At 71.1% G+C, this 57,671-nt stretch carries 45 protein-coding genes and 3 pseudogenes (1 of these 48 running past the window's edge); 20 read left to right on the top strand and 28 right to left on the bottom strand.

Annotated elements, in window-relative coordinates; genetic code table 11:
* From HL658_RS14120 to HL658_RS14075, 10 genes are all read right to left on the bottom strand, one after another.
* Positions 1 to 36, bottom strand: partial view of a hemerythrin domain-containing protein gene (locus tag HL658_RS14120; RefSeq protein ID WP_180282735.1) — the beginning only. Its footprint begins 561 nt before the window's first position; the window shows 36 of its 597 coding nt (coding positions 1-36); the start codon lies at positions 34 to 36; its stop codon lies off the left edge, out of view.
* A complete protein-coding gene (locus HL658_RS14115) occupies positions 33 to 767 on the bottom strand; it encodes an ABC transporter ATP-binding protein (protein WP_180282734.1) in 735 nt (244 codons plus the stop codon). The genes HL658_RS14120 and HL658_RS14115 overlap by 4 nt, the downstream gene beginning before the upstream one ends.
* Entirely contained in the window at positions 760 to 1,515 is a 756-nt protein-coding gene (locus HL658_RS14110; protein WP_180282733.1) for an ABC transporter ATP-binding protein, read from the bottom strand. Before HL658_RS14110 ends, HL658_RS14115 begins: the two co-directional genes overlap by 8 nt.
* Positions 1,512 to 2,528 (bottom strand): branched-chain amino acid ABC transporter permease, encoded by a 1,017-nt coding sequence (locus tag HL658_RS14105; protein WP_180282732.1) that lies wholly within the window; start codon positions 2,526 to 2,528, stop codon positions 1,512 to 1,514. Before HL658_RS14105 ends, HL658_RS14110 begins: the two co-directional genes overlap by 4 nt.
* Positions 2,525 to 3,379 (bottom strand): branched-chain amino acid ABC transporter permease, encoded by an 855-nt coding sequence (locus HL658_RS14100; RefSeq protein ID WP_180282731.1) that lies wholly within the window; start codon positions 3,377 to 3,379, stop codon positions 2,525 to 2,527. Before HL658_RS14100 ends, HL658_RS14105 begins: the two co-directional genes overlap by 4 nt.
* Positions 3,380 to 3,445: 66 nt before the next feature.
* Positions 3,446 to 4,621: an ABC transporter substrate-binding protein gene (locus tag HL658_RS14095; RefSeq protein WP_180282730.1), complete on the bottom strand. Its 1,176-nt coding sequence runs from the start codon at positions 4,619 to 4,621 to the stop codon at positions 3,446 to 3,448.
* A gap of 95 nt (positions 4,622 to 4,716) precedes the next feature.
* A complete protein-coding gene (locus HL658_RS14090) occupies positions 4,717 to 5,961 on the bottom strand; it encodes an NAD(P)/FAD-dependent oxidoreductase (protein ID WP_180282729.1) in 1,245 nt (414 codons plus the stop codon).
* Between the two features lie 3 nt (positions 5,962 to 5,964).
* On the bottom strand, positions 5,965 to 6,288 hold the full coding sequence (locus HL658_RS14085; RefSeq protein ID WP_180282728.1) for a 2Fe-2S iron-sulfur cluster-binding protein: 324 nt from the start codon (positions 6,286 to 6,288) through the stop codon (positions 5,965 to 5,967).
* Between the two features lie 38 nt (positions 6,289 to 6,326).
* A complete protein-coding gene (locus HL658_RS14080) occupies positions 6,327 to 7,763 on the bottom strand; it encodes a glutamine synthetase family protein (protein ID WP_180282727.1) in 1,437 nt (478 codons plus the stop codon).
* A 2-nt stretch (positions 7,764 to 7,765) separates the two neighbouring features.
* On the bottom strand, positions 7,766 to 9,085 hold the full coding sequence (locus tag HL658_RS14075) for a Rieske 2Fe-2S domain-containing protein (RefSeq protein ID WP_180282726.1): 1,320 nt from the start codon (positions 9,083 to 9,085) through the stop codon (positions 7,766 to 7,768).
* 336 nt (positions 9,086 to 9,421) lie between these two features.
* On the opposite strand from HL658_RS14075, the gene HL658_RS14070 reads away from it, so the two are divergent.
* Positions 9,422 to 10,144 carry a GntR family transcriptional regulator gene (locus HL658_RS14070; RefSeq protein WP_180282725.1) on the top strand — a complete coding sequence of 241 codons (723 nt, stop codon included), beginning with the start codon at positions 9,422 to 9,424 and terminating at the stop codon, positions 10,142 to 10,144.
* Here HL658_RS14070 and HL658_RS14065 read toward each other — a convergent pair whose 3' ends face one another.
* Entirely contained in the window at positions 10,145 to 11,404 is a 1,260-nt protein-coding gene (locus HL658_RS14065; RefSeq protein WP_180282724.1) for a CaiB/BaiF CoA transferase family protein, read from the bottom strand.
* The gene (locus tag HL658_RS14060) at positions 11,397 to 12,071 is read right to left on the bottom strand and encodes a 2-hydroxychromene-2-carboxylate isomerase (protein ID WP_180282723.1); all 675 of its coding nucleotides are present in this window, start codon (positions 12,069 to 12,071) and stop codon (positions 11,397 to 11,399) included. The genes HL658_RS14065 and HL658_RS14060 overlap by 8 nt, the downstream gene beginning before the upstream one ends.
* A gap of 88 nt (positions 12,072 to 12,159) precedes the next feature.
* Between HL658_RS14060 and HL658_RS14055 the strand changes: the two genes are divergently transcribed.
* Entirely contained in the window at positions 12,160 to 13,095 is a 936-nt protein-coding gene (locus HL658_RS14055; protein WP_180282722.1) for a LysR family transcriptional regulator, read from the top strand.
* A gap of 35 nt (positions 13,096 to 13,130) precedes the next feature.
* On the opposite strand, the gene HL658_RS14050 is transcribed toward HL658_RS14055, so the two are convergent.
* From HL658_RS14050 to HL658_RS14020, 7 genes and pseudogenes are all read right to left on the bottom strand, one after another.
* A complete protein-coding gene (locus HL658_RS14050) occupies positions 13,131 to 13,454 on the bottom strand; it encodes a YdhR family protein (RefSeq protein WP_180282721.1) in 324 nt (107 codons plus the stop codon).
* On the bottom strand, positions 13,451 to 14,317 hold the full coding sequence (locus HL658_RS14045) for a hypothetical protein (RefSeq protein WP_180282720.1): 867 nt from the start codon (positions 14,315 to 14,317) through the stop codon (positions 13,451 to 13,453). Before HL658_RS14045 ends, HL658_RS14050 begins: the two co-directional genes overlap by 4 nt.
* Positions 14,298 to 15,530, bottom strand: a complete 1,233-nt coding sequence (locus tag HL658_RS14040; protein ID WP_180282719.1) for a DsbA family protein — start codon at positions 15,528 to 15,530, stop codon at positions 14,298 to 14,300. The genes HL658_RS14045 and HL658_RS14040 overlap by 20 nt, the downstream gene beginning before the upstream one ends.
* Before the next feature lie 43 nt (positions 15,531 to 15,573).
* Positions 15,574 to 16,614 (bottom strand): TAXI family TRAP transporter solute-binding subunit, encoded by a 1,041-nt coding sequence (locus HL658_RS14035; protein WP_180282718.1) that lies wholly within the window; start codon positions 16,612 to 16,614, stop codon positions 15,574 to 15,576.
* Between the two features lie 119 nt (positions 16,615 to 16,733).
* Positions 16,734 to 18,575 (bottom strand): annotated as a pseudogene (locus HL658_RS14030) (TRAP transporter permease); the annotation flags it as partial.
* 23 nt (positions 18,576 to 18,598) lie between these two features.
* On the bottom strand, positions 18,599 to 20,080 hold the full coding sequence (locus HL658_RS14025; protein WP_180282716.1) for an NAD-dependent succinate-semialdehyde dehydrogenase: 1,482 nt from the start codon (positions 20,078 to 20,080) through the stop codon (positions 18,599 to 18,601).
* Positions 20,081 to 20,105: 25 nt separating this feature from the next.
* Positions 20,106 to 21,710, bottom strand: coding sequence for a sulfatase-like hydrolase/transferase (locus HL658_RS14020; protein WP_180282715.1), 1,605 nt, complete (start codon positions 21,708 to 21,710; stop codon positions 20,106 to 20,108).
* A 200-nt stretch (positions 21,711 to 21,910) separates the two neighbouring features.
* Between HL658_RS14020 and HL658_RS14015 the strand changes: the two genes are divergently transcribed.
* Positions 21,911 to 22,795, top strand: a complete 885-nt coding sequence (locus tag HL658_RS14015) for an amidohydrolase family protein (protein WP_180282714.1) — start codon at positions 21,911 to 21,913, stop codon at positions 22,793 to 22,795.
* Between the two features lie 9 nt (positions 22,796 to 22,804).
* Here the strand turns inward: HL658_RS14015 and HL658_RS14010 are convergent, their stop codons facing one another.
* From HL658_RS14010 to HL658_RS13985, 6 genes are read right to left on the bottom strand one after another with little or no spacing between them, the layout of a single operon-like run.
* Positions 22,805 to 24,943 (bottom strand): heavy metal translocating P-type ATPase, encoded by a 2,139-nt coding sequence (locus HL658_RS14010; protein ID WP_180282713.1) that lies wholly within the window; start codon positions 24,941 to 24,943, stop codon positions 22,805 to 22,807.
* Positions 24,940 to 25,275 carry a YtxH domain-containing protein gene (locus HL658_RS14005; RefSeq protein ID WP_180282712.1) on the bottom strand — a complete coding sequence of 112 codons (336 nt, stop codon included), beginning with the start codon at positions 25,273 to 25,275 and terminating at the stop codon, positions 24,940 to 24,942. Before HL658_RS14005 ends, HL658_RS14010 begins: the two co-directional genes overlap by 4 nt.
* Positions 25,268 to 25,591 (bottom strand): hypothetical protein, encoded by a 324-nt coding sequence (locus tag HL658_RS14000; protein ID WP_180282711.1) that lies wholly within the window; start codon positions 25,589 to 25,591, stop codon positions 25,268 to 25,270. Before HL658_RS14000 ends, HL658_RS14005 begins: the two co-directional genes overlap by 8 nt.
* Positions 25,588 to 25,965: a hypothetical protein gene (locus HL658_RS13995; protein ID WP_180282710.1), complete on the bottom strand. Its 378-nt coding sequence runs from the start codon at positions 25,963 to 25,965 to the stop codon at positions 25,588 to 25,590. The genes HL658_RS14000 and HL658_RS13995 overlap by 4 nt, the downstream gene beginning before the upstream one ends.
* 58 nt (positions 25,966 to 26,023) lie before the next feature.
* On the bottom strand, positions 26,024 to 26,356 hold the full coding sequence (locus HL658_RS13990) for a heavy-metal-associated domain-containing protein (RefSeq protein WP_180282709.1): 333 nt from the start codon (positions 26,354 to 26,356) through the stop codon (positions 26,024 to 26,026).
* Positions 26,357 to 26,370: 14 nt separating this feature from the next.
* A complete protein-coding gene (locus tag HL658_RS13985) occupies positions 26,371 to 26,850 on the bottom strand; it encodes an HMA2 domain-containing protein (protein WP_180282708.1) in 480 nt (159 codons plus the stop codon).
* A gap of 335 nt (positions 26,851 to 27,185) precedes the next feature.
* On the opposite strand from HL658_RS13985, the gene HL658_RS13980 reads away from it, so the two are divergent.
* The 17 genes and pseudogenes from HL658_RS13980 to HL658_RS13910 all read left to right on the top strand — a co-directional run bounded on the left by HL658_RS13980 (position 27,186) and on the right by HL658_RS13910 (position 51,940).
* Positions 27,186 to 27,473 (top strand): hypothetical protein, encoded by a 288-nt coding sequence (locus HL658_RS13980; protein WP_180282707.1) that lies wholly within the window; start codon positions 27,186 to 27,188, stop codon positions 27,471 to 27,473.
* A gap of 3 nt (positions 27,474 to 27,476) precedes the next feature.
* The gene (locus tag HL658_RS13975) at positions 27,477 to 27,797 is read left to right on the top strand and encodes a hypothetical protein (protein WP_180282706.1); all 321 of its coding nucleotides are present in this window, start codon (positions 27,477 to 27,479) and stop codon (positions 27,795 to 27,797) included.
* A 47-nt stretch (positions 27,798 to 27,844) separates the two neighbouring features.
* Positions 27,845 to 29,464 (top strand): PepSY-associated TM helix domain-containing protein, encoded by a 1,620-nt coding sequence (locus tag HL658_RS13970; protein ID WP_180282705.1) that lies wholly within the window; start codon positions 27,845 to 27,847, stop codon positions 29,462 to 29,464.
* Positions 29,465 to 29,724: 260 nt separating this feature from the next.
* Positions 29,725 to 31,743, top strand: a complete 2,019-nt coding sequence (locus HL658_RS13965; RefSeq protein ID WP_246337604.1) for a TonB-dependent receptor domain-containing protein — start codon at positions 29,725 to 29,727, stop codon at positions 31,741 to 31,743.
* A gap of 105 nt (positions 31,744 to 31,848) precedes the next feature.
* A complete protein-coding gene (gene entS / locus HL658_RS13960) occupies positions 31,849 to 33,099 on the top strand; it encodes an enterobactin transporter EntS (protein ID WP_180282704.1) in 1,251 nt (416 codons plus the stop codon).
* Positions 33,096 to 34,175: an efflux RND transporter periplasmic adaptor subunit gene (locus tag HL658_RS13955; RefSeq protein ID WP_180282703.1), complete on the top strand. Its 1,080-nt coding sequence runs from the start codon at positions 33,096 to 33,098 to the stop codon at positions 34,173 to 34,175. The genes entS and HL658_RS13955 overlap by 4 nt, the downstream gene beginning before the upstream one ends.
* A gap of 16 nt (positions 34,176 to 34,191) precedes the next feature.
* Positions 34,192 to 37,344 carry an efflux RND transporter permease subunit gene (locus tag HL658_RS13950; RefSeq protein ID WP_180282702.1) on the top strand — a complete coding sequence of 1,051 codons (3,153 nt, stop codon included), beginning with the start codon at positions 34,192 to 34,194 and terminating at the stop codon, positions 37,342 to 37,344.
* Between the two features lie 263 nt (positions 37,345 to 37,607).
* A complete protein-coding gene (locus tag HL658_RS13945; RefSeq protein ID WP_180282701.1) occupies positions 37,608 to 38,810 on the top strand; it encodes an isochorismate synthase in 1,203 nt (400 codons plus the stop codon).
* Complete coding sequence (locus tag HL658_RS13940; RefSeq protein WP_180282700.1) at positions 38,807 to 40,498, top strand: (2,3-dihydroxybenzoyl)adenylate synthase; 1,692 nt, start codon at positions 38,807 to 38,809, stop codon at positions 40,496 to 40,498. The genes HL658_RS13945 and HL658_RS13940 overlap by 4 nt, the downstream gene beginning before the upstream one ends.
* Positions 40,495 to 41,358, top strand: coding sequence for an isochorismatase family protein (locus HL658_RS13935; RefSeq protein WP_180282699.1), 864 nt, complete (start codon positions 40,495 to 40,497; stop codon positions 41,356 to 41,358). Before HL658_RS13940 ends, HL658_RS13935 begins: the two co-directional genes overlap by 4 nt.
* Positions 41,359 to 41,366: 8 nt before the next feature.
* A complete protein-coding gene (gene dhbA, locus HL658_RS13930) occupies positions 41,367 to 42,113 on the top strand; it encodes a 2,3-dihydro-2,3-dihydroxybenzoate dehydrogenase (protein ID WP_180282698.1) in 747 nt (248 codons plus the stop codon).
* A gap of 36 nt (positions 42,114 to 42,149) precedes the next feature.
* The gene (locus tag HL658_RS13925; protein ID WP_180282697.1) at positions 42,150 to 42,359 is read left to right on the top strand and encodes an MbtH family protein; all 210 of its coding nucleotides are present in this window, start codon (positions 42,150 to 42,152) and stop codon (positions 42,357 to 42,359) included.
* Positions 42,360 to 42,390: 31 nt separating this feature from the next.
* Positions 42,391 to 43,704 (top strand): annotated as a pseudogene (locus HL658_RS38185) (condensation domain-containing protein); the annotation flags it as partial.
* Positions 43,705 to 45,057 (top strand): annotated as a pseudogene (locus HL658_RS38180) (amino acid adenylation domain-containing protein); the annotation flags it as partial. It abuts the pseudogene before it with no gap.
* A 12-nt stretch (positions 45,058 to 45,069) separates the two neighbouring features.
* On the top strand, positions 45,070 to 49,572 hold the full coding sequence (locus HL658_RS38175) for an amino acid adenylation domain-containing protein (protein WP_425485339.1): 4,503 nt from the start codon (positions 45,070 to 45,072) through the stop codon (positions 49,570 to 49,572).
* A 55-nt stretch (positions 49,573 to 49,627) separates the two neighbouring features.
* Positions 49,628 to 51,220, top strand: a complete 1,593-nt coding sequence (locus HL658_RS13915; protein ID WP_246337603.1) for an alpha/beta hydrolase-fold protein — start codon at positions 49,628 to 49,630, stop codon at positions 51,218 to 51,220.
* A gap of 21 nt (positions 51,221 to 51,241) precedes the next feature.
* Entirely contained in the window at positions 51,242 to 51,940 is a 699-nt protein-coding gene (locus HL658_RS13910) for a 4'-phosphopantetheinyl transferase family protein (protein ID WP_246337612.1), read from the top strand.
* A 462-nt stretch (positions 51,941 to 52,402) separates the two neighbouring features.
* Here HL658_RS13910 and cas2 read toward each other — a convergent pair whose 3' ends face one another.
* From cas2 to cas9, 3 genes are read right to left on the bottom strand one after another with little or no spacing between them, the layout of a single operon-like run.
* Complete coding sequence (cas2, locus tag HL658_RS13905) at positions 52,403 to 52,702, bottom strand: CRISPR-associated endonuclease Cas2 (protein WP_246337602.1); 300 nt, start codon at positions 52,700 to 52,702, stop codon at positions 52,403 to 52,405.
* A 20-nt stretch (positions 52,703 to 52,722) separates the two neighbouring features.
* Positions 52,723 to 53,667, bottom strand: a complete 945-nt coding sequence (gene cas1 / locus HL658_RS13900; protein ID WP_180282683.1) for a type II CRISPR-associated endonuclease Cas1 — start codon at positions 53,665 to 53,667, stop codon at positions 52,723 to 52,725.
* Complete coding sequence (gene cas9, locus HL658_RS13895; RefSeq protein ID WP_180287639.1) at positions 53,664 to 56,936, bottom strand: type II CRISPR RNA-guided endonuclease Cas9; 3,273 nt, start codon at positions 56,934 to 56,936, stop codon at positions 53,664 to 53,666. The genes cas1 and cas9 overlap by 4 nt, the downstream gene beginning before the upstream one ends.
* Positions 56,937 to 57,671: the final 735 nt, after the last annotated feature.

Below are 57,671 nucleotides of genomic sequence, written 5' to 3'. Positions count from 1 at the left end.
GCGATGCTCGTTGCGGATGATGTCGATCGCCTTCATGCGCTTGTCCCGTCATCGAGTTCCACCGCGCCGACGCCCAGCCACCGGTCGAGCAACGCCGGCTCGTCGATCAACCGGCGGCTGTCGCCGGAATAGACGACGCGTCCCCGTTCCAGGATCATGGCGTCGCGCGTCAGCGGCAGGATCTGGTGGGCGTGCTGCTCGACGAGGATCACCGCCAGCCCGTCCCGCTCGATCATGCGCTGGATGATCCGGAACAGCTCCTGGACGATCAGCGGCGCCAGCCCCTCCATCGGCTCGTCCAGCAGCAGCACCTTGGGGTCCAGCATCAGCGCCCGCGCGATGGCCAGCATCTGCTGCTCGCCGCCCGAGAGCTGGTTGCCCATGTTGGAACGCCGTTCCATCAGGCGCGGGAACAGGTCGTAGACCCGGTCCAGCGTCCAGGCACCGCCGGTGGCGATGGCCGTCAGGTTCTCCTCCACGGTCAGCGACGGGAAGATGTCGCGCTCCTGCGGCACCCACCCCAGCCCCGCGAGCGCCCGGCGGTGGGTGGGGACGGCGGTCAGGTCGCGCCCCGCCAGCCGGATGCGCCCGCCATGGCGCCTCGTCAGACCTATCAGGCTGGTCAGCAGGGTCGTCTTGCCCATGCCGTTGCGACCGAGCAGCGCCAGGCTGCCGCCCTGGTCGAGACGGAACGAGACGTCGTCGAGGACGCGCGCGTCGCCGTAGCCGGCGCTGAGCTTCTCGACCTCCAACAGAGCTTCAGACATGCTGGGCCGTCCCGAGATAGACTTCCTTGACCAGCGGGTGGCTGGCGACGCGGGCCGGCGTGTCCTCGACCAGCAGCGCCCCGCCGACCAGCACGGACACGCGGTCGGCGAAGCGGAACACCAGATCCATGTCGTGCTCGATGAGCAGGATCGTGGTGTCGGCCGAGAAATCCGCCAGGGTGGCGAACAGCTCGCGGCTCTCCCGCGTCGGGATTCCCGCGGCCGGCTCGTCGAGCAGCAGAATTCGCGGACGGGAGGCGAGCGCCAGCGCGATCTCGATGATGCGCTGCTTGCCGTAGGCGAGATCGCGCGTCCGGCTGTGGGCCGCGTCGGCGATCCTCAGCCCCTCGATCAGCTGCGCCGCCTCGTCCATGACGGCGCCGTAGGAGGCGAGCGGCTTCCAGAACCGCCGCCCCAGCCCCTGGCGCTCTGCCACCGCCATGGCGACCGATTCCAGCACCGTCATGTCGGCGAACAGACGGTTGATCTGGAAGGTCCGCGTCAGGCCGCGCCGAACCCGTTCGTGCTGGCCGAGCCGGGTGACGTCCTGGCCGTCGATGTGGACGGTCCCCGAGGTCGGCCGGAACAGGCCCGACAGGAGGTTGACCAGCGTCGTCTTCCCCGCCCCGTTCGGGCCGATCACCGCGTGCCGGCTGCCCGCCGCGATGCGGAGATCGACGGCGTTGGTGGCGACGAAGGATCCGAAGGCCTTGCACAGGCCGCGTGTTTCCAGCGCCGGTGCGGTCATCGGGATGCCCCCCGGCCCAGGATCAGATTGCGGATCAGGTCGCGGATGCGGGCAGCCGCACCCAGCGCGCCGTCGCGGGCGAAGAGGACCACGACGATGAAGATCAGCCCGATCCAGAACTGCCAGAATTCCGGGTCGATGTCGGCCAGCAGGTGGTGGATGGACATGTAGGCGACCGCCCCCACAAGCGCCCCGTAGAGGTGGCCGGCCCCGCCGAGGATCAGGATCAGCAGCACCTCGGCCGAGCGGTCGAAGCCCAGCACGTTGATCGACACGAATTGGGTGGTCTGCGTCAGCAGGGCACCGGCCACGCCGGCATAGGCCGCCGCCAGGGTCCAGACGACCGCCAGCCGCCGATTGACCGGCACGCCGAGCGCCGGCATGCGGGCGGCGTTCAACCGGATGCCGCGCAGCGACACGCCGAAAGGGCTGCGAACAACGCGGCGCGCCATCCAGAACAGAAGGAGCAGCACCACCACCGCGTAGACATAGGCCGTGCGTCCGTAGAGATCGAAGCTCCACATCCCGAACAGCGGCGTGTTCTCCACCCCCGGCAGGCCGTCGACGCCGCCGGTGACCTCCGTGGCCTTGTTGGCAGCCTCGTACAGCATGGCGTTGATGCCGACCGAGACCATGAGCTGGCTGAGCCCGGACCCGCGCAGCATCAGCGGGCTGGTGAGCGCACCCGCCAGGGCCGCGGCGGCGGCGGCCGCCACCAGCCCCAGCAGCGGATCGCCGATCCCGAGATAGGCCGGCAGCATGCCCGCCGCGTAGGCGCCGACACCAAAGAAGGCCGCGTGCCCCAGCGTGACCATGCCGGCCACGCCCAGCACCAGATCCAGCGACAGCGCGAACAGCGCGGTGATGGCGATCTGCGTCAGCAGCGGCAGATTCTCGGGAAAGGCGAACCAGCCGATCACCGGCAGCGTCCAGAACAGGAGCTCGGCCGGTTTCCAGGCACCGGCCCCGCGCAGCGCGGCGGGAGCGGCCATCGGGGAGACGACGCCGGTCATGGCGACGGCCTCCCGAACAGGCCCTGCGGCCGGACGATCAGCATCACCACCATGACCGTGTAGATGATGAAGGAGCCGACCTGAGGGACGTAGTATTTTCCGGCGACGTCGAAGATGCCGATCAGCACCGACGCCACCAGCGACCCCTCGAAGCTCCCGGAACCGCCGACCACCACGACGATCAGGAAATAGACGAGGTAGCGGAGCGGGAAGCTGGGATCGAGGCCCAGCAGTTCCACCCCCACGGCCCCGCCCAGACCGGCCAGCGCCGAGCCAATGGCGAAGGCGACGACGAACACCCGGTCGACGTCGATGCCCAGCCCGCGCGCCACCGCCGGCCGGTCGACCGCCGCGCGCAGCCGGGCGCCGAAGCGCGTGACGCCGACCGCGCGGTGCAGCGTGACGGCGACCACCAGGCCCAACACGATTAGAAAGGCCCGGTACACCCCGATCTCGATCCAGGGAAGCTGGACCTGGCCCTGCAGCCAGCCGGGCAGCCGGATCGGCTGCGGCTGGGGACCGAACAGCCAGCGCGCGAGCGCCATGGAGACGAAGATCAGCCCGATCGAGAACAGCACCTGATCGAGCTGGCCGGCACCGTAGAGGCGCCGGTAGACCAGCCGTTCGAGCGCCACGCCGGCCGCCGCCGCCGACAGCGTCGCCATCAGCACGGCCACCGGAAAGGGGATGCCGTACCGGTCGAGCGCCACGACGCAGACATAGCCGCCGAGCATCGCGAAGGCGCCGTGCGCAAGGTTGATGATGCCCATCAGCCCGAGCGTCACCGAAAGCCCCGAGCTGATCAGGAACAGCAGCATGCCCGAGGCGATGCCGTCGAAAAGGATGGTCATGGCGCACCTGTTGACCCGTGCCGCGGGGAGAGGCGCGCAAGGCGCCCCCGCCCGCCGGAACGGCGGTTACGGCTTGCCCGGATCGCGGACGCGGTCGAAGCGGTCGAACTCCACATTCGCCAGCTCGCCGTTCACCCGCTCGGTGCGGCGGATGTAGACGGTCTGGACGATGTCGCGCGTCTCGGCGTCGATCTCGATGGGGCCGCGCGGGCTCTCGAACGCCAGGCCCTTCAGCGCCTCCATGATCTTCGCGCCGTCCAGGTCGCCGCCGGTCTTGCGCAGCGCCAGATCCAGCGCCGCCATCCCGTCATAGGCGGCCACCGCGAAGTAGCTCGGCACCAGATCGTTGCCGGCCAGCGCCTTGGCCGCGGCGAAGAACGCCTTGTTCTTCTCCGACTCGTGCACCCGCGAATAGTGGTGGCTGGTGATCAGCCCCAGCGCCACGTCGCCGGTCGCCGCCAGATAGCTGTCGTCGGTCGCCTCGCCGGTGGCGATGAGCTTGATGCCCGCCTCCTGCAACCCGCGCTCCGCCGCGGTCTTCAGGAAGGCCGGCGGCAGGACGCCGGAGGGGAAGAAGAAGAAGACGGCTTCCGGCTTCTCGTCCTTGATGCGCTGGACATAGGCGGAGAAGTCGGGGTTGGACAGCGGCGTGCGCACCTTGCCCACGATGGTCCCGCCGGCGGCCACGAAGGCCTTCTCGAAGGCGGTCTCGGAATCCTTGCCGGGGCCGTAGTCGGCGACCACCGTGTAGACCTTCTTGATGCCCTGCTTGGCCGCCCAGCGCGCCATCGGGTCGGACACCTGCTCGACCGTGAAGGACACCCGCGCCACATAGGGCGAGTTGGTGGTGATGGCCGACGACGAGGCGTTCATCACGATGGCGGGGATCTTCGCCTCCTTGGCGATGGCGCCCACCGCGAAGGCGTTCGGGCTGAAATCGAGCCCGGCGAAGACGTTCACCTTGTCCTTGACGACCAGCTCCTGGGCCAGCCGTTTGGCGAGATCGGGGGCGGCGCCCGGCGCGTCCTTGCGCACGATCTCCACCGGCCGCCCGGCCAGCTTGCCGTCATGCTCCTTCAGGTACAGGGCGATGCCGGTGTCGAACTGCCGCCCGTAATCCGCGTAGGGGCCGGAATAGGAGGCGATGACGCCGATCTTCACGGGCTTCTCGTCGGCCCACGCCGCCGATGACACGCCGAACGCGACGAAGGCCGCGGCGACGATGCGCGCTGAACGTCCCATAGACACCCTCTCCTGTTTCGCTCCGATCCGGGATGGACGCGGGCTTTGTTCGTTCGAAAGGCCGCGGTCGGTGCCGCCCCCCGCAGGGTCGCCCCCTAGCGGGACGCGGCGCGGCAGAAACTCTCAAGGTCGATCCCGGCGTCGCCGGCCTGATGCGCAGCAAGCTCCGTGCCATGCGCCAGGAGCTTGCGCGCGGTCATGTGGTCCCGGATCGCTCCGACGGAATCGACCGCCACGAGGCGCCTGTCGCGGAAGTGGAAGAGCGAGAACTTCCCGCTTTCCGGGTCGCCGCGCAGAACGATCTCGTCATCCGGGCTGCCATGCCCCACCATCTGGAACTTGGCGTCGTACTGGTCGGACCAGAACCAGGGCTGGACGAGATGCAGGGTCGGGGTCCCGGCGAGGGTGGCGCCGGCGGCGCGTGCCTGCTCCGTGGCGTTCTGCACCGATTGGATGCGGATCAGTCCGCCACCCGGCTGCGACCCTTCCAGGTCGAGACGCGCCGTGCAGTCGCCCGCGGCGGCGATGGACGGGTCGCTGGTCATGCCGTGCGCGTCGACGACGATGCCGCGGTCGGTGCGCAAGCCCGCGTCGCGCGCCAGCTCGTCGTTCGCGTCCACCCCCACCCCGACGACGACGAGGTCGCCGGCGATCTCGTCCCCGCTGCCGAGATGTACGCCGCACACCCGCCCGGCGTCGCCCAGGATGGCGGCCACCGTGGCGCCGAGCCGCACATCGACGCCGTGCCGCCGGTGGAGCGCCAGCGTCCAGTCCGACAGCAGGGGCGGGAAGCAGCGCTTCAGCAGCCGGTCGAGCGGCTCGACCACCACGACCTCGAGCCCGAGGGTGCGCAGGGAGGCGGCCACCTCCAGCCCGATGAAGCCGCCGCCGATCACCACCGCCCGGCGCGCCGTCGCCGCCGCGGCTGCCAGGGCGTCGGCATCGCCCATATCCCGCAGGTGATGGATGCCGGCCAGATTCTGGCCGGACACGGACAGCCGGCGCACCCGCGCGCCCGTCGTCAGCGCCAATTTGGTGTATGCGAGACGGCGGCCGTCGGCCAGCACGACCTCCCGCGCGGCGCGGTTGATGGCGACCGCCCGCTCGCCCAGCCGCAGCTCGATGGCGGCCCGCCGGAACGCCGCCTCCGCGCGCAGCAGCATCGCGGGCGGCGCCATCTTTCCCTGCAGATACGCCTTCGACAGGGGCGGACGCTGGTAGGGCATCCGCGCCTCCTCCCCCAGCATCACGACCTCACCGGCGAAGCCGTGGTCGCGGGCGGAGAAGGCGAGCTGCGTTCCCGCGTAGGAGGCGCCGACGACGACCAGCCGCCCGGTCATCGCTCAGACCTGCCGCTCGGGAACACGGACCACCAGACCCTTCAGGCCCGGCGCGGCCAGAAGCTGGCAGCCCAGCCGGCTGTTGGGCCGCCGCTCCGCCGCGACGCCGTCGAGCAGCCCGTTCTCGTCCTCGCCCATCGGCGGCAGCTCCCCGGCCTCCAGCGATTCCACGTAGACATGGCAGGTGGCGCAGGACAGGCAGCCGCCGCACTCGCCGTCGATGCCCCTGACGTCGTTGAGGATCGCGCCCTGCATGACCGACATGCCCTCGGCGATGTCGACGACCTCCCTCGATCCGTCCCGCAGAATGAATGTCACGTCCGTCATGGAAGAGGCGTCCTTGTGGTCTGGTGAGTGGCGGGCGGTCAGAAGAGATCGAAATATTCGCGGTGCTCCCACTCCGACACCTCGGATTCGAAGCGGCGGATTTCCGCCTCCTTGATGCGCGCGTAGTAATCGACGAACCCCTCGCCGAAGCCCTCGGCCAGTACGGGATCGGCGCGCAGCGCGGCGACCGCCTCCCCCAGCGTGCGCGGCAGGACGGGGCCCGGCGCCTCGTAGGGAACATCGGCGGCCGGACCGGGATCGAGCCGCCGCCGAAGCCCGTCCAGGCCGGAGACCGCCTGCGACGCCAGATACAGGTACGGGTTGGCCGCCGGCTCGCCGACGCGGTTCTCCAGCCGGGTGGCCGGGTCCCCTGCCCCGCCGATCATGCGGATCATGGCGCCCCGGTTGTCGCGCGCCCACACCACGCGATCGGGCGCCAGCGAATAGGCGCGGTAGCGCTTGTAGGCGTTGATGGTGGGGGCGGCCATCACCGCGGCACCCGGCGCGTGCGCCAGCAGCCCGGCCAGATAGTGGCGGCCGATGGCCGACAGGTCGCCCTCCCCCGCCTCCGGAACGAACAGGTTGCGGCCGTCCGGCCCGGTCAGCGACTGGTGCAGGTGCCAGCCGCTGGACGCGGCGTTGGGCATCCGGGGCCGGCACATGAAGGTGGCGTGCAACCCGTGGCGCCGGGCGATCTCCTTCATCGCCGTGCGGAACAGCACCATGTTGTCGGCGGTGTCGATGCCCTGGGTCGGGGCGAAGGTGAACTCGAACTGGCTCGGCCCGAACTCCACCTCCATCGACGCCAGGGGCAGCCCGAGGGCGAGCAGCTGCCGGCGGAAGATCTCCATCACCGGCTCGACCGCGTCGTAGGTGACTTCGGTCAGATATTGGGCGCCGGTGGACAGCAGGCCGAACTCCGGCGGCATGCCCGGCTGTCCCGACTGGTCGGGCCGGATGTTGCGGTCGGGAACGCGGAACAGGTGGAATTCCACCTCCAGTCCGGCGGTGAGCGACACCCCCTCGGCGGCGAGGCCCCCGAGCGCCCGGCGCGCCACCCGCCGCGAGCAGAAGGATACCGGCGTGCCGTCGGGGAAGTGCAGGTCGCACAGAATCCAGGCGTTGTTCGGCGCCCAGGGCAGCGCCCGCCAAGTGGACGGGTCCGGCACCAGCAGCAGGTCGGAGGCGCCCTGCATCTGCGGCATGTCGAAACCGCCGCCCGTGGTGAAGACAGGGAAGACGGTGCGGTGCGAGGTGTCCTTGGCGATCAGCGTGGTCGTCAGGCTGACGCCGCGCCGGAGGGCCTTGGACGCAGCGGCGCCGACGAGCGCCTTGCCCCGGAGCACGCCATGCTGGTCGGCGAAAAGGAAGCGGACGACCTCGATGCGGCCGGCGTCGATCTCCGCGACCAGCCGCAGCGCCGCCTGTTCCTGCTCCGCGCTCCACGGGCCGGGACGGTCAACCGGATCGGCCATGGTCACGCCTCGACCTTGCCGCCCCAGGGGGCGTCGGCGCGGCGCTTGGCATCGCCCTCGCGCCAGTAGCGCTCGACGTCGCCGGAGCGGTCGACACCGTCGTAGCTGACCGGGCCGCGCATCGCGGGTGCCTCCTCCGGGGTGAGGCACATCAGCGGCCGTTCGCCCTTCTCCACCCGCTCCAGCTCGCGGGACAGCATGCGGCGGTAGGCGATGATGCCCTTGTCGCTGGTGCCGAGATGCTCGCGGGTGCGGTCCTGGATCGGACCCTGCGATTCACAGGCCCACTGGTCGTGGATGTTGATGTCGAACCCCATGCCCAGGAAGGTCGCGGCCTTCTGCTCGTCCGGGTCGTAGCCCCAGCTGTTGGAGCGGTTGCGGATCGGGCGGTAATCCGGCTCCGGGTAGGTGGCGAGGCGCTGCTCGCGCATCGTCGCCTTGTCGATGGGGCCGGTGAAGCTGGTGAAGATGGTGAACCAGAAATTGTTGTGGTCATCCACCGGCACATGCCACTGCGAGATCGTCACCTCCGGGCTCATGGGGATCACGAAGGCCTGCGGGAAGACGATGTTGGTGACGCGCACATGGGTCTGCGCCTCGTCGATGCGGCGCAGGGTGGTCAGGCGCAGCCCGTGGTCCACCGGGGTGACGCCGATCTCCGGCCGGTCGTACTCGCGCAGCACGCGGGTGATCGGCAGGTCGGTGTCGAAGGTGGTCGAGCGGAACTGCTTGCCGTAGCTGGCCTCCGGGTCCTCGTCCTCGAAGAAGCGGTGCAGGAACGAGGCGTGCGCGGGGTCCATGCCGACCTCCAGCGACTGGAGCCAGTTGCACTCCCACAGCCCCTTGAAGGCGAAGGTGTGGGAGTCCGGTGCGGCGAAGCAGTCCAGCTCCGGGAAGGCCGGCGGCGTGCCCGGCCCGATGTAGGCGAAGACGACGCCGGAGCGGACCTCGGTGGGGTAGGCCTTCTGCCGCACCTTCTTGCACAGCGTGCTGCCGACCGGCTCCGCCGGGGTTTCCAGGCAGTTGCCGTCGGCGTCGAACAGCCAGCCGTGGAACGGGCAGCGCAGCCCACCATGCTCCAGCCGGCCGAAGGACAGGTCGGCGTTGCGGTGCGGGCAATCGCGGTCGAGCATGCCGTAACGTCCGGCCGCGTCCCGGAAGAGAACGAAGTTCTCGCCAAGAAGCCGCACCGCCTTCACCTGGCGCTTGCCCGCGAACTCATCGACCAGGGCCACCGGCTGCCAGTACCGCCGCAGGAGCGTGCCGCAGGGCGTGCCGGGTCCGACACGGGTGTAGAGGTCGTTCTGCTTCTGACTGATCACGGCGGTCTCCCGAAACCTGCGGCGGACGGCCCTTGGGGCCGGGTTGTCTGCGCTCGACGCTGCGGCATGCAGAGTTCCACGCATTGCATGCAGTGTCAACGGGGAATGGCGGGCCGGTCGATGAAAACCAACGCCGGGCCGTGGCCGGAACCAAGCGCCCTTCCAAAATCATTCGGGATTTCAGCGATCTATGTGATTTGCCGGCAGGGTTTCGGGATGGTTTGCATACCTAAGCATCGGTCATCGTGACCCAATTGCATGCAGCGTGATTATCACGGTGGCAACCGCGGTGGAATGCGCTACTGTGATCGCAAAAAAGGCCCCAGGTGGAGCGTCATGCGGTCTCAACAGTCCCGGATTCTCGTGCAGCTGCGCGATCTCATCCTGAAGGGGGAGTTCGCGCCGGGCGAGCGGCTTGCGGAAATCCCCATCGCCGAGCGGCTGGGCGCCTCCCGCACGCCGGTGCGGCTGGCCTTCGCGACGCTGGAGCAGGAGGGGCTGGTCGAATCATCGCCCAGCGGCGGCTACGTCATGCGCAGCTTCACCCGCAAGGAGCTGGACGACGCGATCGTCGTGCGTGGCGTGCTCGAAGGCACGGCGGCGCGGCTTCTCGCCGAGATCGGAATGACCCGCCCGATGTCCGACGAGCTGCACGACTGCTTGGCCCAAGGCGACAAGGCGCTGGCGGAGCCGGAACTGACCATCGACGGCTACGCCGATTACGTCGATATGAACGACCGCTTCCACAAGCTGATCATCGAGTTCGCCGGCAACGACGCCCTGGCCCGCGCGATCGAGGTGAACGACCGCCTGCCCTTCGCGTCGGCCAGCGCCACGCTGCCCATGCACACCTCGACCGGCGACGGCCGGCGATGGCTCCAGATCACCCACTATCAGCACCACGTCATCCTGCAGGCGATCGAGAAGCGGGAGGGTGCGCGGGCGCAGGCGGTGGCGATGGAGCACATCGAGATCGCGCGCATGAACCTGCGCAGCGCCTTCGAGCGCTCGCAGGACTACTCGGACATCATGCCCGCCATCCGGCTGATCCGGCGCTGATCAGGTCGATCCGGCGCGCGTCTGACCGTGCCGATGCACTTCCTCGTCGATGCGGATCGCACCGCAGGCGGCCAGCCGTTCGAGCTCGCCGTCGGACAGGCCCAACAGGTCCCCCAGAATCACCGCGGTGTCCGCACCCAGCCGCCGCGGCGGTTCCGCGGATTCGCGAACCGGCGTCCGGGACAGACGGTGCGGGCTCCGCAAGAGCGGCGGCCGGCCGTCTCCGCGCTGCACCACGCCCCGGGCCTCGGCTTCCGGCGCGGTCAACGCTTCCAGCACGCCGCGCGGCCGACCGGACGGAATGTCATGCTTCCGCAGCCGCAACAGCCAGTCCTCGGCCGGACGGGCGGCCAGCAGCCCGTCGAGCAGCGGTTCCAGCACATCCCGGTTGCGCACGCGGCGGTCGTTGGTGACGAACCGCTCGTCCGACACCAGGTCCGGCCGCTCCAGCACGCCGACGCACAGCGCCCGGTACTGACGCTCGTTGCCGCAGGCGATGACGATGGGCCCGTCGGCGGCCTGGAAGACGCGGTAAGGCACGATGTTGGGGTGGGCGTTGCCGTAGCGCGCCGCCTCCCGCCCGGTGATCAGGGCGCCCTGGCCGACATTGCCCAGAACCGCCATCTGCGCCTCCAGCAGCGCCATGTCGATGTGCTGGCCCAGCCCGTCACGCCCGCGGGCGTAGAGGGCCGCCAGGATGGACTGGCCGAGGGTGAGGCCGGTGATGATGTCGCTGATCGGCAGGCCGACCTTCTGCGGCCCGCCGTCGCGCTCGCCGGTGATCGCCATCAGCCCGCTTTCGGCCTGGATGACGAAGTCGTAGCCGGGCTCCGCCGCGCGCGGGCCGGTGCGGCCGTAGCCGGACACGCTGGCGTAGATCAGCCGCGGGTTGAGCGCCCGCAGCGCCTCCACCCCCAGCCCCATGCGCTCCAGCGTGCCCAGCCGCTGGTTCTCGATCAGCACGTCGGCACGTTCGGCAAGCCGGCGGACAAGGGCGACCCCGTCGGGGGATTTGAGGTTGACGGCGACCGACCGCTTGTTGCGGTTGAAGGCCAGATAATAGGCCGCCTCGTCCCCGAAATAGGGGGGGCCCCAGCCGCGCGTGTCGTCGCCGCCATCGGGATTCTCGATCTTGACCACGGTGGCACCGAGATCGCCCAGCGTCTGCGCGGCCAGCGGGCCGGCGAGCACCCGCGACAGGTCGAGCACCAGCACGCCGTCAAGGGGCGGAGGGGCCGTTTCGGGCAACGTCTCAGCCATCGACCGCCTCCCCCGACGAGCGCCGCGCCGTCCCGTGCCGGCGCAGGCGCCAGAGCAGGACATCCAGATGGTCCTGGCCGAAGAACGGCTCGCCCTCGAACACGAAGGTCGGGACGCCCCAGTGCCCGGCGGCGCGCAGGGCCGCCTCGTTGGCCTGCAGCTCGGCCTCGCAGCCGTCGCGGTCGTCGTCCACCATGGCCTGCAGGCGGTCATGGTCGAGACCGGCCGCCGCCGCCGCGCGGGCGAGATGGTCCCCCTGGTCCCAGCCGACGACGGTGCCGTCCCACAGCATGCTGCCGACATGGTCGATGTAGGCCAGACCCCGGCCCATCCGGCAGGCGGCGATGCCGAGATGGGTCAGGTTCTGGATGTAGGGCTGCTCCGCCGCGATGACGTTGGTCTGCGGATCCTGGATGATCGGGTCGGGCCGCGGACGGGCGAAGGGAAGCCCCAGATAGTCGGCGGTGCGCTTGGTGTCGAGGAACAGGTAGGGGCGCCAGAGCGGGTCCATCCGGACGAAATGGTCCGGCGTGCGCACCGCCAGGGGGCGGACCGGCCGGATCACCGCGGTCACGTCCCACTCCTCCACCAGCCGCACCAGCCGCTTGGTGACCAGATAGCTGTAAGGGCTGCGGAAGGACCAAAATACGTCGAAACTCAAGCTCATAGCGTGCTACTCCAGGGGCCGGTGCCGGCCGGGGATGATGGATGGGGACGGCGGGCGCCGACGACCGGGCGATGCAGCGGGTTCAACCATGCTCACGGATTCGATCGACATCCGCCAATTGCGGTACTTCATCGCGGTCGCCGAGGCGCGCAGCTTCACCCGCGCCGCCCAGGTGCTGAATGTGGCGCAGCCCGCGCTCAGCAATCAGGTCCGACGGCTGGAGGAAGCCCTCAACTGTCAGTTGCTGCGCCGGACCGGCCGCGGTGCGGAACTGACGGCGGACGGCCAGCTCGTGCTTGCCCGCGCGCAGGACGTGCTGGCGGCCATGGCCCGCCTGCGCGACGGGCTGCGGCCGGAAGAGACGGCGGGGGCGATCACCCTCGGCCTGCCGATGACGGTCAGCCCGATCCTCTCCCACGTGCTGATGTCCCGGATCGGCGAGCGCGCGCCACGGATCTCCCTGAGGCTGGCCGAGGGCATGAGCGTCTTCCTGGCCGAATGGCTGGCCGAGGGGCGGCTGGACGCGGCCATCCTGTTCGGCAACCAGCACCACCCGCGGATCATCGCCCGGCCGATCACGGTGGAACCGCTGTGCCTCGTCGGCCCGCGCGACGCCTTCCCGCCGGGAACCGAGGTGCCGGTCGCCCGCCTGGCCGACTACCCGCTGATCCTGCCGTCGCGGCAGAACGCTCTTCATCAGATCATCCTCCAGGCGGCTCTGGTGCAGGGGGTCGACCTCACCATCCGCTACGAGCTGGACGTGGTCGGCGAGATCCTTCACGGCGTGCTGCGGCGCGACGGCTTCGCGATCCTGGCGCCCATCGCCTTCGCCGCGGCGCTCGAACGTGACGACATCTCCTTCGCCCGGCTCGTTGATCCCGAGGTTCAGCGGGTCTGGGCCTGGGCGGAGCGGGCCGGTGCCGCGGGCGGGGCCGCCCTTGCCCGCGTGCGCGACATGGCGGTCGAGCTGTTGCAGCAGCGCACGCGGGAAAGCATGACCCTCGCCGGGCTTGCCAAGCCCTGACGCGGCGGCCCGGCCGATGGTCCCACCCTCGTGAGTCACATCTCCGCGGAACTCACCCGCCGCACGGTGCCGTCGGCGGTGTCGAGCGTCACCAGCGTCGGCAGCCAGGTCACGGTGACCGGCTGGCCGTAACGGGTCTCCAGGTCCTTGACGAAGTCGTCCGTGAAGAAGGCCTCGGCGCTGGCACGGTCGCGGAACAGGTAGACGCCGCCACCGTGGTTGTCCTCCGTGCGGTAGTAGTATTTGCGCTCCAGCCCCGGCACCGCCTGGTAGCGGGGCACGCTGTCGACGAACCTCGCGGTCAGCGTGTCGACGTCGAGGCCGGCGGGCAGGGGGAAGCGGGAGATGACGGTGATCATGATTGCGGTCCTTCGCGGTCGGATCGGGGTGGCGGCGGCGCGCGATCGAGCAGCAGGCCGATCGGCAGCATTTTGGGGATGGTGATCTCGGCCAGCGGGCCGACGAGCGTGCGGAGCCGGGCGCGTTCCGCCGGGGTGGCGGCCGGGCGTGGCAGCCCGGCGGCCGCGTCGCCGGCCCAGCCGAGCGCCCGGTCGCGCAGCCCGGCGAGGGCCGGGGCGGCGTCGAGCAGCGGCGGGTGCACGGCGATCGCGTCGAGCAGCGCCGGCCAGTGGGCGAGATGCCGCCACAGGCTGGCCGTCTCCACCGGCTCGGGCGCATCCCCCAGCCGGTTGAGGGTGGCGATCCGCCGGTGCAGCGGCGACCCGGGGTCGGGGAACGGGGGCATCGCCACCACCACCGCCACCGGCGGCAGCCAGCGGTCCAGCGGCGCGGTGGCGGCGGCGCCGCCGCTCCGGAGGTCGTCGACGAGGACCAGCCGGGTTGCGATCAGGTTGCGCGCGTTGTTGACGAGATAGCCGCGGACCAGCGCCCGCACCGCCGGCCACCCGGCCTCGTCCACGCCCCCGAGGGGATGGACGAGGCCGGCCGGCGCCGCCGGGAGGGCGGCGTCCAGCCGGTCCAGCAACCCGCCGGCCAAGGCGTCCAGCGTCCCGTCCGCGTAATGGGGCCGCAGGGCGGACCACACCCGGTCGAGAAGTACGTCCTCCGCCGCCAGCCGGCGGAAGACGAGGTTGACGATGGGATTGCCCGTGGTGGCCCGGATGTCGTCGTAGACGGCGGCGATGGCCGGCGGCGCCAGCCCGTCGTCGGGAATTTCCGGCGGCAGCGGCCGGGGCGTGGCTTCAGCGCCGGCCGACGGCATGGTCCAGCACCCGTTCGAGGATGGGCAGGCGGTCCTGCCCCCAGGTCATGTAGTCGCCGATCACGAAGACGGGCGCCGCGTACTGCTGGTGCTGCGCCAGCTCCTCCCGGTGGCGGTCGGCCCAGCCGAGATCGGCGGACGGATCGGCGTGCCGCATGGCGGCGGCAGGATCGAGCCCGGCCCGTCCGCACATCCGCGCGAGGTCGTCGTCGCGCGCGGTGTCGAGCCCGTCGGCCCACACGCCGCGCATCACCGACAGGATGTACGCCTCCCCCTTGCCCGTACGCATCGCGTGGGGGACGATCGCCATGGCCCGGCGCAGCCCGTCGCCGAAGGGATCGGTGAAGCGGCCGAAGCGCACACCGTGCCGCAGCCCCTCCCGCGCGCAGTCGAAGCGGAAATACCCCGCCTTCTCCGCCGGGATGGCGAAGCCGGCCATCTTCATGGGGATGATCAGCCGCGGATCGACGCGCACCCGGTAGCGGCGGGCGAGCGCGAAGGCGCGGTCGGCGGCGATGTAGGCGTAGGGGCTGCGGAAGGAGCAGTAGTAGCGCAGCACAGCGGTGCCGTCCGCGTCCCGCTCGGGCCCGCCCACATCCGGCAGCTCGGGATCGTCACGCAGCGGAAGGCAGCCGGGCACGCCGGTCGGCCGCCGGTGCCCGAGCGCGATGAGCGCCTGTTCCAGGTGGTACAGCCGGTCGATCCCCCAGTACCAGCCACCCTCGAACAGGATCATCCCCGAGTGGTAATGGCCGAGGCGCCGCTGCGCCCGCCCGGCCTCGGCCAGCATCGCGTCGGCCTCCTCCGGCGTCGGCAGGGCACGGCTCTTGCAGAGGTCGGCGACCGCGGCGGCGTCACCCGCAAACAGCGCCTGCCCGAGCGCCAGGGCGCAGTCCAGATAGCTGCGCGGGTCGGGCTGGGCGAGCAGCATCCGGGTGGCGAGCGCCACGCTGCCGGCGTCGGGCGCCACCGGCCGCCGCGGGAAGACGAGCGGATGGTGGCGGGCGAGATCCACCGCGTCGCGCAGGCCGTTCGCCATCAGCATGGCCGGGCGCGGCACATGGTCCGGCCCCGCCAACGGGACGGTCACGAAGCGGAAGGCGACGGAATGGATCTCCGACAGCCGTGGCAGCGCCTGGAGCAGCAGCAGGCTCCACGGGTCGTCGGCCCGGTGGAAGACGGTGAGAAGGGCCGGGTCACGGGTCGCGTGCATGGCGGGCCTGGATCGTCGGGACGAAGGAGGGCTGGTCGCGGTGCTATTTGCCGGCCGGTACGGCCAGCCCGCGCTCGCGGTAATACCGGGCGGCGCCGGGGTGCAGCGGCGCGTTCAGCTGGTCGGTCGCGCCCTGGAGGGTCACGGACTGCATCCACGGCGCCACCTTCTGCGCCTCGCCAAGGTTTTCCCACCACAGCTTGGTCATGTCGTGGACGAGCTGTTCGTCCATGTTGAGGCGGGTGGCGAGCCCGACGACGACCCCGGCGGCCATCACCCGTCCGGTGTTCACCTGCCCCTTGCCATAGGTGCCGGCGGGGATGTCGATGATGACGCTGCCCGGGCGCGCGATGGCGGCCTTCAACTTCTCGCTGTCGCGGGCCATGTGGCGCGGCTCGATCCCGAGGAGCCGGATCTCGCTGGTGGCGGCGATCTGCTGGACCGCGGCCGACGGCAGGTTGGCGAGGAAGACGGCGGCGTCGATCTGGCGGTCCTGGAAGGCCTGGTGCGCGGCGTTCCAGCCGAGGTTGACGACGTTGAAGTCCTTCTTCGGCACCAGCCCGGTGGCGCCTTCCACCAGATCCATCATGGCCTGGGTCGTGGCCCCGCCCGGCGGGCCGAGAAAGACGGTCTTGCCCTTCAGGTCGTCCAGGCTCTTGATGCCGCTGTCGGCGTAGGTGACGATGTGATAGACGCCGGCCGGGAAGTTGAAGATCACCCCGAGTTGGCCGGCCATCTCCGGCGCCTTGGGCACGCCGGCGAACATCTGCACGCCCTCCTTCATCGCCGCGTACATGGTCGGCGACATTGTGAAGAGGGCGACCCGGCCGCGCGCCGCATCGACCATGTGCTCGGTCGCCGCCCCGGTGGCATTGATCTCGATCCGCACCCGGTCGGACATCTTCTCATTGATGATGTTGGCGAAGGTGCTCAACACCACATAGGGCGAGCTGCCGAAGCCCAGTGTGGACATGCGCAGCATGTCCTTGGCGGCGGCGGGGGTGACGGCGGTGACGCCGAGCGCCAGGGCGAGGCCGGCGGCGGTCGCGGCAACGCGGCGGGCGAACCGCGCGGTGATGGTCATGGGGCGTCTCCTCAGTGTTGTTCTGGTTGCTTGGCGTGGTGGCGGGTCGGCGATCGTCAGGCCATGCGTTTCCAGTCCTCGGCATAGATCAGGGCGCCGCTGCCGACGAAGGCGGCGATGGCCCACAAGGGGTCGGTCTGGATGACCGCCACCGCCAGCACCGGGCGGAGCAGCCGCGACCACCAGGCAATGCGTGCCGTGGAATGGCCGGCGACCGCGGTCGTCAGCAGCCACATCGCCAGCACCACGCCGCCGACCGCCCAGGCGAGGTCGAGCAGGGAAATGTCGCCGGTCAGCGTCAGCGAGGGATGGAAGACGAAGGCGAAGGGGATCAGGAAGCCGCCCAGCGCGATCCGCACCGAGGTGACGCCGACCGCGATCGGGTTGGCCCCGGCGATGGGCGCCGCGGCGAAGGCGGCCAGCGCCACCGGCGGCGTCAGGCTGGAGAGCACGGCGAAATAGATGACGAACAGGTGGATGATCGGCGTCTCCACCCCCAGCCGCGACAGGCCGGGTCCCAGCACCAGGATGATCACCAGATAGGCGGGGACCGTCGGCATGCCCATGCCCAGGATCAGGCAGCCGACCATGGCCGCGATCAGGCCGAGGATCAGGCTGTCGCTGCCCAGCCCCCCCAGCAGGCCGGCGAAGCTGGTGCCGAGGCCGGTCAGGGTGAGGATGCCGACGATGATACCCACGGCGGCGACGGCCATGACGATCTGGGCCGCCGCCTCGCCGCCCCGGCGCAGCCCGTCGAGCAGGAGCCGCGGCTGCCGCCGCACGCCCGGCAGGAGCACCGCCGACAGCACCAGCGTCACCAGGACGGCGATCAGCCCGGACTGCGCTTGCGACCGCCCGGCCAGGATCACCCCGACGATCAGCACCAGCGGTATCAGGAACACCAGCACGCCGGGCAGGTCGGACCAGCGCAGGTCGCGGACACGCACGTCGCCCGGATCGGCCTTCAGCCCGAGCCGGTCGGCCTCCACCGCGATGGCGGCGATCAGTCCGGCGAAATAGAGCAGCGCCGGCAGCGTCGCCATCAGGCAGACCGTCAGGTATGGCACCCCGGTCAGGTCGGCCATGATGAAGGCAACCGCCCCCATGACGGGCGGTGTGAACTGGCCGGCGGAGGAGGCCGCGGCCTCGACGGCGCCGGCGAAGCGCGCCGGGAAGCCCCGCTTCTTGGCGAGCGGGATGGTCATCACGCCGGTGGCGACGACGTTCGCGGTGACGCTGCCGCTGATGGTCCCGAACAGGGCGCTGCTGATCACCGCCGCGTAGGCCGGGCCGCCGCGCGAGCCGCCGCTGAGGGCGAAGGCGACGCGGATCAGCGTCTGACCGGCCCCGCTCGCCTCCAGCACCGTGCCGAAGACGATGTAGATCAGGATCGAGGCGACCACGATCGACAGCATCTGGCCGTAGACACCGTCGAAGCTGAACCACACCACCCGCGCGACCTCTTCCGGGTAGTAGTTCAGCGTCTGCAGGGCGCCTGGCAGCCGGTCGCCGTAGAGCGCGTAGCCGATGAGCGCCGCCGCCAGTATGGCGAAGGCCGGTCCGAACAGACGGCGGGTCAGCTCCAGCACCGCCGCGACGCCGATCCAGGCGGCCGTCACCGCCTGGTCGTCCAGTTGGAAGAGACCGGTGAACAGCAGGTCCTGGATGGCGACGAAGCGCCAGGAGGCGTAGAGCAGCCCGGCGCCGATCGCCAGATCCACGGCGACGAGCAGCAGCGCCGCGGCACCACTGCGGCCGCGGGCGAGCGGCTTGGAAAGCAAGATGATGATGCCGGCGGCGAGCACGAGGCCGCTGCGCGTGTAGACCTCGTCGTAGAGACCGACCCCGGCGAACAGGATCGCCGCCAGCGTCACGCCCAGCTCCAGCGGCCAGCGCACCGCGTTCAGCAGCCATTCCAGACGGCCGGCGGGTGCCGGGGATTCGATCAGCTCGCCGGGCATGGTGGTGATGGGGGGCGTCATGGTCATGGTCCGGGCACGGTTTCGGTGATGAGCTTGGTGACGAGGTAGCTGTCGAGCCCTTCCGTACCGCCTTCGGACCCGTAGCCGCTCTGCTTCACGCCGCCGAACGGCGTCTCCGCGAGGCTGACCGCCAGCGAGTTCACGCCGACCATCCCGGCCTTCAGCGCCTGCCCGATCCAGCGGGCGCGGGAGCGCGACCCGGTGAAGGCGTAGGCGGCGAGACCGAAGGGCAGCCGGTTGGCGCGGCGGACGAGGTCGGCGTCGTCGTCGAAGCGGGCGATCGGCGCCACCGGACCGAACGGCTCCTCCGTCATCAGCAGGCTGTCGTCGTCGCTGGCGCGGACCACGGTCGGCTGCCAGAAGAAGCCGCGGTTGCCGGCGCGGCCTCCGCCGGTGACGACCGCGTGCCCACGCTCCTGCGCGTCGCCGACCAGCCGCTCCATCGCCGCCACCCGGCGCGCGTTGGCCATCGGCCCCATCCCGGTGGCCGGGTCGAGCCCGTCGCCGACGGCGATCGCCGCGGCGTGCGCGGCGAAGCGGTCGATGAAGCGCTCGTAGACGGCGCCATGCACGAAGAAGCGGGACGGCGCGATGCAGACCTGCCCGGCGTTGCGGTACTTCGCACCGGCGAGCATCGGCACCACCTCGTCGAGGTCGCAGTCGTCGTAGACGACCACCGGCGCGTGGCCGCCCAGCTCCAGCGTGCAGGGCTTGACCCCGTCGGCCGCCATCGCCGCGAGCCGCCGGCCGACCGGGATGGATCCGGTGAAGCTGACCTTGGCGATGGCCGGGTGCGGGATCAGGAACTCCGACACCTCGGCCGGGTTGCCGAACACCAGATTGAGCACCCCGTCCGGCAGTCCGGCGTCGCGGCAGGCCTCGACCAGCGCCATGGCGGTGCCGGGCGTCTCCTCCGCCGCCTTGAGGACGATGCTGCAGCCGGCGGCCAGCGCACCGGCGATCTTGCGCGCCGGGGTCAGCGCCGGGAAGTTCCAGGGGCAGAAGGCCGCCACCGGGCCGATCGGCTCCCGCACCACCCGGTGCTCGGTGTTCGGCAGCCGCGACGGAACGAGCCGGCCATAGAGCCGCACCGCCTCGTCGCCGTACCATTCGAAGATGTCGGCGGCGGCGGCAAGCTCGCCCCGGCTTTCGGCCAGCGTCTTGCCCTGCTCCAGAGTCAGGATGCGGGCGACGGCGTCGATGCGCTGGCGCAGCAGCGCGGCGGCGCGGTTGAGGACGCGCTTGCGCTCCAGCGCCGGGGTCCGCGACCAGCGCTCGAAGGCCGCCGCCGCGGCGGTGGCGGCGCGCTCCAGATCGGCCGTGCCGGCATGGGGCAGCAGGCCCAGCGTGCCGCCGGTGGCGGGGTTGATCACGGGTTCGGAACGGCCGCCGGTGCCTTCGCTCCAGGCGCCCGCGATGAACAGGCCCAGGCGCGGGTAGCCGTCGGCACCCGCGTCCGCGCCGGCACTGTGTGTCTGTGTCATGATGGTGTTCCTCGAGGCGCGGGGGTCAGGCCTGACCGACCGGAAGGGGGCTCTGGGGCTGGAGATGCAGGACCGTGTGCAGCAACCGCGCGGTCAGCTCGTCGCGCACGGGGCGGGCGGCGGGATCATCCCAGAGGTTGTGGCGTTCGGTCGGGTCGTCGCGCAGGTCGTACAGCTCGCCCCACGGCACGCCGCGGTAGAGGCTGAAGCGCCAGCGGTCGGTGACCAGGGTGCGCAGGCGCACTGTCCGGTCGAAGCCGAGGAAGGCGCGCTGGTTGTCCTCCTCGATCAGCAGCGCCTCGCGGGCGCCAGTGCCCTCCGGCCCCGAGGCCGCGGCGAGGTCCACACCCTGCATGTCGTGGTAGGGGGCGAGACCGGCCCTGGACAGGATGGTGGACGCGATGTCGATGGTGGAGCCCAGCGTGGCCGAGCGCTCGCCGCCGCGCTGGCGGGTCTGCGGGTCGTTCCAGATGAAAGGCACCCGCACCAGCCCGTCGTAATGCAGCGGTCCCTTGAGGATGAGCTGGTGGTCGCCCATGAAGTCGCCGTGGTCGGAGGTGAAGATGATCACCGTGTCCTCGGCCTGCCCGGTCTCCTCCAGCACGCGCAGGATGCGCGCGATGGCGTCGTCGATCATGGTGATGGCGCCGTAGGTCAGGGCGATGGCCTGCCGCACGTCGTTCTCGGCCACCGCCTTGATGGTCCAACCCTCGCGGTCGTTGCGGCCCTCGTCGCGCAGGCGGCGCAGCAGCCGAACCGGCGGCGGCACCTCGTCGTCCGTCGAGGCGAAGGAGGCGGGCAGCTCGATGTCCGCCGGGTCGTACATGTCGAAGTATTTGCCGGGCGGCGTGAAGGGGTGGTGGGGGTCGTTGAAGGAGCATTGCAGCAGGAACGGCCGCCCCTCCCCACCGGCGGCATGGCTGCGCAGGAACGCCTCCGTCCGCTCGGCGATGTAGCTGGTCGAGTACAGCTCCTCCGGCACCCGCGTGCGCCATGCCTGGAAATCGGAAATGCCCTTGAATGGCAGGCTGTTGGCCCGGCCGATCAGGGATTTCGGGTCGGGGTGCCGGGCCGCCAGCCAGCGGCCGTAATGGCCGTGCACGTCGTCGGCGTGCATGGCCGTCAGATCGACATGCTCGAACCCGTAGAAGGGCAGCTTCAGATCGTGGTCCGGGTCGGTCTCCCAGCGGGCCTTGGCCTCCTGCATGTAGTCGGGATGGCGGCGGTCGATGAGGTCGGCATCGCCATGCCCGGCCGGCGGCGCGCGGCGGTCGCCGTAGTCGGGCCGCTGAACCGGCGGCCAGGCGGTCATCGTCTGCAGGTGGATCTTGCCGACCGCCGCCGTCTGCCACCCCTGAAGGCGCATCAAGTCGATGAAGGTGTTGGCGGTGAGGCTGAGCGGGATGCCGTTGCAGCGCACGCCGTTTGCCGACGGCATGCGGCCGGTGACCATGGCGGCCCGGTTCGGCATGCAGGCGGGGTTGGCAACGTAGAAGCGATCGAAGGCCACACCGCCGCGCGCGATCGCATCGATCGCCGATGTGCGCACTACCCGGTTGCCATAACAACCGAGGTGGTCGGCGCGCATCTGGTCCGTAATGAACAGTAGAAAGTTCGGCTGTTTCGGCACGGGCGTCTCCCTACCCTGTTCGCTTTCCGCTGCATTGGGAACAGGATCGTTTTGTTGGCCAACATTCTATGGCCCGGCCCATAGGGAGACAAATATCATCTCAACTCATCTGATATAACGATTCGTTATGGGATATGATCTTGCCGCCCGCCATCGCGCGGGGCTATGGCTGGAATGACGGATCATCGGAACGGACAGCAATGCCCTCCATTCAGCCACCGCCGGTCTGCGCACCGCCGCGCTCGACCGTGGGCCGCCCGCGGCGCCCGGCACCCGCCGGGGCCGTCGATACCCACGCGCACGTCTTTCCAGCCGATGCGGCGGGCCGCCTGACCTCGCCCCGGACCTACACCCCCTCCCCCGCTCCGCTGGCCCAGTACCGTGCGATGCTCGACGCGCTCGGGGTAACGCACGCGGTGCTGGTCCAGCCAAGCGTCTACGGCTTCGACAACACGGTCATGCTCGACGCCCTGGGCGCCATGGCGGATCGTTGGCGCGGCGTGGCCGTCGTGCCGCCGGACATCGACCAGTCGACCTTGACCGCCATGCATGACAGCGGCGTGCGTGGCGTGCGCGCCAACCTGATGTTCAAAGGCGGGCTGACACGGGACGCGCTCGACGAACTCGTCCGCCGGATCGCGCCGCTCGGCTGGCATCTGCAGGTGCTGGCGGATGTCAGCGCCAGTCCGGACCTCCTGCGGGTCCTGTCGCTCCTGCCCGTTCCGGTGGTGTTCGACCATATGGGCCATGTGCCGGCCGGGCGGGGTCCGGACGATCCGGGCTTCCGGGCGATGCTGGATCTGCTGCGCCGCGGGCGTGCCTGGGTCAAGCTGTCCGGCGCCTATCGGCTGACCGCATCCGCAGACCCGTCCTATCCGGATGTCGCGCCCGTCGCCCGCGCCATCCTGGCCGAGGCGGCGGATCGCGCCGTGTGGGGAAGCGACTGGCCCCACCCGCACATCGACACCGCCATGCCGGACGATGCGGCGCTCCTCGATCTGCTCGACGACTGGACCGCGGACGCCGACACGCGGCATGCCGTGCTGTCCGGCAACGCCCGCCGTCTGTACGGTTTCGACCTCTGACGGTCGCCGTCACCGGCCGCCGATACCGGGGGACCCGCTGGACGACGCGCTGCGCAGGGCGTTGAGCAGGATGCCGATGGTGGTGCCGTTGTGCAGCACCGCCGTGCCGACCGGGGACAGGAAGCCCAGCGCCGCGGCGCCGAGGATGGCGGTGTTCAGGCCGACCGTCAGGCGGTAGTTGCGGTCGATCAGGGCCATGGCGGCGTCGGCCGCCTCCTTGGCATCGGCGACCCGCTCGATGCGGTCCTCCAGCAGCGCCACGTCGGCGGTCAGGCGGGCGATGTCCGCCCCCTTCTGCATGGCGATGCCGACATGGGCCCCGGCCAGCGCCGGCGCGTCGTTGATACCGTCGCCGACGAAGGCGATGCGCGCGCCGTCCCGGCTCATGTCCTCCAGGATGCGGGCCTTGTCGGAGGGCAGCAGGTCGGCGTGGAAGCCGTCGAGCTCCAGCTCCGCGGCCAGCTCGGCGGCGCGGTCGCGATGGTCGCCGGTCAGCATCAGGACCCGCGTCACCCCGGCCCGCCGCAGACGGGCGATGGTCGCGGCGCTGGTCGGGCGCAGGCTGTCCTTCAGCGCCAGCACACCCACAAGCACGCCACCGAACCCGATGAACAGCAGAGTCTTGCCATCACGGTGGAGGCGGTCGATCTCGGCCCTGTGCGCCGAGGTGTCGATGCCCTCGTCGTCCTCGATGAAATGGCGCGAGCCGACGACGATGCGCTTGCCGTCGATGACGCTCGCCACCCCATGCGCGACGATGAACTTCACCTCCTGATGATCGAAGTGATGGTTGTGGGTCGCACGGGCGGCGGCGACGACCGCCATGGCGAGCGGGTGGAAGTAATGCTCCTCCACCGACGCCGCGAGGCAGATCAGGTCGTCGGGACCGTAGGCACGATCGAAGGCGATGGAATCGGTGACCTGGAGGACGCCGGTGGTCAGCGTGCCGGTCTTGTCGAAGACCACGGTGTCGGCCTGCGCCAGCCGCTCCAGGGCGTTGGCGCCCTTGATGAGGATCCCCGCCTTGCCGGCCGCGTACATCGCCGATTTGAAGGCGACCGGCGTCGCCAGCTTGAGCGCGCAGGAATAGTCCGCCTGCAGGACCGACGCGGCGCTGCGCCAGTTGCCGGTCAGCAGCCAGGACGCGCCGGCGAGCTTGAGGACGGTCGGAACCAGCCGGTCGGCGAGGCGGGCGGCGTCGAGCTGCGCCTCGCTCTTCACGGTCAGCGACTGCTCGACATAGTCGGCGATGCGGGCGGCGGCGGTGCGGCTGCCCACCTGCTCCGCGTAGACGACGAGCCGCCCCTCCTCCATCAGGGTGCCCGACAGCACGGCGTCGCCGCGCTGCTTGGCGACCGGTGCACTCTCCCCGGTCATGGCCGCCTCGTTGACGGTGGCCTCGCCGCCCAGGACGGTGCCGTCGACCGGGATCACGGCGCCGGCCCCGACCACCACGCTGTCCCCCACAGCGACGGTGCCGACGGGCACCAGCGTCTCCGCGCCGTCGCGCAGGACCCACACCTCGTCGCTGGATGGGCGCAGCAGGTGCTTCAGCAGTTCGTCCGAGCGGCGGGCGATGGACTCCTCCATATACTCGCCGAGCGCCAGCATGAAGAGGGTGGTGTTGGCCGCCGTGACGTCGCTCCGCGCCAGCGAGATGGACACCGCGGCAGCCTCGAGCACATGCGAGTTGATGCCGTCGCGGGCGTAGATGCCGGCCCCCTGGCGCAGCAGCGGCAGCGCCGCAGCCAGCGACAGCGGCAGGCGCAGCGGCATGGGGAGCAGGAAACTCCCCACCAGGGTGGCGAGGCTTGCGGCCACGGACCCGGCATGACCGCCCGGCGCCGCCGCCGGCGGGTCGGCCGCCGCACCGGCCGTCCGGGCGGAGATCGGCCGGGCGGGGACCGGCAGGGCCGTGATGGCGCGGCACAGCGTCCCGGCGTCCGTGGCGGTGCGGTCGAAGCGGACCACCAGCGACCGCGCGGCGCGGTTGACCCGCGCGGTCTCGACTCCCGGCAACTCTTCCACGGCCCGCCGCAGGGCGGATTCGTCGGACGGTGTGCCGGGCCGGAAGGCGTAGCGCAGACGCACGCGGCCGGGCACTTGGTGGACCGTGTCCAGCCCGTCGACCCACGCGGCCCCGGTCATGACGCTCCGGCCTGTTCCGCCTCCAGCTCGGCCTGGAGGTCGGCGGCCTGCTCCTTCATTTCGGCGAGCCCGCCGAGCAGGCTGGCGTAGAGCTTCAGACCGGATTTCATGACACGGCCGCGCATCTCCTCGTCGGACAGGAGATAGGCCGCCGCCCCCCCGACCAGGACACCGACCAGGAAGCGTTCGGATCCGCGCGCCGGCAACAGACCGGCCAGCCCGCCCAGAAGGCCCTGGGCCTGCCCCATCCCCATGCCACCGCCGTTGGCCGCCATCGCGGCCTGCAGCATGCGCTGCTGCTTCTTCAGCGCCTTCTTGGTCTTCTTAGCCATGGCTGTCCTCATGTCGCGGCGGGGCATCCGCCGGGTTCAGCAGTCGTTCGACGGCGGCCACGCCAGCCGCTCCGGCGGCCACCGCCAGCACGAGGGCGGCGTAGTCGCGGGTGCGCAGGGCGTCGGCGGCGGCCGACGCGGCGGCGAGCGCCGCACCGCCCTGCAACGCGTGGCGCAGGATCCTCCGCCCGTCCGGCCGGCCACCTTCGGTCCAGCGGCCCTGCACGGCCGTGAGCAGGCCGGTCGCCACCAGCCCGCGGGTGAAATCGGTGACGCGGCCGCCGGACGCCAGCGCCAGCCGTTCCCGGCGCTTCATGCGGCACCGGCCGCGGGAGAAGGCGGGGCGGCGGACGGCGGGGCGGCGGACGGCGGAACGGCGGCATCGGGGGCCGCGACCGTCCCATCCTCCGCCGGAGCCTGCGCGGGGTCGGCGGGCGTGTCCGCGGGGGCCACGATGAGACGGGAGCGCAGGTCGGCCGAGGTCCGCTCGATCGCCAGCAGGCTGGTGATCGTGGCCTCGCGCACCGCGGTCTGTGCCTTGCCCGCACCGGCCTGCACGGTGGCCCCGACGCCCGCGACCCCATCCCGGACGGCGGCCGTCCGGTCCCTGGATACCACGGCGTTCTTCACCAGCCGGACACCGACGGCGCCGGCGATCACACCCGTGAAGAAGGTGATCAGCGGAAACATGATGGACTCCTTATCCATGCCGGCGGGATCACCGCCCCGTCCGGCGTACGGTGACGGCTCAGACCCGCACTTGGCCGAGCCCGGCGGTGACGATGCGCAGCAGCGTCTGCGCCGCGGCGGAGAGGTCGCCGCGGAGCAGGTCCGGCCACGCGGTGGGGGGGATCACCGACGGGTCGTATTCGATCGTGCAGGACCGGGCGAGCGGGTTGACGGAGACCGTGCGGATGCCCGGCGACCCGCCGAGCGCACGGCGCAGGGCATCGACGTCGCCCGCCGCCGCGGCGAGCCCTGCGTCGGGCGCGGCGTCCAGCTTCAGCCGCACGCGCCCCGGAATATGGTGCACGATGCGCAGGGAGGCCGACAGGCGGCGGATCAGGTCGATGGGCGCCATGGTGTCGCCTTCGGTCATTGGAACAGGCGTTTGCGCTGCACGGTCATGTGCACGAGCATCAGCGCGACGAACAGGGTGCCGGCACCCGCGTGCAGGCGCTTGCCCACGGCGAGCGCCGCGAGCGTCGCCGCCATGCTACCCATCATCCCGATCTTGGCGGCGCGGTTGATGCGCCGTTTCAGGTCCGGGACCTCTCGACCGTGGGCCGGTGGCGGCCCGGCTTCGGGATCGGCCGCGGGCGCGTCACCCGGATGCAGCACCGGTTCCAGCGCGGCGGTCACAGCGGCCTCGACGGTCGCCGGGTCGAGCGCGGCCGGGTCGTAGAGAACCAGCAGGCTGCCGACGGCCGGATTGCTTTCGGCGACGCGGAGTCCCTCAAGCTGCGCCAGCCGAGCCGCCGCGTCCCGCAGGCGGTCGGGCTGGCGCAGCAGCGGGTGGCGCAGGCGGATGCGCCCCGGCAACGCCGAGGCGATCGGCGAGGAACGTCCGGTCATGTGGTGGCTCCGTGCGTGTCCATGATGGGTCGCCGTCGGCAATGGGTCGCACCGTTGATGAGATTGCCTCTCATCTCGCTCGCGCCGACTATAATATCCCTTCTTAAATTGTGGTAAAACACGGCGTTCGCGCGGATCCGTCACGCTCCCGGCGCATGAAATACCGCGCTCGACCGTATCAGCCACTGCGGTCGAACCGCCGGGCGGGGCGGGGGTGCGACATCCTGCCTCCCCTAAATGCGAATGCAAATGACTTGCATCTTCAAGATCAAGTTGGCAAAGCTTGGTCATGCCTATCCGGAAACGGATCGGCGGCGGATGGATGGAACCTCGGGATGGTGGAATTCCTCATGCACGGCCTAGCTGTGGTCGCAACGGTGGCCGGTGCGGTCTGTCTCTATCTGACCGCACCGCGGCAACTGTGGCTGCCCCAAGCGCTTCCCGCGGGCTCCGGCCGCGCGGTGGGGTTGGCCGGGTTGCTGGAGGGATGGCTGCTGTGGGCGGTGCTGCTGCGCCCCGCGACCGCGCTGTTCGTCAGCCTGACGGTGGTGATGGTGCTGCTCACCGCCCTGCCCTTCGCCGCCGCGGCCATTGCCGCCACCCGCAATCGGCATGGGGCGTGAACGATGGCCGATGCCCGTCACCCCGCCCGACCGCCGCAGCCCCCGATCCGCCGGGACTGGTGGAGCAAGAGCTTTGCCGGGGTGCTGCTGGGGTTCACCCTGGCGATCGCCCTGTCGGGGCTGGTCACCTGGGTCGGCCCCGGCGGCCCGCTGGCGATGAACAAGTTCCAGTTCACCATGTGGATCGTCGCCCCGGTCTGGCTGGGGGTGGTCAGCTTCTGCTTCCTGTTCCGCAGCGGGCTCCGCGCCTGGCTGTGGCTGGGCGGGGCCAACCTGCTCGCCTACGCGGCGCTGCTGGCGAGCCGCGGCCCCCTGCCCCACTGACCGAACCGCCCGCGCGGCCCGCAACACCCGAGAGCGCACCCCGAGCCATGGCCATCCGCACCGATGTCGTCCGCCTCTACCGCGAGGTCCACACCTGGACCGGCATCCTGACCGGGCTGATCCTGTTCGTCTGCTTCCATGCCGGCGCCCTGACCATGTTCAAGGAGCCGCTGGAACGCTGGATCACGCCGCCGGCCGACGCGGCGCCGGCGGCTTTCGAGCGGGCGGCGGACCTGATCACGATCACCAAGGCCCTGCGCCCGAACGTGACGGATTTCACCCTGGCGGTGGAGCCGGTGCTGACCGGGGACGCGCCGCTGCGCCTGACCTGGACGGACGAGCGCATCGACCCGGCGCCCTGGGCGGCGACGCTGGCGCCCGACGGGACCGTCACGGTCGACCGGCTCGACCCGTCCGGCATCGGCCTGCTGGTGGATGTGCTTCACCGCACCGCCGGCATTCCCGGCGACCTGGACATCGGCACCATGGTCACCGGGATCGCGAGCGCGCTCTACGTGGTGGCGCTGGTGTCGGGCGTCATCATCCTGCTGCCCTCGCTGGTCAAGGACTTCCTGGCCCTGCGCGTGACCGCCAACCTCAAGCGCCTGTGGCTGGACGCCCACAACGTCCTGGGCCTGATCAGCCTGCCCTTCCACATCGTCATCGCGCTGACGGCCGTGGTGTTCGGGCTGCACGACCAGATCTACGACGCGCTGGACGAGGTCGTCTATGACGGGCGGATGCGCACGGTGATGGTCGCCAGCAGCCCGTTCCGCAGCGTGGCCAAGGACACCACACCGGCCGCCATGCTGCCACCATGGGAGTTCCTGCACCGCGCGCAGGCGCTGTCGCCCGGCTTCCATCCGGTCAGCCTGGAATACCACGACGCCGGCACCCGCGCGGCCACTGTGCGCGTCTGGGGCCACGATCCGCGCCATCTGGTGCGGCGCGAGGGGTTCGTGCTGATGGGGGCGGTGGACGGCCGCATCATCGACACCGAATACATGCCGGGTCACCAGGGCGGCTGGTCGGCCACCGTCTCCACATTCTTCGCGCTGCATTTCGGCAGCTTCGGCGGCGAACTCGTGCGCTGGTCCTACTTCGTCCTCGGGCTGGCCGGCGCGCTGCTCTTCTACACCGGCAATCTGCTGTGGATCGAATCGCGGCGGCGCACCGAGCGGCGGGCCGGCGGGCCGGTGATGCAGAGCCGGGCCACCAGCCTGCTCGCCGCCGGAACGGTCGGGGTCTGCCTGGGCTGCGTCGGCGGTCTGTCGGTGACCATAGCCGCCGGCAAATGGCTGAACGGCACGGTGACCGATCTCCACGCCTGGCATTGGGGGATCTATTACGCGGCGTTCCTGGGGGCCTGCGGCTGGGCCTTTCTGCGCGGTGCCGCGCGGGCCGGTGTGGAACTGCTCTGGGCGAGCGCGGCGGCGACCGCAGCCATCCCCGCGACCTCTCTGCTCGGGTGGCTCCTGCCCGCGCTCGGGCCGTGGGGTCCGGGGGGACTTATCGGCGTCGATCTCGTGGCGCTGGCCGGTGCGCTGGGGCTCGGCGGGATGGCGCGGCTTGCCGGGCGCCGCGCCCGGCGGGGGCCGCGCGACAGCGTCTGGTCTGCCCGGACGGCCCCCGTGGACCGGGTCCTGGCCGTGCCGGCCGCCGAGTAGACGGGAGTCACCGTCCGGACACGGGCGACAGAGCCGCTTGCGCCGGTGCACCGACGGGGTCGTCGGGGCGTGCCCTTAAACACGTCCTGATTGCTGAATGCGTCGGATATTACCTACTAATAATGTGCAGATCCTGCGGCTTATATCCATTGCAGGGCTAAGGGATATATGGTACCCACCAAAAGGAAGAAGTTGCGAGTGAATCGCATTTGCATCTGGTCGATCAATGATCGGCCGATCGTGATCAGGGGAACATCGACATGATCAATCGCACGGCGGGGGCTTGTGCACAGGACGGGACGGCGGCGAACGCCGCGTCGGTCTCGATGGTGATGACGGCCGCGGTGGGCGCGGCGCTGGTGGCGGCGACCCTGGCGGGGGGATTGCCGGCGCGGGCACAGACGGCGGCCCAGCCGGCCACCGACGAGGCGCAGGACCAGGGGGTCCACACGCTGGGACCGGTGACGGTGACCGCGACCGGGACCGCCCAGAGCACGCTGACGGCACCGGCCTTCACCACCGTCATCACCGCCGACGAGCTGCAGAAGGAGGCCGTGGCCGCCAGCGGCCTGCCGGAGATCCTGAGCCGCACCGTCGGCGTCAACGACAGCACCGACGCCATCGGCCGTGACGAGGTTGTGGTCCGCGGCATGGGCGCCAACTACACCCTGATGCTGGTCAACGGCCGCCGGGTGTCCACCTCCGACGCGCTGTGGCGGGGCGGCGACTTCGACTACCACGCCATCCCGCTGTCGGCGATCGAGCGGGTGGAGGTCGTGCGCGGCCCGCTGTCGTCGCTCTACGGCTCGGACGCCATCGGCGGTGTGGTCAACATCATCACCAAGAAGCCGACCGATCGTTGGATCGGCGAGATCGGCACCGATTTCCGCGTCGTTCCCGACGGCCGCGGCGGCAGCCAGTTCCGCACCAACCTCTACGCCGCCGGTCCCATCGCCGACAAGGTCGGCGCCACCATCGCCGCCGAATACTTCAACCGCCTGCCCTGGTACCACGATTCCAAGAACAACGGCACCGTGCCGGTGCTGGAGAAGAAGCGGCTGAAGAATTTCGCCTCCACCCTGACCTGGGACGTCACCGACAACCAGGCGGTGGACGTCAACTACAGCCTGAACCACGATTTCCGGCCCTACAACGTCTATGACCGCTGGAGTTCCTACAGCGAGCAGGAGGTGCTGCGGCACACCGTGGGTCTGGCTCACCGCGGCACTTGGAGCTGGGGCGATACGCTGGTGGAGGCCAATTACGAGGATGGCCGCATCGACGACTACAACACCTCCTACAACGCGCCGCAGCAGCGGCACCTGAAGGAGAAGAACCTGTTCCTGCACGGGCGTGGCAACTACCAGCTCGGCTTCAACCGCTTCACCGCCGGCGCCGAGCACCGCAAGCAGACCGTCGAGGATCCCAACACCTTCCTGCAGACCGGACGCTCCGAGATCGCGCAGAACGCCGTTTATCTGCAGGACCAGATCAGCCTGACCGACCAGCTCACGTTCACCGTCGGCAGCCGCTACGATCATCACGAGATCTTCGGCGGCAAATTCACCAGCCGCGCCAACGTCGTCTACGCACTGACCGACACGCTGTCGCTGAAGGCCGGCGTCAGCCAGGGCTACAAGGCGCCCGACGCCTACCAGCTCAGCAGCGAATACAAGGTGATCAGCTGCGGCGGCCGCTGCTTCCTGTCCGGCAACCCCGACCTGGAGCCGGAGACCAGCACCAACTACGAGATCGGCCTGGAGACCCGGCAGAAGCGTTGGGACGCCAGCGTCGTGCTGTTCAAGAACAAGGTCAAGGACATGATCCAGGCGGTCTATGACCCGGTGACCGTGTCCCGCGAATGGCAGAACATCAACAAGGTCGACATCTCCGGCGTCGAGGTGACGGGCTCCGTCAACATCACCGATACGGTGATGGCGACCGGCAACTACGCCTATCTCTACACCGACAACGCGTCCGGCGCGGAGCTCGAGAACCGTCCGCGGCACAAGGTGAACGCCGCCCTGACCTGGCTGGCGACGGACATCGTGAGCACCACCGTGTCGGCGAGCTACACCGGCCCGCAGATCGAAGGCGCGGAAAAGATGCCCGGCTACACCATGCTGAACTGGGGCGTCAGCGCGGACATCACCGACAGCTTCCGCGTCGGGGCCGGCGTGCGGAACATCACCAACGTGATCCTGTCCGAGAAGAACACCGGCTTCCAGACGGTCGAGGTGGGGCGCAACTACTACGTCTCCGCCAACTACCGCTTCTGATCCCCGCGCCGCCCGTCCCCGGTGCGTCCGGGGGCGGGCGTTCCTTCCCGTCACGCCGTCCCGGCCTCGCCGCCGGGCACCGACGGCGCAGCGGAGGCCGCCCCGATGTTTCCGAATTTCCTCGTCGATGTCAGCCTGTTGAGGACCAACCGCGATTTCCGCCGCGTCCTGATCGCCCGCACCATCTCGCTGCTGGCGCTCGGGTTCCTGTCGGTGGCGGTGCCGGTCCAGGTCTACGGGCTGACCGGATCCAGCCTGCATGTCGGCTTCGCCGTCGCGTTCGACGGCGCCGGCATGTTCCTCGGCCTCATGTTGGGCGGGGTCCTGGCCGACCGCCAAGACCGCCGCCGCCTGATCCTGGCCGCGCGCAGCGCCTGCGGGATCGGGTTCCTGGGGCTGGCGGTCAACGCCCTGCTGCCGGCGCCGTCGCTGGCGGCGATCTACGGTCTGGCCTTCTGGGACGGGTTCTTCGGGGCGATCGGCGTCAACGCGCTGTTGGCGGTGATGCCGCATCTGGTCGGCCGCGCCAACCTGATGCAGGCGCGCGCGCTGGGCATGCTGTCGATGCGCGTCGCCACCATCCTGGCCCCGGCCCTTGGCGGCCTGCTGATCGCCGGGGTCGGGGTGGCCTGGGTCTATCTCGCCACGGCGCTCGGCACCGGGCTGACCGTGCTCACCCTGCTCGGCCTGCCCCGCATGATGCCGGAGGGTGGCTCCGTCGGCAATCCGTTCCGCGCGATGATCCAGGCCTTCGCCTTCCTGGCCGGGCACCCGGTGATCCCGGCCGTGGTGGCGCTCGGCTGCCTCTCCACCCTCGCCACCTCCATCCGGATCCTCTTCCCGGCGCTGGCGCAGGACGTGTTCGGCGGCGGTGCCTTCGAGACCGGGCTGATGTACAGCGCCGTGCCGGTCGGTGCGACCTTGGGCGCGGCGCTCAGCGGCTGGGCGTCGCGGGTCGAGCGTCCGGGCCTCGCCATGGGCGGCGCCTGCCTGGGCGCCTTCGGCTGCGTCGCGGTGATCGGCACGGGCGGCGGCCTGTTCGTGGCGCTGCCGGTGCTGGTGCTGTTCGGATACGCCACCTCCATCGCGTCGCTGCTGGAATACGCCATGGTCCAGGGGCACACACCCGACCATCTGCTGGGCCGCGTCAACAGCCTGTGGACCGCGCAGGAGGTGTTCGGTGACAGCGTCGGCACGGTCGGCGTCGGGCTGTTGGCCCGGCTGCTGGACCCGACCGCCGCCATCCTGCTGCTCGGCCTGGGGGCGCTGGCGACGGCCGCCGCCGTGACCGCCGTCGCCGGCCCGATGCGACGCGCGCCGATGAGCGATCCGGCGCTGGAAGGATCCGCGTCATGAAGCGGGTGCTGCCGGTGCTGCTGGCCGCGGCGCTCGCCGCCCCCCTGCCCGCCGCCGCCCAGATGCGGGTGAAGGTGACCCCCGTCGTCGCCGCCCCCGTGCAGCAGACGCTGCAACTGCCGGGCACCCTGGTGTCGCCACGCAGCAGCGCGCTGGCCGCGCGGGTGGAGGGCCATGTCGACAGCCTGCTGGTCGAGGTCGGCGACCGTGTCGCCGCCGGACAGCCGCTGCTGCGGCTCGACGACACCATCGCCCGGCTGGAGCTGGAGCGGCTGGAGATCTCGCTCGCCGAGGCCGAGCTTATACAGCGCGACGCCCAGCGGCTGGCCCGCGAGGCGGAGGCGCTGGCCGGCGCGCAGAGCATGTCGCGGTCGCGCTACCACACCCAGCTCGCCCAATCCGCCATCGAGGAGGCGAAGGTCCGCCAGATCCGCGCCGCCATCGCCATCCAGCGCGAGCGGGTGGCGCGGCACGGGCTGGCCGCGCCCTTCGCGGGCGTCGTCACGCAACGCCGCGCCGAGCGCGGTCAATGGGTGGGGGCCGGCGATTCCGTGCTCCAGCTCACCGCGACCGATCCGCTGCGCGTCGACCTCGACATGCCCGAGCGCCACCACGGCCGCGTCGCCGCCGGCACGCCGGTCACCGTGCTGCCCGCCGATGCCGAGGGTGACGCCGCCATCGCCGGCACCGTCGAGCGGGTGGTGCCGGCCGCCGATCCGGTCAGCCGCAACTTCCGCGTCCACATCGCGCTCGCCAACCCCGACGGCCGGCTGATGCCCGGCATGTCGGCGCGGGTCACCGTCGCCCTGGGCCACGCGCCGGGGTCTTCCGCCATCGCGTTGCAGGTCCCGGCCGACGCGGTGGAGCGCCGGCCGGACGGCAGCGCGCGGGTCTGGGTGGTCCAGCGCGGCGGCGACGGGTCCGTCGCTCGACCGGTCTCCGTGCGCACGGGCCGCCATGTCGGCGACCGGGTGGAGATCGTCAGCCCCGACCTGCGCCCCGACGATCTGGTGGTCGTCCAGGGCAACGAGGGGCTGCGCCCGGACCAGCCGGTCGTGCCGGACATGGTCGGCTGACGAGGGGCGCCGCGGCATGACCCGCCTGATCCTCCGCAACCCGCTGGCGGCGCTGGCCGCCATCCTGATCCTGTGCCTGCTGGGCGCGGTGTCGGTCTTCCGAATCCCGGTGCAGATGATCCCCGACATCAGCCCGCGGCGGATCGTGGTGGAGACCAACTGGCCCGGCGCCACCCCGCAGGACGTCGAGCAGGAGATCCTGATCGACCAGGAGACGTTCCTGCGCGCCGTGCCCGGTCTGGTCCGCATGTCCTCGACCGCCGATTTCGGCGGCGGGATGGTCGAGCTGGAGTTTCCTCCGGGCGTCTCCATCGACGAGGCGCTGATCCACATCGACAACGCCCTGTCGCAGGTCACCGACTACCCGGAGACCGTGGACCGCCCGCGCATCCTCGCCGAATCCTCCTCGGACGAGCCCTTCCTGTTCTTCGGGGTCGAACGGCTGGACGGCGCCGTGGACGCCGCGTCGATCCAGCGCGAGACGAACTGGATCGAAAACGTCCTGCGGCCGCGGCTGGAGCGGGTGCCCGGCGTCTCCAAGGCCGAGGTGATCGGCGGTGCGGCGCAGGAGATCCACATCGAGCTCGACCCGCTGAAGCTGGCCGCCCGCGGCATCAATGTGGGCACGGTGCGCGACGCCATCCGGGCGCGCAACCGCGACGTCTCCGGCGGCGACCGGGATTTCGGCAAGCGCCGCTATTTCCTGCGCACCATCGGCCGCTTCGCCGACCTGGAGGATCTGGCCGCGCTGACCATCGCGCGGGAGAACGGCACCGCCATCCGGCTGCGCGACGTCGGCACCGTGGCGCTGGCCACGCGGGAGGCGCGCAGCCTCGCCTTCGCCGACGGCCGGCCGACCCTGCTGGTCACCATCCGCAAGCGGCCGGGGGCCAACGTGATCGCCGTCAAGGACGCGATCACCGCCGCCGTGGACGAGCTGAACCGCCACGCGCTGAAGGAGCGCGGCCTGGTCATGCGGCTGCTGTCGGAAGACGTGCGCTACATGGTGCGGTCGATCGACAACGTGCTGAACAACCTGATCGCCGGCGGGCTGCTGGCGGGTCTCGTGCTGCTGCTGTTCCTGCGCTCCGTCCCGGCCACGGTGGCGGCGGCGGCCAGCATGCCGGTGTGCACGCTGGCGACCCTGCTGGTGCTGGCTGCGACCGGCCGCACCATCAACGTCATCTCGCTGTCCGGCGTCGCCTTCGCCATCGGCATGACGCTGGACAACAGCGTGGTGGCGCTCGACAGCATCGCCCGCCATCTGCGCATGGGCAAGACCAAGGCGGTCGCCACCGCGCACGGCCTCAAGGAGGTGTGGCCGGCGATCCTGTCCTCCACCCTGACCACGGTTCTGGTGTTCCTGCCGGTGATGTTCATCACGGTGGAGGCCGGGCAGCTCTATTCCGACATCGCCATCGCCATCACCGGGGCCGTGATGACCTCGATGCTGGTGGCGCTCGTCCTCGTCCCCATCGTCGCCAGCCGTTGGCCGATCGCGCCCCCGGAGCCGGAGCGGCGCCGGACGGACGGGCCGCTGGCCGCCGCCATGGGCTGGATGCTGGGCGGCGTGTGGCGGGAATGCGCGATCCTCGGCGCGACCGCCGCGGCCATGGCGGCCGTCCTGCTGCACATGGTGCCGCCGGCCGAATATCTGCCGGAGGGCGAGGAGGCGACGGTGTTCAGCTTCATGTCCGCCCCGCCCGGCTACAACATGGAGACCATGCTGGAGGTCTGGCGCCGCATCGACCCGGTGCTCAGCGGCCGCGTCGGCGCCGCCGCGGACCAGCAGGCCGACGGCGGATTCCCGCCTCTGCGGGTCAACCTCAGCTTCATCCGGCCGGGCTTCATCCGCTTCGTGACGGAGCCGATGGACCCGGCCGACACCGACGCCCTGATCGCCACCATCACCCGGCGGATGCGGGAGATCCCCGGCATGCGGGCCTTCGCGGCGCGCGGCTCGATCTTCTCCGGCAACAGTGGTGGCGCCCGCGCCATCAGCCTGGAGCTGGGCGGCGGCGATCTGCGGACGCTCTACGCCACCGCGCTGACGGTGCTCGACCGCGCCGGCGACCTTTTCCCCGACGGGCAGGTCAACAGCGACCCTTCGCCGCCGACGCTCGCCATGTCGCAGCCCTTCCTGGAGCTGCACCCGGATTGGGACCGTGCGGGGGAGATGGGCATCGGGCTGACCGAGCTCGGCTACACGCTGCGCGCCTATTCCGACGGCGCCTTCGCCGACGAGTATCTGCTGGACGACGAGAAGCTCGACATCCAGCTGCGCATCGCCGACGGGGCCGCCCGCGACCGCCGGGGCTTCGCCGATCTGATGCTGCACACCGGGCGCGGCACGCCGGTCCCGCTGTCCAGCTTGGCGGAGCTGCGGGAGACCGTCGGCTCCTCCAGCATCACGCGGGTGGACGGGCTGCGCACGGTGACGCTGACCATCATCCCGCCCCGCTCGGTGGCGCTGGAGACCGGCATCGAGACGGTGCGCCGCGAGCTGGTCGACGCCCTGCGCGCCGAGGGCGTGATCCCGGACGGGATGATCACCCGCATCGCCGGGGCCGGCGGCTCGCTGGACGAGCTGCGCTCCGCCATGTCCGGGGGGTTCCTGCTGGCGATTGCCATCACCTATCTGGTGCTGGTCGCCGTCTTCGCCCATTGGGGCTACCCGCTGATCATCATCGCGGTGGTGCCGACCGGCATCGGCGGGGGGCTGATCGGGCTGTGGCTCTACAACGCCGCGGCCGGTCTGTGGGAGGGCTTCGGCACGCCGCAGCCCTTCGACGTGCTGACCATGATGGGCTTCCTGGTGCTGGTCGGCACGGTGGTGAACAACCCCATCCTGATCATCGAGCAGGCGGCGGAGAACCGGCGTCGGCTCGGCATGCCGGGTGCCGAGGCCATCACCGACGCGCTGCGGAGCCGGATGCGCCCGATCCTCATCACCACCGTGACCAGCATCGCCGGTGTGGTGCCCATGGTCCTGGTGCCCAGCGCCGGGACCGAGCTGTACCGCGGCCTGGGGCTGGTGGTGCTGTGGGGGCTGCTGGTGTCCACCCTGGTGACCGTCACCGTCCTGCCGGTCGTGCTGTCGCTGGTGTTCCGGCTTTCCGACCGGATCGCGGAGGCGGCACAGTCCAGACGCGTGGAGATCCGGTCCTGACCATCGGTTCCGGATCGAGCGGATGCGACGGGCACCGCCGACGGGAAATTCTTACAGGAAATTCATAAACCACTTGCAAGGCACCAAATTCGCCCATAAAATGATAATAAGAATCATTCGCAACCAAGTACGATGGTAGGCCGCCCCCGCCGCCGCAGGTCCGGGGGTGGATCGCGCCCCGGCCAAGGGCCGCAAGCCACGCGGATTGCCACCGATGCCAACGCCATCCGCCCTTGCGGATGACCAGTGGAGGCCCCGTTTCCATGGATGTACTAGCCCTGCCCCTCGGGGAGCGGCCGCAAGCCGACCGTTGCGACCCCGATTTCCTGTTCGCCTCGCGTGGCCGTGTCCTCAGGGCCTACGGCGTGGACGAGCGGATGGACGTAGCGCTCGAAGACCGCGCCTTCACCGACGGCCAATGGGAGGAGGCGCTGGACCGCGCGTTCCGCCGTCGCACGGCCCGCGGCATCGACAACCCGATCCTGGTCGGCGCCATCCCCTTCGACAGCCGCCAGCAGGCGCGCCTGTTCATCCCGCAGCGCTACGACCACGAGGACACCGCGCGGCTCGCGGCGCCCGCCACGCCGGACACGGCGCCGGCGGAGCTGGCCGCCGTCGAGGAGACGGTCGGCCGCGGCGCCTTCGAAGAGGCGGTGGGGCGCGCCATCGACCTGTTCCGCGACACCCCCCTGCGCAAGGTGGTGCTGTCGCGCCCGCTCGATGTGGAGGCCCGCGGCGTCTTCTCTCCGGGTCGCCTGCTGCGGACGCTGCTGCGGCAGAATCCCGGCGCCTACGTCTTCGCCGCCCCCGTCGCCTACGGGCAGACGCTGGTGGGGGCGAGCCCCGAGTTGCTGATCCGCAAGACCGGGCGCACCGTGGTCAGCAACCCGCTGGCCGGCTCCGCCCCGCGCAGCGCCTCGGCGGAGGTCGAACGGCAGCGCACCGCCGCCCTGCTGGCGTCGGCCAAGGACCGGACGGAGCACCGCTATGTGGTCGATGCCGTGCGGGCCGCGCTGGCCGGCCATTGCAGCCGGCTGGCGGTTCCCGACGAGCCCAGCGTGATCCGCACGCCCACCATGCTGCACCTGTCCACCGAGCTGACCGGCGAGCTGGCCGACCCCTCGGTGTCGTCGTTGCGGCTCGCGCACGCCCTGCACCCGACACCCGCCGTCTGCGGCACGCCGACGGAGCTGGCCCGCGAGGCCATCGCCGGGCTGGAGGGCTACGCCCGCGGCTGGTACAGCGGCATGGTCGGCTGGATGGACAGCCGTGGGAACGGCGAATGGGCACTGTCCATCCGTTGCGGGCTGGTGCAGGGGCGGTGGCTGCGCCTCTACGCCGGGGCCGGCATCGTCGCCGAATCCACCCCCGCGGCGGAGTGGGAGGAGACGGCGGCCAAGCTGGCCACCATGCTGAACCTGTTCGGCGTCGGCGCCGGCGAGGCCGCGGTGGAGATGGCGTCGTGAGTGTCGCCTTCACCCCCTGGCCGGCGGAAGTCGCCGCCCGCTACCGTGCGAAGGGCTACTGGACCGGCGATCCGCTGACCGATGTGGTGGAGCGGCACCAAGGTGCCGCGGCCGAGGCCACCGCGATCCTCTGTGGCGAACGCCGCTTCCGCTACGCCGACGTGCAGCGCCTGTCCGACCGGCTGGCCGCCGCCTTCCAAGCCCGCGGCTTGCTGCCCGGCGACACCGCGCTGGTTCAGCTGCCGAACCGTGCGGAGTTCCACATCCTCTTCTTCGCCCTGCTGAAATGCGGGGTGGTGCCGGTCAACGCGCTGAACAACCACGGTGCCTTCGAGCTGTCCGCCTACGCGCGCCAGATCGAACCGCGGCTGGTGGTGCTCGCCCGCAGCCATCCGCTGGTCGCCATCGACCCGGCGGGGTCGCTTCCCGGCTCGCTGACGGCCACGCTGGCGGGCATGGTGGGGCCGGATCGGCTGCTGCTGCTGGGCGACCCGGTGGAGGATGTCGTCGGCGCCTTCGCCTGGGCGGACGGTCAGGCGCTGTCGGCGGCCCCGGACGCCCGGCCGGACCACAGCGTCGATGCGTCGGGCGTGGCCTTCTTCCAGCTCTCCGGCGGCAGCACCGGGACGCCGAAGCTGATTCCGCGCACCCACGACGACTATCTCTACAGCGTGCGGCGGAGCGTCGAGGTCTGCGGGCTGGACGCCGGCTGCCGCTTCCTCTGCGCCCTGCCGGCGCCGCACAACTTCACGCTCAGCTCGCCCGGCGCGCTCGGCGTGTTCCACGCCGGCGGCACGGTGGTCATGGCGGGCGACCCCGGCCCCGCCACCTGCTTCCCGCTGATCGCGCGGCACCGCGTCACCTGGGCGGCGCTGGTGCCGCCCATGCTGTCGGTGTGGCTGGATGCCGCCCCCGGCACCACGGCCGACCTGTCGAGCCTGGAGGTGGTGCAGGTCGGCGGCGCCAAGCTCAGCCCTGCCGTCGCCGAACGGGTGCCGGAACGGCTGGGCTGCCGCCTGCAGCAGGTGTTCGGCATGGCGGAGGGTCTGGTGAACTACACGCGGCTCGACGACGACCCGTGGACGGTGGTCAACACCCAGGGGCGCCCGATGAGCCCCGACGACGAGGTCCGCATCCTCGACCCGGCCGGCCGGCCGGTGCCGCAGGGCGCGGTGGGGGAGCTGTGGGCCCGCGGCCCCTACACCTTCCGCGGCTATTACAAGGCCGACCAGCACAACGCCCGGGTCTTCGACGCCGAGGGGTTCTATTGCAGCGGCGATCTGGTCTCCATGACCGCCGACGGCAACCTGATCGTTTGCGGTCGGAACAAGGACCAGATCAACCGCGGCGGCGAGAAGATCGACGCGCAGGAGGTGGAGGACGTGCTGGCCGCCCACCCCGCCGTCGGCCACGCCGCCATCGTCGCCATGCCCGACCCACTGATGGGGGAGCGGAGCTGCGCCTTCGTCATCGCGGCGCCGGACACCCGTCCGTCGGAGCTGCGCCGCTTCCTGCGCGGCCAGGGGCTGGCCGATTTCAAGCTGCCCGACCGCTTCGTGTTCGTCGCCGACCTGCCCAAGACCGCCGTCGGCAAGATCGACAAGCAGACCCTGCGCGAGCGGGCCAAAAGCGTCCCCTCCCAACACGCCCACACCGGGACCGCCCAGACGGAGGCCACCGCACCATGACCATCCGGACCATCGCCCCCTACGCCCCGCCCTCCCCCGCCGAACTGCCGCAGGACAAGGTGTCCTGGAGCTTCGACCCCGGCCGCGCGGTGCTGCTGATCCACGACATGCAGGACTATTTCGTCGGCTTCTACGGCGACGGGAATCCGGCCATCGCCGGCTGCGTGGACACCATCGCGCGGCTGAAGCGCCACCTGAAGGCGCTCGGCGTTCCCGTCGTCTACACCGCGCAGCCGGCCGTGCAGTCGGACGCCGACCGCGGCCTGCTGAACGACATGTGGGGGCCGGGGCTGACTCGCAAGCCGGAGCAGGCCGGCATCGTCGCGGCGCTGGCACCCGACCCCGACGACCGGGTGCTGACCAAATGGCGCTACAGCGCCTTCTTCCGCGCGCCGCTGGCCGAGATCCTGGCGGAGTCTGGGCGCGATCAGCTCCTGATCTGCGGCGTCTACGCCCACATCGGCGTGATGCAGACGGCGGTCGAGGCGTTCATGCGCGGCATCAAGCCGTTCCTGGTCGCCGACGGCATCGCCGACTTCACGCGCGACGACCACCTGATGGCGTTGCGCCACGTCGCCCGCAACGCCGGGCGGACGCTGCATTCCTCCAGCATCCTCGTCACCGCGGCCGAGCCGCTGAGCAAGGACGAGCTGCGCCGGACGCTGCTCGCCACGCTCGACGAGGTGCCGGGGGACGACGACAACCTGCTGGATTTCGGCATCGACTCCATCGTGGTGATGCAGCTCATCGACCGCTGCAAGGCGGCGGGGATCGCGGTGGACTTCGCCGAGCTGGCGGTGCGGCCCACCATCAACGGCTGGTGGGGGCTGATCCAGCCCCGCCTCGCCCTGGCGGCGTGAGGGCCGGCATGGCGGCGTTCACAGGGCGCACCGTCTGGGTCACCGGCGCCAACCAGGGCATCGGCCGCGCGGTGGCCGACCTCTTCCATGCCGAGGGCGCCACGGTCGTCGCCTTCGACCGGCGCTGGGACGCGGAGGCGCCCTACCGCGCCGTGACGCTCGACATCGCCGACGCGGACGCCGTCTCCGGTGCCTGCCGCGCGCTGTCCGCCGAAGGGGTCGCGATCGACGTGTTGGCCAACGTCGCCGGCATCCTGCGCATGGGGCCGGTGGAGGCGATGACGGACGCCGATTGGCACGACACCTTCGCCGTCAACGTCGCCGGTCCCTTCCACATGATGCGGGCGCTGGTGCCGGCCTTCAAGCGCGGGCGCGGCGGCGCCATCGTCAGCGTGTCGTCGAACGCCGCCCATGTGCCGCGCATGGGCATGGCCGCCTATGGCGCGTCGAAGGCGGCGCTGACCAGCCTGACCATGACGGTTGGGCTTGAGCTGGCGCCCTATGGCGTGCGCTGCAACGTCGTCTCCCCCGGCTCCACCGACACCGCCATGCAGAGGGCGCTGTGGGACGGGCCGGACGGGGCGGCAGCCACCGTCCGCGGCGACCCCGGCCGCTACAAGCTGGGCATCCCGCTCGGGAAGATCGCCAGCCCGCGGGACATCGCCGGGATCGTCGTCTTCCTCGCCTCGCCCGCCGCCGGCCACGTCACCATGGCCGACCTGCTGGTGGACGGCGGCGCCACGCTGGGGCGGTAGCACCCCGGCAGCATTCCAGGACGCAGGACCCACCCGATGACCAACGACCATTACGTCAACCCCTTCGACGACGAGCGCCACGACTTCCTGGTGCTGGTGAACGCTGCCGGCCAGTTCAGCTTGTGGCCGGGCTTCGCCGCGGTTCCCGCGGGCTGGGACCCGGTCTTCGGCCCCGCCGGCCGTGCCGCCTGCCTCGACCGCATCGAGGCGGACTGGAGCGGCCCCACCACCGCTGCCGCCGCCTGACGGCACCGACATCCGACGCGAGGACAGGGCCATGCGCATCGTCCCCCTGCTGGGCACGCAACTGGGAATCTGGCTGGCGGATCAGGTCGCGGCCCGCAAGAACGCCTACGTCATCGCCCACGCGGTCGAACTGAACGGCGCCATCGACGCCGACCGGCTGGTGCGGGCGGTCCGCGACGGGCTGGCGGAGGCCGACACCGTGACCGCCCGCTTCGCCGAACGGGATGGGCGGGTCGTCCAGATCCTGGGCGATCCCGGCAACACGGTTCCCGAGCCGGAGCGCATCGACCTCGCCGGTGTCGCCGATCCGGAGGCCGCGGCACGCGCCGTCATGGCCGGGGATCTGGCCGCCGACCTGCCGGTCGACGGCGACCGCCCGCTGTGCCGCCAGATCCTGTTCGACATTGCCGGTGCGGACGGCGCGCCGCGCTGGATCTGGTACCAGCGCTACCACCACATCATGCTGGACGGCTACAGCTTCAACGCGCTGACCCGCCGCGTCGCCGCGCTCTACTCCGCGGCGGTTCGCGGTCTGGCCCCCGCCCCCTGCCCCTTCGTCCCCGTCGCCGCGGTGGTGGCGGAGGAGGCGGCCTATCTCGCCTCCGACGCGCCGGCCGCCGACCGTGCCTATTGGAGCGGGCTGTGCGGCGACTTCCCAGCCCCGCTGACCCTCTCCCTCCACGGCGCCAAGCCGACCGAGCAGCAGGCGACGTCGGAGGTGGTGGCGCACGCCTGCGACCTTCCGCCGGCGCTTGCCGACCGTCTGGTCTGGCAGGCGCGGGCCGCGGGCGTTGCCGTCGCCGATCTGGTGGCGGCTGGCATCGCCGTCTATCTGCATCGGCTGTCCGGCGACCCGCGGCCGGTGGTGGGCTTCCCCTTCATGCGGCGGATGGGTTCGGCCGCCGCGCACGCGCTGGCCCCGGTGGTGACTGTGCTGCCGCTGCGCATCGACCTCGGCGAGGCGCGGACATTGGCCGACGCCGCGGGCCGGGTGCGGGCGGCCGTGAAGGAGGCGCGGCGCCACCAACGCTACGACGCCGAGCGCATCCCGCGCGACCTGGGGCAGGTCGGGTCGGGCAAGGCGCTCTATGGTCCGGTGATCAATTACCGGATGTTCGATTACGACCTCGACTTCGCCGGGGTGCCGGCGATCACCCACCATCTGGCGACCGGGCCGGTCGATGACTTCGAATTCGGGCTGCTGACGCGCGGCGGCGGCGTCACCCTGGAACTGCGCGCCGACCGCAGCCGCTACGACGCGGCCGAAACAGCCCGCCACGCCCGTCGCCTGATCCGCCTGCTGGACGCCGCGACCGGCGGCTGCCCGCTCGACCGCCTGCCGGTGATGGACGAGGACGAGGAGGCGGCCATCGCCGTCTGGTCCGCCGGCCCGGCCTTCGCAACCCCGGAGCACCCCGCAACCTTGATCGAGGTGCTGGACCGGCAGGCGGCGGAGACGCCGGACGCGACCGCGCTGGTCTTCGCCGACCCCACGGCCGGCGACCGGCGGCTGACATTCCGCGAGCTGTCGGGCGCTTCGGCCCGGCTGGCGCGGCTGCTGATCGGCCGCGGCGTCGGTCCCGGCGACGTGGTGGCGGTGGCGGTTCCGCGCTCGGCCGACGCGGTCATCGCCATGCTGGCGGTGCTGACGAGCGGTGCCACCCATCTGCCGCTCGACCTCGACCACCCCGCCGAACGCCTCGCCATGATGTGCGAGGACGCGCGGCCCCGCTGCGTCCTGACCTGGGGCACGGTCGAGGGGCGGCTCCCCGCCGGGCTGGAGGCGCTGTGCCTGGACGACGCCGATCTGCTGGCGGCCTGCGCCGCCCTGTCCGGTGCCACCGTCGCGGCGGCGGAGCGGACGGCGCCGCTGACCCCGGCCCACACCGCCACCATCATCTTCACCTCCGGCTCCACCGGGCGGCCTAAGGGGGTGATGAACACCCACGGCGCCCTGCTGAACCTGCTGCTGGCCCACAGCGCCACCGTCTACGGCCCGGCGCTGGAGAGCTTCCGGCGGCGCCAGGGTGGCCGTGCGCTGAGGGCGGCGCACACCCATTCCTTCGCCTTCGACAGCTCCTGGCTCCAGATTTTCTGGATGCTGCTGGGGCAGGAGCTGCACGTCTTCGACGAGGAGACGCGGCGCGACGCCCGCGCCCTGGTGGAGGAGCTGCGCGCCCGCCGCCTCGACGCGCTGGACCTGCCGCCGTCCTTCTGCGCGCAGACGCTGGCCTGCGGCCTGATGGAGCCGGGCCACCACCACCCGACGCTGGTCCTGATCGGCGGGGAGGCCGCCTCCCCCGCCTTGTGGACTCACCTGCGCGCCCACCCCGGCCTGATGGCGGTCAACCTCTACGGCCCGACCGAGAACACGGTGGACACGCTGCGGGCGCCTGTCGACCGGTCGGAACGGCCGGTGGTCGGGCGGCCGGTCGGCAATGTGCGCGTGCATGTCCTGGACGCCCGGCTGCGGCCGGTCCCGGTGGGCGTTGTCGGCGAGCTCTACATCGGCGGCGCCGGTCTGGCGGCCGGCTATGTGGGGCGGGCAGGTCTGACGGCGCAACGCTTCGTCGCCGATCCCTTCGGCAGTGGCGGGCGGCTCTACCGCACGGGTGATCTGGTGCGCTGGGCCGGCGACGGTCTGGTCGATTTCATCGGCCGTGCCGACCATCAGGTCAAGGTCCGCGGCTACCGCATCGAAATCCCGGAGGTGGAGGCCGCCCTGCAACGGCTGCCCGGCGTCACCGGCGCGCTGGTGGTGGCGGAAGCGGTGAACGACAGCCACCGGCTGGTCGGCTACTGCACCCTGTCCGGCCCGCCCGCGGCGAACGCCGGGATTGCGGCCCGTGGCCTGCTCCAAGCCCTGCGCGCGCGGCTGCCCGATTACATGGTGCCGTCGGCGCTGGTGCTGCTGGACGCCTTCCCGCTGACCGTCAACGGCAAGGTGGACCGCGCCCGCCTGCCCGCCCCCACCGCCGAGACCGGCGGCGCCCTCCCCGCCACCGCGGAGGAGGCGCTGCTGTGCCGGGCGATGGCGAAGGTGCTGGGGCTGGAGACGGTGGGGGCCGACGCCGATTTCTTCGCGCTGGGCGGCGACAGCATCAGCGCCATCGCGCTGGGCAGCGAGCTGCGCGCGCACGGCTTCGAGCTGCGTCCGCGCGACGTGTTCGCCGGGCGCGACCCGCGTGGCATGGCACCGGCCCTGCGAGTTCTGATGGTGGCACGCCGTTCCATCCTGGCGGCGACCCCGTCGGCCGATCTGGCGGCGCTGGCGTCCCGGCATGGGCCGGTGGCCGCAGCGGTGCCATTGCTGCCGCTGCAGAAGGGCATGCTGTTCCAGGCGCAGCTCGGCGGGCGCGCCAGCGCCTACAACGCCTTCACCGCGCTCGACCTCGACGGTCCTCTGGACTCGGAACGCCTGTGCCGCGCCTTCGACGCGGTGCTGCGCCGCCACCCGCAGCTTGCCGGGCTGTTCGACCATGACGGCAACGGCGACCCGCTGCTGGTCATTCCCGCCCTGCCGCCGGGCGGCGGTCCGCTCTGGCCTTTCGAGCGGCACGACCTGTCCGGGCTGGAGCCGGAGGCGGCGGCAGCGGAACTCGCCCGCATCGAGGCGGCGACGGCGGAGCGCGCCAACCCGACCGACCGGTTCCTGGGGCTGGTGAAGGCCGTGCTGGTGCGCACCACCACCGACCGCCACCGGCTGCTGATCGCCATCCATCATCTGGTGGTGGACGGCTGGTCGACGCCGCTGGTCCTGCGCGACCTGCTGACCGCCTATGGCCGCGACGGTGCCTCCCTGCCGCCCCCGCCCGTGGGTTACCCGGAGGTGGTGGGCGCCCTGCTCGCGCGCGACACCGCGGCCAGCCGGGCCGCCTGGACCGACGCGCTGGCAGGCGCCATCCCGACCGTGCTGTTCGACGCCGCAAAATCCGGCAGCGATGCGGCGATGGAGGAAGCGGTGCTGACCCTGCCGGCGGCGCTGACCGATGCGCTGCTGGCCCGGCTGCGCGGCGACGGGCTGACGCTCAACGCGCTGATGCAGGCCGTGTGGGCGCTGGTGCTGGGTAATATGGCGGGCCGTGACGACGTGCTGTTCGGCACCCCGGTGTCCGGCCGCTCCGGCGCGGTGGTGGGGCTCGCGGAGCAGGTCGGGCTGTTCCTCAACACCCTGCCGGTGCGTGTCGCCCTCGATCCGGCCCGGCCGCTGTGGGTGCAGGTGCCGGCCATTCAGGACCGCCACATCGGGCTGATGGAGCATGACGGGCTCGGCCTGTCCGACCTGCAGGCGCTGGCCGGGGGTGGTGCCCTGTTCGACACGCTGCTGGTGGTGGAGAACTACCCGGACAGCGGCCTCGACGCCATCGACTCCGGCGGCCTAAGGGTGGCCGGCGTCCACAACCGCGGCTACAGCCATTACCCGCTGGCCCTGCTGGTGCTGCCGGGACGCGAGCTGACGTTGCTGGTGGAGAACCGCGGCGCGGTGCCCGACGCGCGGGCGCTGGCGGAGCGGGTGCGCGGTCTGCTGGAGGCGTTGGTCCAGCTTCCCGACACGCCGGTCGCCGCCCTGCCCTTGCTGACCGATGGTGAGCAACGGCACCTCGCCGCGGTCAACGACACCGCACGGAGGATTCCGGGCGAGACCCTGCGCGGCCTGCTGGCCGCCCAGGCGCAGCGCAGCCCGGACGCCGTGGCGCTGGTGGACGGGCGCGAACGCCTGAGCTTCTGCCAGGTGCGGCGGCGGGTGGCGCATCTGGCGGGGCGGCTGCGCGCCATGGGCGTGCGCACCGGCGACGTGGTGGCCGTGGGGCTGCCGCGCTCCGCCTCGCTCAGCCTGTCGATCCTGGCGGTGATCGAGGCGGGGGCCGCCTATCTGCCGCTCGATCTCGGCTACCCGGCGGAGCGTCTGGGCCTCATGCTGTCCGACGCCCGCCCGCGGGTGCTGATGACCGACGCCGCCTCCCGCCCGCTGTTCGGCGACGCGGTTCCGGTGCTGGCGGTCGATGGGGAGGCGGACGCGGAGGCGGAGCCGGTGGCGCCCGACGACGGTCTGTCGCCGGGGCATGCGGCCTATGTCATCTACACCAGCGGCACCACCGGGCGGCCCAAGGGGGTGGCGGTGTCGCACGGCGCGATCGTCAACCGAATCCTGTGGATGCAGAACGAGTATCCGCTCGATGCCGGCGACGCCATCCTGCAGAAGACGCCCTGCGGGTTCGACGTGTCGGTGTGGGAGTTCTTCTGGTCCTATATGGTGGGTGCCCGGCTGGTGATGGCGCCGCCCGAGGCGCACCGCGACCCGGCCGCGCTGGTGCGGCTGATCGAGGAGCACCGCATCACCACCATCCATTTCGTGCCGTCGATGCTGGCCCTCTTCACCGCCAGCGTGGTCGAGGCGCACGGCCCGGATCAGCCCGTCTGCACCAGCCTGACCCGCGTCTTCTGCAGTGGGGAGGCGCTGGGGCGGAGCCTGTCGCGCGCCTTCGCCGCCCGTTTCGGCGCAGAGCTTCACAACCTCTACGGCCCGACCGAGGCTGCGGTCGACGTGACCTACTGCCCGGCCGCGGGCGAGCGGATCGAGGGCGACGGCGGCGTTCCCATCGGGCTGCCGGTGTGGAACACGCAGCTGCGCATCCTTGACCACGCGCTCCGCCCGGTGCCGCCGGGGGCGGTGGGGGAGCTGTACCTGTGCGGCGACCAGCTGGCACTCGGCTATCTCGGTCGCCCCGGCCTGACCGCCACGCGCTTCGTCGCCGACCCGTTCGACCGCGGCCGGCGCATGTACCGCACCGGCGACCTCGCCCGCTGGCTGCCGGACGGTGCCGTCGAGTATCTCGGCCGCACCGACCATCAGGTGAAGATCCGCGGCCAGCGGATCGAGCCGGGGGAGATCGAGAGCGCCATCGCCGCCCTGCCCGGCGTGGCGCAGGCGGTGGTCAACGCCGTGGCACTGGGCGGGGACCGGCCGAGCGCAGGCGCCACGGAGACCGGGATGGATCGGCGCCAGCTCGTCGCCTGGATCGTTCCCGCCGCGGGCCACGGCGTCGATGGGGCCGCCATCCGCGCAGCCCTCGCCGAAACGCTGCCGCCGCACATGGTGCCGACCGCCTGCGTGGCGCTGGACGCGCTGCCGCTGTCGCCGAACGGCAAGCTCGACCGCAAGGCGCTGCCGCTGCCGGCCGCCGGTCCCGATGCCGGATCGGCCGGGCGCCAGCCGGCCGCGGGGCTGGAGAGCCGGCTGGCGGCCATCATGGCCGAGCTGCTGGGGTTGGAGAACGTCGGGGCCGACGAGGATTTCTTCGCCATCGGCGGCCATTCGCTGCTGGCGATGCGGCTGGCGGCGCGAATCCGCCGCGACATCGGGCGGCCGGTGTCGGTCAACCAGATCATGGTGACGCCGACCGTCGCCCGTCTCGCCGCCCATCTGACCGAGACGGAACGGCCGGACGAACCGGAGAATCTGGGCTTCGCGCCGGTCATCCGCCTGCGCGACGGGTCGGGAACGCCGCTGGTCTGCCTCTACCCCGGCTCCGGCCTGTCCTGGCAGTACAGCGTGCTGTCGCGCTATCTGGGCGGCGACCGGCCGATCATCGGCCTGCAATCGCCCCGCCCCAACGGTCCGCTGGCGCTGAGCGCCGATATGGACGAGCTGTGCGACCGCCAGCTCGCCACCCTGCGCGCGGTGCAGCCGCAGGGTCCCTACCATCTGCTGGGCTATTCGCTGGGCGGCACCGTCGCCTTCGGTCTGGCGGTGCGGCTGCGGCGGCTGGGCGAGCGGGTGGATTTCCTGGGCCTGCTCGACACTTATCCGGCGGAGGCGCACGACTGGAGCGGTCTCGGCCGCGCCGACGCCGACCGGGCGGCCGAGCGCGAGCAGGAGCAGTTCCTGAACGACGCCCTGGCCGACGTGATGGACGAGGATCTGCGGCGGGAGAAGGTGGCGATGTTCGGCCACATCTTCGGCAACTACAAGGACGCGGTGCGGCTCCTGTCGCGGACACGCACCCCGTCCTACGACGGCGCGCTGACCCTGTTCGTGGCCGAGAAGTCGCTGCCGCCGGAGATCGACCCGGAGGCAAGCTGGCGCGGCAAGGTCGGGCGGCTGTCGGTCCACCGCCTGTCCCATTGCGCGCACGAGGACATCATCGCCCCCGCCTCCCTGCGCATCGTCGGGCCGCTGCTCGACCGCGTGATCGGCGCGGCCGGGCGGTGACGGGGGGAACCGCGTGGCGCGTTGGAAACGTCTTGTCCTGGCGGGAATGGTGATCATGGGACTGAACGCGTGCGCGGGCGTGCCGGACGGCACCCCCTTGCGCCTGCATGCGCCGGTGGCCGGCACGGTCGCGGCCGAGAACCGCAGCGCCAGCCACCCGCTGAAGCTGGCGGACGGCGACTATGTGGAAGGCACGCTCGATTCCGGGCCGGAGCCGGCGGAACTGCGCCTGATCGACCGGGAGGGGCGACCGCTCCGGCTGCTGCTCGACCGTACGACGGGGCGGGAGACCTTCCGCTTCGTCGCCGACGACCGCATGGCGGCGCTGCGGGTGACGCTGCGCGCGCCCGGCGGCTACCAGCTGGCCCTGACCCGCCGCATCGCCGTCGCGGACCAGCACCCGGTCCTGCGCGGCCATCTCAGCCCCGCCATCGAGGCGCTGGCGGCGGAGCTGCAACGCGGCGGCGACACCGCGGCGTTCTGGCGGATGGCGGCGGCGCGGGGAACACCGCTGGTCGAACCGCTGGAGCCGGGGCGGGTGGTGATGACCTTCCTGGCGCGCGGTGCCCGACGCAACGTCCGCCTGCTGGGTGGCCCGACCTCGAACCATGAACGGCTGGAGCGGCTGGGCGACAGCGACGTCTGGTTCAAGAGCTTCATCGTTCCCTCATCCACCCGGCTGTCCTACCGGATCGCGCCGGATGTGCCGGACTTCCCCGGCACCTGCCGCGAATGCCGGGAGGCGATCCTGGCGCAGCTCCAGGCCGACCCGCTGAACCGCCGTCCCTGGCCGGCCGACGCGCCGGACCCCTTCAACCAGCATTCCCTGGTCGAACTGCCGGACGCCCCGCCCCAGCCGGGCATCGCCGAACCCGGCATCCCCGCACCGGAGAGCGCGGGTGCCGCGGCACCGGCCGGCCGGCTGGTCACGGAGCGGTTCACCAGCCGCATCCTGGGCAACTCGCGCGAGGTGGCGGTCTATGCGCCGCCCGGCGTCGATCCGGCGGGCGAGGGCACGGCGCTGATGCTGCTGTTCGACGGGCCGGATTACCTGGACCGCCGCGCGCCGGTGCCGGCCATGCTCGACCGGCTGACCGGCGATGGCCGCCTGCCGCCGCTGGTCGCCGTCTTCATCGCCAACCCCGACGCCGCGGCGCGGGCGCGCGAGCTGCCGGCCAACCCGGCCTTCGCGGCGATGCTCGCGGACGAGCTGCTGCCCTGGCTGGCCGCGCGCCAGGGTATCCGGCCACGGCCGGAGCGCACGGTGCTGGCCGGATCCAGCTATGGCGGGCTGGCGGCGGTGACGGCCGTGCTGGAGCGGCCGGACCGGTTCGGCAACGCGCTGTCGATGTCGGGGTCCTTCTGGTGGCACCCCGACGACGCGCCGCCCGACCGGCCGGAACACGTCGCCGGGCTGGTGGCGGCGCGCCGGCGGCTGCCCGTGCGCTTTTTCCTCAGCGCCGGCCTGTTCGAGACCGCCATCGACGGTGAGATCGGCATCCTGGAAAGCTCCCGCCATCTCCGCGACCTGCTGGAGGCGAAGGGCTACGAGGTCGCCTACCGCGACTACGCCGCCGGGCACGACCATTTCGCCTGGCGCGGCGCGCTCGGCGACGGGCTGCTGGCGCTCTTCCAGCCGAGCCGCTGAGCGGTGGAACCCGTGCTGCGCATGATCCTGGAGACCTTCGGGGCGGACGACCGCGTCGTCGTGGAGGCCTGCCGCCTGGACGCGGTGGACCCGTCGCCCGACCAGCTCCACCCCGACGAACGGCCGGCCATCCGGCAGGCGGTCGCCAAGCGCCGGCGCGAGTTCATCGCCGGGCGCCTGCTGGCGCGACGCGCCGCGGGACGGTGGGGACGGCCGGCGCTGGTGCTGCCCATGGCGGCCGACCGCGCGCCGCGATGGCCGGACAGTCTGCGGGGCAGCATCACCCATTGCGGCCAGTGGTGCGCGGCCGCCCTGTGCCGGGCGACGGACGGCATCGCCATCGGCATCGATCTGGAGGATCACCCGCGGATCGATGACAGCCTGGTGCCGATGTTCATGACCGCCCGTGAGCGCCACCGCCTGGAGGACCACCCGCAAGGCGAGCGCGCGCTGCTGACGACGCTGGTCTTCTCCGCCAAGGAGGCGGCCTTCAAGGCCCAGTACGCCGTCACACGGGCCCCGATGGATTTCCAGGATCTGGAGACGGCGGTCGATCTCGCCGCCGGGTGCTTCCGAACCACGGTCCGTTCCGGATCGCACGGGCACCCCATGGACGGGTCGGTGCTCCCCGGCCGGTTCTTCCGGACGGACGGTCTGGTCGGGACCTGCGTGCTGATCGACGACCCGGTCGTCGATCGCTGCCGAACCGCAACAGGCTGAAAGCACGCGTGTCGGCATCGAGGGCGCGCGGGATGGTGCCGGCGGCGGATCGCCCGGAAACCGTACCGGACGGTCCGCGGCCTTCGTCGTTGCGGCTGGACCCCCGATCCCCATCGGCTACACTGACAGGCCATGCAAGGCAGCCCCGCCTACGGTTGCGGCTGGACCCCCGATCCCCATCGGCTACACTGACAGGCCATGCAAGGCAGCCCCGCCTACGGTTGCGGCTGGACCCCCGATCCCCATCGGCTACACTACGCACGAAGGGCGGCCCCGTTCCCGAGACGTTGCGGCTGGACCCCCGATCCCCATCGGCTACACTGGTCGAAACCGCGGCCTCCGGCCCGGCGGCGTTGCGGCTGGACCCCCGATCCCCATCGGCTACACTGGCTGTCCCGGCAAGTCGTTGATTTTTCAGCGGCTTTCCGGGATTCCAGGGTGGTGGAAACGGGCGCGACATGGCTAAAACAGGACGTACTGCTCGGGATTCCTGCGTGATGCGGCTCGGGCGCGGCCGTCGAAGCACACCATGTTTTCGTACTGGCGGTCGGTGAAACACAAGATGTGGACCTTTCCGGTGGAGGGGACATTCTTCCCGATTCGGCCGGTCAGCGTCTCGACCTGCTCCTTGCCGCTGCAGAACCGCAGATAGACGGAAAACTGCGACATCTCGAAGCCCTGGTCGAGCAGGAACTGGCGGAACCGGGTCGCCGCCTTGCGCTCGGGCTTGGTGAGGACCGGCAGGTCGAACAGCACCATCATCCACATCATCCGGTACCCGCTCAGCATGCCCGGTCGTCCGGCGCCGGGGGTGGCCATTCCAGGGGCATGGGCGCCCACGGCCGGTCCAGCGCGGGAAGATCGAGATCGCCCTTCCCTTCCTCCAGCACGCGCGCCAGCGATCCGGCGAGGCGGATCAGCACCGTGCCGATGGGCGTCGTTCCCTGGGCGGTGAGCATGTCCAGGGACGGGACCAGCGCCAGGAACCGCTTCACCTCGCGCGTCACTCCGGTGTGGCCGGCCTCCAGCAGCCGCAGCACGGCCAGATCGATCAGCGGCCGGAACGGCTCCATTAGGTCGTCCACGAGGCACAGGGGGTTGCCGCGGTTGCTGTGGTGCAGCCCGATGGACGGGTGCAGCCCCGCCGCCGTCACGGCGCGGGCGGTCGCCGAGCGCAGGATGGCGTAGCCGTAGTTCAGCATGGCGTTGGCTCCACCGGCATCCTGGTCGCGCCGGAATTCCGCACCGAACAGGGCGGGCCAGTAACGCCGCGCCGCCTGGGCCTCCAGATTGTCGGGGTCGCCGGACCGCACGCGGCGCGCCATCTCCAGCAGGCCGCCGCCGGGCAGGCCGCGCGAGTCCAGCGCCGCCGCCTGCTGCCGGATCTTGGCGCGGACGCACGCCTGCCAGAGCCGCTTGGCGAGGGGTGCGGGAGCCTCCACCTGTGCGCGCATCCGCCTCGCCTGCACATGGTGCGAATCGACGGGCCACAGGAAGGCCGCCGGGACATGGTTGGAGCCGCACAGCACCATCACCGCCCCGCGCTCGCACAGCGCGACCAGCAGGTTGTTCGAATAGGTCAGGCCGTGCGCGTTCGCCATCACCACCGCGATGTCGTCCAGCGGCACGCGACCGATCTCGCGGCCCTCGGCCGACACCACGAGGAAGCCGCGGGACAGCGACAGATGGCGGCCGTCCTCGGCGATCTCCACCACCCGGCCGGTCATGGATCACCCTCCCGGCCACGGCTGGCCGGTCCGATGCCGACGGGGGCGCCGTGCGCATGGACCCGGACGCGGCCCAGGAGATCGACCGTCACCCGCCGCGCACCCCGCGCCCGGAGCTGATCGCACGACACCTTCACGTGGAGCGAGCGGTCGTTCTTCGCCTGATGCGGCTCGATCAGCACCACGCTGTTGGTCGAGGGCTCGAGGATGATCACCTGCATGATCCGTGATCGCCCCTGGTGATCGAGCTTCAGACAGTCGCCCTTGTGCAGCCGCATGACGAACCGCTCGCCCGCCGCCGGTGCCGGCGGTGCCGCGCGGCCGTCGGGGGTGCGGGTGCGGTGCGTGTCGAACAGGGTCGCCCAGCGCGGCACCCAGCGCCGGCCGTCGGCGCGCAGCATGATGTCCAGGTGATGCACGTCGCCGGCCAGCACCAGCTTCAGGAACCGGCCGTTGCCGTGGGCGATCGGGATCGGGCTCGATTCCTTCTTCAGGATCCGCACGCGGCGGAGGCCGGCCCAGTGCGGGTGCGCCGCGGCGTCCTCCACCGCCTTCGCGAGCTGGCCCGCGAAATCGTTGGCGTCGCGTTTGCGCAGCTCGATCCGATCCAGCAGGTAGCGGCGCAGCCGGACGTCGCGCACGCCCTCCACGTCCCCTTTGGTCAGACCGAGGATGGGTTTGCGGGCGACGAGGTTGCAGCCGTCCTCCGCCGGAGCCACGGGGCCGTAGGCGGTCTCCTTGTGGAGCGCGCCGGTGACGCCGTGCTCCGGGCGGTGGGACACGGTGATGGTGGCGGCACGGGCTTTCAGCTCTTTGCGGAAACCGGGCCAAGGATCCGCGAACTCCTTCAGCACACGGCTGATGCCCTCCGCCTGCGCGTCGGAGTCCCGCTCGGCCCTGGCCGCCTCGGTTTGCACCCGTTGCACCATGCCCTGGTCGATGCAGCCGATCACCACGGCGTCCAGCGCGTGGTGGCGATGGTCCTGCCGGTTCTTGCGGGCGGGGGCGTCACCCCCTTCGTCCGGCGGCGGACGGTCGGGGTCGAGGATCGGATCCACGCCCCAGCGCCGGCGCAGCAGCGCCGTCAGGCGGCCCGGCGACACCCGCACATCGTCGCAGATCCGCCTCAGATACTCGTGCGCCAGCCGTGACAGGTGGCGGGTGTCGTTCAGGTGGCGGGCCAGGAAGCCGCCGTCCTGCCGGAGCTTCTCCAGCGCGTCCCCGGCGAAGCGCCACCGCTTGTTCCTGGGCAGCGACTCGGCGCGGGCCAGGATCTCCGCCCATGGCAGGATGCCGCGGCTCACGTGGTCATCGGTGTGGAAGGCGTCCCACGGCGTCTGGTTCCGCTTCACCCGGTTCGCCTCGCGCAGGCAGACCAGCTTGTTGCCGGCGCTGTCGTCCAGGCTGACCGAGAAGGGCAGGATGTGGTCGATGTCCACCGCATGGGACAGCAGCAGGCGGATCCCGATGGTCTGGCCGGTGTAGGGGCAGAAATGCACGCCGTTCTGCACCTGCTCCTCCCACAGGCGCATCTTCAGCAGGTTGCGGGGGGTCGGGCGTTCGCCGACCTCCTGGATGCGCCGCTTGCGCTCCTCGTTGCGGCGCTGGTTGTCGGCCTGCCGCTTCTCCTCCCGGCGGCGGTCGAGGGCCGACTGTTTCAGGTCGCGGGCCAGCTCGATGACGATGTCCTTCGGCCGCCCGTACCGCTCCAGCACGGCGTTCACCAGATGGCGGAGCTGGTTGAGCGCGATGTGGACCGTCGGGTTGGCGAGCCGGCCGACGCGCCTCTCCTCCGGATCGTTCGGATCGCCGGTTCCGAAGGCGACATGGCGTTCCAGAACCCGGCCGTAATAGGGGAGCCGGTCGAGCAGCGCCTCGTCGGAGGAGAAGTCGGAATGGTCCTTACCCCCGCGCAGCGCCTTCACCGCCTCGTCCAGGCGGATGGGACGGACGCGGCCGCCGGCGTCCATCCGGCTTTCCGCCTCCATGACCGGCAGCAGCTCCGCCACGGCACGGCGGCCATAGGCGGCGTGGTAATCCGGCAGGGTGGTGTCCTCCGCCAGGGTCCGTGCCGCCGCGGCGTCGAGCCCCCAGCGTCCGGTCAGCGCGTCGATGGCCGCCGTCGGATCGGGTTCATCCAGCAGCAGCTCGACCACGGCGTCCTGCTCGGCCAGCGGCAACCGCCCCCAGCCGGGCCCCCACACGGCCGCGATCCGCGCCCCGGTCTCATCCCCCAGCAGCTTCGGGCGCTTGTCCGATTCCAGGGAGAAGCGCGTGCCCGGCGGCTGGTCGAGCAGGGCGCGCAGCTTGTCGAACGACAGCGCGTCCAGGATCCGGCCGGGCTTGCGGGCCGGCTTGGCCGTCCGCCCCAGCACGGTGGCGACCACCCGGTCGCGCTCGGCCATGGTCAGCGGGCGTTCGGACAGGTCGAGCGCGGTGATCCGCAGGTTGGCGAGTTCCTGAAGCAGCCGCAGCCGCTGCACCGACGGCAGCGCGCGGGGGGCGCGCTCGTCCTCCGGGTACAAGGTGCATTTGCCCACCGGCACCGGTTTCAGCGGACGCTGGTGGAAGATGCGGTCGTGTAGGGCCTGCCGGGCGGCGTCGGTCAGCAGGGCCGGGTGGTGCGGCGCCTGGGCCGACCACAGCGCCGCGAACTCCTCCTCCAGCATCCGGCGCGCGGGGTAGAAGGGATAGCCCGCGTCCTTGCCCTTTCCCGTCAGGCGGGCGCGGATCGTCTCACCGCGTTTCCGGCGCCATGCGAACCACGCGCCCAGCGTCGGCGTCGCGGCGGCCCGCATGGCCTCGTCCAGCTTCTCCACGGCGGCCTTGACCTTGCCCGCCTCCTCGTCCTTCCGCGTCGCCGTGCGGACCGGCTTGAAGCCGCGGCGCTGGTTCAGGTGGAACAGCGCGCGCCCGATCTCGAACGGCTCCAGCCGCTCCCGCAGACCGCGTTCGCGCAAGTCGTAAGGATCCGTCCCGACCTCCAGCGCCTTGCGCTCCCCCGGCGCGGCCGGCATCAGCCCGAACCGCACCAGCGCCTTCATCAGCCGGGCGCGGCGCACCAGATAGCGGTCGCGCCGGCGCCGCATCTGCCGCGCCACCCGGCGGGCCACCGCCAGCGAGGACTTGTCCTGCGGGTCCCGCCCGTCGGAGAAGATGCGCGACCCGAGCGCCCGGATCTCCCGCGGCGACCCAGCATGATCAGGCCCGTCATGACCGAGATTGAGCGCGCACCATCCGATGGAATTGGTGCCGAGATCGATGGACAACCGGTATGGCTGCACTGTGGGCCTCCGACAATCGCATTTGTTGTTTGAATCGAATTGCAGGTCGGCGCCTTGGCGCCGCCAAAATCATAACACAACCCTTGACCGCAGGATCAGACGGGCTATGATGCCTCAAGGTTGGAAATTCGATGGGGATCGGGGGTCCAGCCGTTAACATGTTCCCTTCGGGGAGCACGAAATGGGGGGCGGGCCACGGTCCGCCCCTTTTTCCATTTGATCCGCAATCCGGCCCCCGGTTTGCGAAGGCATTGCACGCGGCGAGCGCGATGGCCTATCATCCAGTGATGGCGTCGGAGGAGGGTCGCTACCCCTCCCCCTCCGCCTGCATCCTACCCGAGGAGATCGAGCAGCCGCTTGATCACGCTCAGGGCGAGGATCAGCAGGATCACCAGTTGCGAGATCATGCCTGCCTCCTCTGTGTGTATGGTGGGGCGCGAGCAACGCCCTACCATACATCTCATGTCGTGTATCATATCAGTCGGCAGGGTCAATACGAATCTGGGTGCACAACATCATTTTTTTTCTGAGCCGAAGCGTGTTAGATATCTGGCATCGCGGTGCTTAGGCTAGGCAATGTAGATAAACGTTACGTTCAACCCGAGCTGACTGACGTTCGGAAATGGTCCGCGCCAGTAGCAATGATGTTGTGTTGCGGCTGGGCTACTCCGGTCCAGCCGTTAACACGTTCCCTTCGGGGAGCACGAAATGGGGGGCGGG

The organism is Azospirillum oleiclasticum (assembly GCF_013423485.1).
Classification (GTDB): domain Bacteria; phylum Pseudomonadota; class Alphaproteobacteria; order Azospirillales; family Azospirillaceae; genus Azospirillum; species Azospirillum oleiclasticum.
Note: the sequence above shows the minus strand (reverse complement) of the source record. Positions and strands in the feature narration are given on the sequence as shown.

Excerpts from the sequence above, each read along its gene's own strand:
- HL658_RS14055 (WP_180282722.1), top strand. The coding sequence starts at position 12,160 with ATGCTCACGGATTCGATCGACATCCGCCAATTGCGGTACTTCATCGCG.
- HL658_RS14005 (WP_180282712.1), bottom strand. The coding sequence starts at position 25,275 with ATGGCTAAGAAGACCAAGAAGGCGCTGAAGAAGCAGCAGCGCATGCTG.
- HL658_RS14000 (WP_180282711.1), bottom strand. The coding sequence starts at position 25,591 with ATGAAGCGCCGGGAACGGCTGGCGCTGGCGTCCGGCGGCCGCGTCACC.
- HL658_RS14065 (WP_180282724.1), bottom strand. The coding sequence starts at position 11,404 with ATGGCTGAGACGTTGCCCGAAACGGCCCCTCCGCCCCTTGACGGCGTG.
- HL658_RS13985 (WP_180282708.1), bottom strand. The coding sequence starts at position 26,850 with ATGACCGGACGTTCCTCGCCGATCGCCTCGGCGTTGCCGGGGCGCATC.
- HL658_RS14080 (WP_180282727.1), bottom strand. The coding sequence starts at position 7,763 with ATGGCCGATCCGGTTGACCGTCCCGGCCCGTGGAGCGCGGAGCAGGAA.
- HL658_RS14025 (WP_180282716.1), bottom strand. The coding sequence starts at position 20,080 with ATGACACAGACACACAGTGCCGGCGCGGACGCGGGTGCCGACGGCTAC.
- HL658_RS14035 (WP_180282718.1), bottom strand. The coding sequence starts at position 16,614 with ATGACCATCACCGCGCGGTTCGCCCGCCGCGTTGCCGCGACCGCCGCC.
- HL658_RS14090 (WP_180282729.1), bottom strand. The coding sequence starts at position 5,961 with ATGACCGGGCGGCTGGTCGTCGTCGGCGCCTCCTACGCGGGAACGCAG.
- HL658_RS13990 (WP_180282709.1), bottom strand. The coding sequence starts at position 26,356 with ATGGCGCCCATCGACCTGATCCGCCGCCTGTCGGCCTCCCTGCGCATC.
- HL658_RS14110 (WP_180282733.1), bottom strand. The coding sequence starts at position 1,515 with ATGACCGCACCGGCGCTGGAAACACGCGGCCTGTGCAAGGCCTTCGGA.
- HL658_RS13925 (WP_180282697.1), top strand. The coding sequence starts at position 42,150 with ATGACCAACGACCATTACGTCAACCCCTTCGACGACGAGCGCCACGAC.
- HL658_RS14085 (WP_180282728.1), bottom strand. The coding sequence starts at position 6,288 with ATGACGGACGTGACATTCATTCTGCGGGACGGATCGAGGGAGGTCGTC.
- HL658_RS14060 (WP_180282723.1), bottom strand. The coding sequence starts at position 12,071 with ATGAGCTTGAGTTTCGACGTATTTTGGTCCTTCCGCAGCCCTTACAGC.
- cas1 (WP_180282683.1), bottom strand. The coding sequence starts at position 53,667 with ATGACCGGCCGGGTGGTGGAGATCGCCGAGGACGGCCGCCATCTGTCG.
- HL658_RS14095 (WP_180282730.1), bottom strand. The coding sequence starts at position 4,621 with ATGGGACGTTCAGCGCGCATCGTCGCCGCGGCCTTCGTCGCGTTCGGC.
- HL658_RS14105 (WP_180282732.1), bottom strand. The coding sequence starts at position 2,528 with ATGACCGGCGTCGTCTCCCCGATGGCCGCTCCCGCCGCGCTGCGCGGG.
- HL658_RS13980 (WP_180282707.1), top strand. The coding sequence starts at position 27,186 with ATGGTGGAATTCCTCATGCACGGCCTAGCTGTGGTCGCAACGGTGGCC.
- HL658_RS13945 (WP_180282701.1), top strand. The coding sequence starts at position 37,608 with ATGGATGTACTAGCCCTGCCCCTCGGGGAGCGGCCGCAAGCCGACCGT.
- HL658_RS13975 (WP_180282706.1), top strand. The coding sequence starts at position 27,477 with ATGGCCGATGCCCGTCACCCCGCCCGACCGCCGCAGCCCCCGATCCGC.
- HL658_RS13970 (WP_180282705.1), top strand. The coding sequence starts at position 27,845 with ATGGCCATCCGCACCGATGTCGTCCGCCTCTACCGCGAGGTCCACACC.
- HL658_RS14070 (WP_180282725.1), top strand. The coding sequence starts at position 9,422 with ATGCGGTCTCAACAGTCCCGGATTCTCGTGCAGCTGCGCGATCTCATC.
- HL658_RS14015 (WP_180282714.1), top strand. The coding sequence starts at position 21,911 with ATGCCCTCCATTCAGCCACCGCCGGTCTGCGCACCGCCGCGCTCGACC.
- HL658_RS14040 (WP_180282719.1), bottom strand. The coding sequence starts at position 15,530 with ATGCACGCGACCCGTGACCCGGCCCTTCTCACCGTCTTCCACCGGGCC.
- dhbA (WP_180282698.1), top strand. The coding sequence starts at position 41,367 with ATGGCGGCGTTCACAGGGCGCACCGTCTGGGTCACCGGCGCCAACCAG.
- HL658_RS13915 (WP_246337603.1), top strand. The coding sequence starts at position 49,628 with ATGGGACTGAACGCGTGCGCGGGCGTGCCGGACGGCACCCCCTTGCGC.
- HL658_RS14050 (WP_180282721.1), bottom strand. The coding sequence starts at position 13,454 with ATGATCACCGTCATCTCCCGCTTCCCCCTGCCCGCCGGCCTCGACGTC.
- HL658_RS14045 (WP_180282720.1), bottom strand. The coding sequence starts at position 14,317 with ATGCCGTCGGCCGGCGCTGAAGCCACGCCCCGGCCGCTGCCGCCGGAA.
- HL658_RS13955 (WP_180282703.1), top strand. The coding sequence starts at position 33,096 with ATGAAGCGGGTGCTGCCGGTGCTGCTGGCCGCGGCGCTCGCCGCCCCC.
- HL658_RS14115 (WP_180282734.1), bottom strand. The coding sequence starts at position 767 with ATGTCTGAAGCTCTGTTGGAGGTCGAGAAGCTCAGCGCCGGCTACGGC.
- HL658_RS14100 (WP_180282731.1), bottom strand. The coding sequence starts at position 3,379 with ATGACCATCCTTTTCGACGGCATCGCCTCGGGCATGCTGCTGTTCCTG.
- HL658_RS13910 (WP_246337612.1), top strand. The coding sequence starts at position 51,242 with ATGATCCTGGAGACCTTCGGGGCGGACGACCGCGTCGTCGTGGAGGCC.
- cas2 (WP_246337602.1), bottom strand. The coding sequence starts at position 52,702 with ATGATGGTGCTGTTCGACCTGCCGGTCCTCACCAAGCCCGAGCGCAAG.
- HL658_RS14010 (WP_180282713.1), bottom strand. The coding sequence starts at position 24,943 with ATGACCGGGGCCGCGTGGGTCGACGGGCTGGACACGGTCCACCAAGTG.
- HL658_RS13935 (WP_180282699.1), top strand. The coding sequence starts at position 40,495 with ATGACCATCCGGACCATCGCCCCCTACGCCCCGCCCTCCCCCGCCGAA.
- HL658_RS13995 (WP_180282710.1), bottom strand. The coding sequence starts at position 25,965 with ATGTTTCCGCTGATCACCTTCTTCACGGGTGTGATCGCCGGCGCCGTC.
- entS (WP_180282704.1), top strand. The coding sequence starts at position 31,849 with ATGTTTCCGAATTTCCTCGTCGATGTCAGCCTGTTGAGGACCAACCGC.
- HL658_RS13950 (WP_180282702.1), top strand. The coding sequence starts at position 34,192 with ATGACCCGCCTGATCCTCCGCAACCCGCTGGCGGCGCTGGCCGCCATC.
- HL658_RS13965 (WP_246337604.1), top strand. The coding sequence starts at position 29,725 with ATGATCAATCGCACGGCGGGGGCTTGTGCACAGGACGGGACGGCGGCG.